Origin of the sequence: Pseudomonas agarici (genome assembly GCF_001543125.1) — a bacterium.
GTDB lineage: Bacteria > Pseudomonadota > Gammaproteobacteria > Pseudomonadales > Pseudomonadaceae > Aquipseudomonas > Aquipseudomonas agarici.
The window spans coordinates 3,623,818-3,673,236 of the sequence record NZ_CP014135.1 but is presented as its reverse complement, the minus strand read 5'-3'; the positions used below and the strand labels follow the sequence as shown (position 1 = coordinate 3,673,236).

Annotated in this window: 38 protein-coding genes, 2 rRNA genes and 1 pseudogene (1 of these 41 only partly in view); 26 read left to right on the top strand and 15 right to left on the bottom strand. The window is 61.2% G+C overall.

The annotated features are described in order from the left end of the window. Positions 1 to 156: 156 nt before the first annotated feature. Both rrf (AWM79_RS16115) and rrf (AWM79_RS16110) read left to right on the top strand, forming a co-directional pair. Positions 157 to 272: ribosomal RNA gene (gene rrf / locus AWM79_RS16115) — 5S ribosomal RNA — on the top strand. A gap of 112 nt (positions 273 to 384) precedes the next feature. Then, positions 385 to 500, top strand: a 5S ribosomal RNA gene (gene rrf / locus AWM79_RS16110). Between the two features lie 122 nt (positions 501 to 622). Here rrf (AWM79_RS16110) and AWM79_RS16105 read toward each other — a convergent pair. The 5 genes from AWM79_RS16105 to AWM79_RS16085 form a co-directional block, all read right to left on the bottom strand. Beyond that, entirely contained in the window at positions 623 to 1,090 is a 468-nt protein-coding gene (locus AWM79_RS16105) for an SRPBCC family protein (protein ID WP_017130440.1), read from the bottom strand. A 23-nt stretch (positions 1,091 to 1,113) separates the two neighbouring features. Further along, complete coding sequence (locus AWM79_RS16100; RefSeq protein ID WP_060783261.1) at positions 1,114 to 4,548, bottom strand: amino acid adenylation domain-containing protein; 3,435 nt, start codon at positions 4,546 to 4,548, stop codon at positions 1,114 to 1,116. A 14-nt stretch (positions 4,549 to 4,562) separates the two neighbouring features. Then, positions 4,563 to 5,492, bottom strand: coding sequence for a diiron oxygenase (locus tag AWM79_RS16095; protein ID WP_017130438.1), 930 nt, complete (start codon positions 5,490 to 5,492; stop codon positions 4,563 to 4,565). Beyond that, a complete protein-coding gene (locus AWM79_RS16090) occupies positions 5,489 to 6,265 on the bottom strand; it encodes a DUF3050 domain-containing protein (protein ID WP_060783260.1) in 777 nt (258 codons plus the stop codon). Before AWM79_RS16090 ends, AWM79_RS16095 begins: the two co-directional genes overlap by 4 nt. Positions 6,266 to 7,034: 769 nt before the next feature. Further along, positions 7,035 to 7,718, bottom strand: coding sequence for a GntR family transcriptional regulator (locus AWM79_RS16085; RefSeq protein ID WP_017130436.1), 684 nt, complete (start codon positions 7,716 to 7,718; stop codon positions 7,035 to 7,037). 411 nt (positions 7,719 to 8,129) lie between these two features. Between AWM79_RS16085 and AWM79_RS16080 the strand changes: the two genes are divergently transcribed. Genes AWM79_RS16080 through AWM79_RS16065 form a run of 4 tightly spaced genes read left to right on the top strand, consistent with a single transcriptional unit; the run spans position 8,130 to position 12,851 of the window. Beyond that, positions 8,130 to 8,912 (top strand): efflux RND transporter periplasmic adaptor subunit, encoded by a 783-nt coding sequence (locus AWM79_RS16080; RefSeq protein WP_017130435.1) that lies wholly within the window; start codon positions 8,130 to 8,132, stop codon positions 8,910 to 8,912. Continuing rightward, a complete protein-coding gene (locus AWM79_RS16075; RefSeq protein WP_017130434.1) occupies positions 8,909 to 10,231 on the top strand; it encodes an efflux RND transporter periplasmic adaptor subunit in 1,323 nt (440 codons plus the stop codon). The genes AWM79_RS16080 and AWM79_RS16075 overlap by 4 nt, the downstream gene beginning before the upstream one ends. After that, positions 10,231 to 12,327 (top strand): site-2 protease family protein, encoded by a 2,097-nt coding sequence (locus AWM79_RS16070; protein WP_017130433.1) that lies wholly within the window; start codon positions 10,231 to 10,233, stop codon positions 12,325 to 12,327. The genes AWM79_RS16075 and AWM79_RS16070 overlap by 1 nt, the downstream gene beginning before the upstream one ends. A gap of 29 nt (positions 12,328 to 12,356) precedes the next feature. Continuing rightward, positions 12,357 to 12,851, top strand: a complete 495-nt coding sequence (locus tag AWM79_RS16065) for a GNAT family N-acetyltransferase (protein WP_017130432.1) — start codon at positions 12,357 to 12,359, stop codon at positions 12,849 to 12,851. On the opposite strand, the gene AWM79_RS16060 is transcribed toward AWM79_RS16065, so the two are convergent. Together AWM79_RS16060 and AWM79_RS16055 are read right to left on the bottom strand one after the other, a co-directional pair. Beyond that, positions 12,844 to 13,155, bottom strand: a complete 312-nt coding sequence (locus AWM79_RS16060; RefSeq protein WP_017130431.1) for a DUF6916 family protein — start codon at positions 13,153 to 13,155, stop codon at positions 12,844 to 12,846. The two genes, AWM79_RS16065 and AWM79_RS16060, sit on opposite strands and share 8 nt — an antisense overlap. A gap of 77 nt (positions 13,156 to 13,232) precedes the next feature. Beyond that, complete coding sequence (locus AWM79_RS16055; RefSeq protein ID WP_017130430.1) at positions 13,233 to 13,823, bottom strand: phage tail protein; 591 nt, start codon at positions 13,821 to 13,823, stop codon at positions 13,233 to 13,235. Between the two features lie 184 nt (positions 13,824 to 14,007). Between AWM79_RS16055 and AWM79_RS16050 the strand changes: the two genes are divergently transcribed. From AWM79_RS16050 to AWM79_RS15980, 15 genes are all read left to right on the top strand, one after another. Next, the gene (locus AWM79_RS16050) at positions 14,008 to 14,187 is read left to right on the top strand and encodes a hypothetical protein (RefSeq protein WP_017130429.1); all 180 of its coding nucleotides are present in this window, start codon (positions 14,008 to 14,010) and stop codon (positions 14,185 to 14,187) included. Beyond that, the gene (locus AWM79_RS16045; protein ID WP_026013017.1) at positions 14,184 to 14,429 is read left to right on the top strand and encodes a hypothetical protein; all 246 of its coding nucleotides are present in this window, start codon (positions 14,184 to 14,186) and stop codon (positions 14,427 to 14,429) included. Before AWM79_RS16050 ends, AWM79_RS16045 begins: the two co-directional genes overlap by 4 nt. Positions 14,430 to 14,554: 125 nt before the next feature. Then, on the top strand, positions 14,555 to 15,400 hold the full coding sequence (locus AWM79_RS16040) for a sulfotransferase family protein (protein WP_026013016.1): 846 nt from the start codon (positions 14,555 to 14,557) through the stop codon (positions 15,398 to 15,400). Positions 15,401 to 15,521: 121 nt separating this feature from the next. Beyond that, entirely contained in the window at positions 15,522 to 21,512 is a 5,991-nt protein-coding gene (locus AWM79_RS16035) for an Ig-like domain-containing protein (RefSeq protein ID WP_060783259.1), read from the top strand. Between the two features lie 78 nt (positions 21,513 to 21,590). After that, the gene (locus AWM79_RS16030; protein ID WP_039792160.1) at positions 21,591 to 23,105 is read left to right on the top strand and encodes a TolC family protein; all 1,515 of its coding nucleotides are present in this window, start codon (positions 21,591 to 21,593) and stop codon (positions 23,103 to 23,105) included. Then, complete coding sequence (gene cysC, locus AWM79_RS16025) at positions 23,089 to 23,688, top strand: adenylyl-sulfate kinase (protein WP_017130425.1); 600 nt, start codon at positions 23,089 to 23,091, stop codon at positions 23,686 to 23,688. The genes AWM79_RS16030 and cysC overlap by 17 nt, the downstream gene beginning before the upstream one ends. Next, complete coding sequence (locus AWM79_RS16020; RefSeq protein ID WP_060784000.1) at positions 23,685 to 24,473, top strand: aspartyl/asparaginyl beta-hydroxylase domain-containing protein; 789 nt, start codon at positions 23,685 to 23,687, stop codon at positions 24,471 to 24,473. The genes cysC and AWM79_RS16020 overlap by 4 nt, the downstream gene beginning before the upstream one ends. Beyond that, positions 24,461 to 25,435 carry an aspartyl beta-hydroxylase gene (locus AWM79_RS16015; RefSeq protein WP_060783258.1) on the top strand — a complete coding sequence of 325 codons (975 nt, stop codon included), beginning with the start codon at positions 24,461 to 24,463 and terminating at the stop codon, positions 25,433 to 25,435. The genes AWM79_RS16020 and AWM79_RS16015 overlap by 13 nt, the downstream gene beginning before the upstream one ends. A 189-nt stretch (positions 25,436 to 25,624) precedes the next feature. Then, positions 25,625 to 25,870 (top strand): DUF2789 domain-containing protein, encoded by a 246-nt coding sequence (locus AWM79_RS16010; RefSeq protein WP_017130423.1) that lies wholly within the window; start codon positions 25,625 to 25,627, stop codon positions 25,868 to 25,870. Positions 25,871 to 26,289: 419 nt separating this feature from the next. After that, on the top strand, positions 26,290 to 26,703 hold the full coding sequence (locus tag AWM79_RS16005; RefSeq protein ID WP_039792164.1) for a MarR family winged helix-turn-helix transcriptional regulator: 414 nt from the start codon (positions 26,290 to 26,292) through the stop codon (positions 26,701 to 26,703). Further along, positions 26,700 to 28,784 carry an FUSC family protein gene (locus AWM79_RS16000; protein ID WP_026013014.1) on the top strand — a complete coding sequence of 695 codons (2,085 nt, stop codon included), beginning with the start codon at positions 26,700 to 26,702 and terminating at the stop codon, positions 28,782 to 28,784. Before AWM79_RS16005 ends, AWM79_RS16000 begins: the two co-directional genes overlap by 4 nt. Then, complete coding sequence (locus tag AWM79_RS15995) at positions 28,781 to 28,990, top strand: DUF1656 domain-containing protein (RefSeq protein WP_017130420.1); 210 nt, start codon at positions 28,781 to 28,783, stop codon at positions 28,988 to 28,990. Before AWM79_RS16000 ends, AWM79_RS15995 begins: the two co-directional genes overlap by 4 nt. After that, a complete protein-coding gene (locus tag AWM79_RS15990) occupies positions 28,987 to 29,886 on the top strand; it encodes an efflux RND transporter periplasmic adaptor subunit (protein WP_060783257.1) in 900 nt (299 codons plus the stop codon). Before AWM79_RS15995 ends, AWM79_RS15990 begins: the two co-directional genes overlap by 4 nt. Further along, positions 29,883 to 31,331: an efflux transporter outer membrane subunit gene (locus tag AWM79_RS15985; RefSeq protein ID WP_017130418.1), complete on the top strand. Its 1,449-nt coding sequence runs from the start codon at positions 29,883 to 29,885 to the stop codon at positions 31,329 to 31,331. Before AWM79_RS15990 ends, AWM79_RS15985 begins: the two co-directional genes overlap by 4 nt. 102 nt (positions 31,332 to 31,433) lie before the next feature. Continuing rightward, complete coding sequence (locus AWM79_RS15980) at positions 31,434 to 32,069, top strand: hypothetical protein (RefSeq protein WP_060783256.1); 636 nt, start codon at positions 31,434 to 31,436, stop codon at positions 32,067 to 32,069. A gap of 44 nt (positions 32,070 to 32,113) precedes the next feature. On the opposite strand, the gene AWM79_RS15975 is transcribed toward AWM79_RS15980, so the two are convergent. The 4 genes and pseudogenes from AWM79_RS15975 to AWM79_RS15960 all read right to left on the bottom strand — a co-directional run bounded on the left by AWM79_RS15975 (position 32,114) and on the right by AWM79_RS15960 (position 38,739). Then, a complete protein-coding gene (locus AWM79_RS15975; protein WP_017130416.1) occupies positions 32,114 to 32,383 on the bottom strand; it encodes a PAAR domain-containing protein in 270 nt (89 codons plus the stop codon). Positions 32,384 to 32,391: 8 nt separating this feature from the next. Continuing rightward, positions 32,392 to 34,068, bottom strand: a complete 1,677-nt coding sequence (locus AWM79_RS15970) for a type VI lipase adapter Tla3 domain-containing protein (RefSeq protein WP_060783255.1) — start codon at positions 34,066 to 34,068, stop codon at positions 32,392 to 32,394. Continuing rightward, the gene (locus AWM79_RS15965; RefSeq protein WP_060783254.1) at positions 34,065 to 36,095 is read right to left on the bottom strand and encodes a T6SS effector phospholipase Tle3 domain-containing protein; all 2,031 of its coding nucleotides are present in this window, start codon (positions 36,093 to 36,095) and stop codon (positions 34,065 to 34,067) included. The genes AWM79_RS15970 and AWM79_RS15965 overlap by 4 nt, the downstream gene beginning before the upstream one ends. Further along, positions 36,092 to 38,739 (bottom strand): annotated as a pseudogene (locus tag AWM79_RS15960) (type VI secretion system Vgr family protein). Before AWM79_RS15960 ends, AWM79_RS15965 begins: the two are co-directional and overlap by 4 nt. Positions 38,740 to 39,105: 366 nt before the next feature. Between AWM79_RS15960 and AWM79_RS15955 the strand changes: the two are divergent. Further along, entirely contained in the window at positions 39,106 to 40,617 is a 1,512-nt protein-coding gene (locus tag AWM79_RS15955) for a YdgA family protein (protein WP_026013012.1), read from the top strand. Between the two features lie 85 nt (positions 40,618 to 40,702). On the opposite strand, the gene AWM79_RS15950 is transcribed toward AWM79_RS15955, so the two are convergent. Then, positions 40,703 to 41,422: a response regulator transcription factor gene (locus AWM79_RS15950; RefSeq protein ID WP_017130410.1), complete on the bottom strand. Its 720-nt coding sequence runs from the start codon at positions 41,420 to 41,422 to the stop codon at positions 40,703 to 40,705. A gap of 195 nt (positions 41,423 to 41,617) precedes the next feature. Between AWM79_RS15950 and AWM79_RS15945 the strand changes: the two genes are divergently transcribed. The 4 genes from AWM79_RS15945 (at position 41,618) to AWM79_RS15930 (ending at position 47,469) form a co-directional block, all read left to right on the top strand. Beyond that, entirely contained in the window at positions 41,618 to 41,887 is a 270-nt protein-coding gene (locus tag AWM79_RS15945) for a hypothetical protein (protein WP_017130409.1), read from the top strand. 302 nt (positions 41,888 to 42,189) lie between these two features. After that, complete coding sequence (locus AWM79_RS15940) at positions 42,190 to 43,167, top strand: FecR family protein (protein WP_017130408.1); 978 nt, start codon at positions 42,190 to 42,192, stop codon at positions 43,165 to 43,167. A 35-nt stretch (positions 43,168 to 43,202) separates the two neighbouring features. Next, positions 43,203 to 45,611 (top strand): CHASE2 domain-containing protein, encoded by a 2,409-nt coding sequence (locus AWM79_RS15935; protein ID WP_060783253.1) that lies wholly within the window; start codon positions 43,203 to 43,205, stop codon positions 45,609 to 45,611. Positions 45,612 to 46,923: 1,312 nt separating this feature from the next. Then, positions 46,924 to 47,469 carry a hypothetical protein gene (locus AWM79_RS15930; protein WP_060783252.1) on the top strand — a complete coding sequence of 182 codons (546 nt, stop codon included), beginning with the start codon at positions 46,924 to 46,926 and terminating at the stop codon, positions 47,467 to 47,469. Positions 47,470 to 47,564: 95 nt separating this feature from the next. Here AWM79_RS15930 and AWM79_RS15925 read toward each other — a convergent pair whose 3' ends face one another. The 3 genes in view from AWM79_RS15925 to gltK are tightly spaced (at most 31 nt apart) and all read right to left on the bottom strand, a layout consistent with a single transcriptional unit that may run on beyond the window. Further along, positions 47,565 to 48,272, bottom strand: coding sequence for an RraA family protein (locus tag AWM79_RS15925; protein ID WP_017130405.1), 708 nt, complete (start codon positions 48,270 to 48,272; stop codon positions 47,565 to 47,567). Positions 48,273 to 48,303: 31 nt separating this feature from the next. Then, positions 48,304 to 49,038, bottom strand: a complete 735-nt coding sequence (locus tag AWM79_RS15920) for an amino acid ABC transporter ATP-binding protein (protein WP_017130404.1) — start codon at positions 49,036 to 49,038, stop codon at positions 48,304 to 48,306. Then, positions 49,035 to 49,419: the 3' portion of a glutamate/aspartate ABC transporter permease GltK gene (gene gltK, locus AWM79_RS15915; RefSeq protein ID WP_060783251.1), read on the bottom strand. 299 nt of this gene lie beyond the right edge of the window; 385 of the gene's 684 nt are visible here — the last part of the coding sequence; the start codon falls outside the window, past its right edge; its stop codon occupies positions 49,035 to 49,037. Before gltK ends, AWM79_RS15920 begins: the two co-directional genes overlap by 4 nt.

Sequence of the window (49,419 nt, the reverse complement as noted above, 5' to 3'; positions counted from 1 at the left end):
CAATTTGTGAACTTGAGCCTGAAGGCCAGAGAGCAGATTGCGGGGTGTGAAGACGAAACGAACCGAAAGTTTGTGCTGACTCGCATCGAAAATACCTGATCACATACCCGATTTGCTGAAGCGTAGCCCCAAGGCCACGACTCGGTACCCGAATTTCTTGACGACCATAGAGCATTGGAACCACCTGATCCCATCCCGAACTCAGCAGTGAAACGATGCATCGCCGATGGTAGTGTGGGGCTTCCCCATGTGAGAGTAGGTCATCGTCAAGATTGAATTCCGAAACCCCTATCTGCTCAGCAGGTAGGGGTTTTGTTTTTCTATAGGTAGAAGTTCCTCATTTTGCTGGCACGTCGCACTGGCGACGAACCGGCCACAGAATTTCTTGACGACCATAGAGCATTGGAACCACCTGATCCCATCCCGAACTCAGCAGTGAAACGATGCATCGCCGATGGTAGTGTGGGGTTTCCCCATGTGAGAGTAGGTCATCGTCAAGATTGAATTCCGAGACCCCTATCTGCTTAGCAGGTAGGGGTTTTGTTTTTGTGCGTGAAACCTTGAGCTGAAGCCTGGCTACAACCGGTCGCAATAGAGCATGGGAACGATCAGCCTCTGTCATTCAGGCCAATAGGTTGCGCACATTGCCCATGGCCTCATCGGTGAAGCCCTGGATGAAATGGCGAAAGCCCGGCAAGTCCTCGGGATCGTCATTCGCCGGTTCGGCAATGATGGTCCAGGTCGCTCGGCAGCGATCCGCCGCCAGGGCTTCGACGCGCATCGCCGCCCAGAGCTTGCCGACCCCAAGGGTGTTGTAGAGGGTGGTCCAGGTCATGCACATCGTCAGGTTGTCGTGGCTGTTGAGTTGCTCGACTACCACATTGCCATCCTTGAACAATTTTTTGCGCAGTGCGCCTGGACCACTGCCGATCATCTCGATCTGCGAGAGCGCCGGGATGAAGGCAGCATAACCAGCAAAGTCGCCGACTACGGCCCAGACGCTGGCGGCGTCTCGGGAAATCTCAATCGAGGAAACCATGGGTTGGCCCTGAGGGTTGCTGATCAGGGTATCGGGTTGCAAGGTATGCATGGAGTGCTCCTGGTGATGATGGGTCAGATGAATTGAATCTGTCTGAGGTAGTTGCAGCCTTTTCGCAGCAACGCCGGGGTCTTGCGTGGGTAGGCTTCGGCCATGCGCCGGATACCGGCTGCGGCCTGGTCATGCTCGATGGCCGAGATATCGCCGATGTCCTCTTCGAAACCGTTGAGGTAGAAACCCAGCACTTCGAACAGCGCGTTATGGCGATCGACTCGTTGCAGTCGTTTTTGCCAATCGGCGACGCTGACCAGTTGGAAGTCATGGCCGATTTCGCGAAACGCCGCGACGTAATCGTTCCAGCTCAACGGTTGCGGGTTATGCAGGTTGAACACGCCGAGACTTTTGGGCACGCAGCGGCTTTCAGAGGCGATGAAGCGGGCGAGGAAATCCACGGGCATCAGGTCGAAGTTCATCGCCAAGGCGGGTACATGGCCCAATTGCAGCGAGCCCTTGAGCATCAGCAGCAGGCGGTTGCGATGTGGTTGGCAGACGCCGTTGCGGCTGTTGAAGCTGATGTTTCCGGGGCGGTAGAGATTGACCCAGGCACCTTGTTCGCGTGCCCGTTGCAGAATTCGTTCACCGACCCACTTGGACAAGTTGTAGCCATTGCGGATGTAGATCGGCGGCGTGTCCGCTGGCGGCTGTTCCAGCACTCGCCCGTCGTCGGCGATACGGCTGCAGGCCGACAGGCTGGAGATGAAATTGAAGACCTTCTTACTGCGGCCCTCGCACAACCGCAGGCATTCTAATAGCGGGTCGACGTTGTCGGCGGCCAGGGCCTCATAGTCGAGCACATGATTGACGTGAGCAGCGTTGTGGATCAGCACGCCGAACTCGCGGTCGATCCGTTCGTGCACCTGTATCGTCAGCCCCAAGCGTGGCTGGCGGATATCTGCCGAATAGACCCGGACGCGAGTCAGGTCCAGATGCTCCAGACGGTTGTCGCGTAACGCCTGAGAGAAACGCTCAGCTGCCGAGGTCGCCGTGCTGTCGCGTACCAGGCAGGCGATCTCGCTCACACCAGCGGCCAGCAGGGCCTCGACGATATGCACGCCGACAAAGCTGTTGGCGCCGGTCAGCACCACCTTGCCCAGGTCGCCCGCGCGCGTCGGCGGGAGTGGCCAAAAATCCAGTTCGCGCACGGCGTCGATGAATGCCCGTGGGCTCACGGTCTCCCGAATCGATTCCCCCCTGACCAATACCGCCAGTCGGCACAGGGTCGGCTCTTCGATAAAGCGGTTGATGGAGATGCCGTGTCCGTAGTGTTCGCGAATCCCCAGCAGCAGCTTGGACAGCAGGATCGAATGGCCGCCGAGGTTGAAAAAGCTCTCGTCGGTGGAAATCTCTTCATCCGGCAGTTCCAATAGCTCGGCCCAGAGTCCGAGCAACCAGGCCTCATCGGTATTTTCAGGCAGACGTAGGCGAGGCGCGCCGGGCAAGTGGACGGGCATCTCCAGCAGCGCCCGACGGTCGACCTTGCCGCTGCTGGCAGACGGCAGCCCGGCCAGTTCGACATAAGCGGCGGGGTGCATGTAGTCCGGCAAGCAGCGCTCGACGTGTTGGCGCAAGGCGTCGCGGTCGCTACTGGCGGTGGCTGGTTGCGCCATATAGGCCAATATCCGACGGCGGCTGTCGATGACCACGGCCACCTGGCGATACAAGCGGCTGTTGCGCAGGCAGTGCTCGATTTCTTCGGGTTCGACCCGAAAGCCGCGAATCTTCACCTGATGGTCGCGACGGCCGCAGAGCTCTATGCCTTCCTCGGTCCATTTCGCCAAGTCGCCGGTGCGGTAGACTCGCCGTGCCGATCCGTTGCCCGTATCCAGGGAGAGGTAGCATTCGCCGGTTTTCTCGGGATTGTTCAGGTACCCCAGGCCCACGCCCGGTCCGGCGATATACAGCTCGCCGACCGTCTGCTCGACAACCGGCTGGCCGTGCTCGTCAAGAATGAACACTTGGCTGTTGGCGATAGGCCGTCCCAGGTTGCGGTTGCCGGTTCCCCTGCGGAACCGTTGCGCGGTGACCAGCACCGTGGCCTCGGTGGGCCCATAGAGGTTATAGAAACGCGCCTGTTGCGAGAGTTGTTCGATGACCCAGGGCTCGCAGACATCGCCGCCGGTGGTCACGTGGCTCAGCCCCAATGGCGGCTCCAGGGGCAAGATGCCGAGCAACATAGGTGGGAGGAAGGCGTGGCTGATGCGCTGTTGACGGATCAGCGCTACCAACTGCAAGGGATCGCGTCGCTGGTCTTCATCAGGGATCACCAGCTCGGCACCCTGGACCAGGCTGGGGAGTATATCGATCAGCGAGGCGTCGAAGCTCAAGCTCGAGAACTGCAGGACCCGGCTGTGTTCGGTGAGCTGCACATGCTCGGCGTACCAAGCGGTGAAATGCGCAAGATTGGCGTGGCTGAGCAGCACCCCCTTGGGCTTACCGCCGGTGCCCGAAGTGTAGAGCGCCAGGCAGGGCGCTTCGGGAGCTGATACCTGGTGCTGCAGGGAGGAGGAGGCCAGGGTTGCGTGGTCGATTGCCACGGTGCCGATATCCAGGGAGGGCAGGTGGTCGCCGAGAGGATGATGACCCTCGTGCAGTAACAGGACCGCCCCGGCGTCCTCCAGGATTGATCGCTGGCGCTGGAGTGGATGAGCCGGGTCCAGCGGCAGATAGATCGCACCGCAACCGAGTATGGCCAGGAGTGCTGCGTACAGGGCCGGTGTCTTGTCCAGGCAGACCCCGACTACCGATGCGCCCGGGAGAGTCTCTAGCCCGGCGAATGCCGCCAGCAGGCTCTCCTGAATCGCCAGACCGTGGGCGTGCAACTGGCGATAGCTCGACGAGTGGCCGTTGAAGGTCAAGGCCGGGCGCTCGGCGAAGCGGCGCAGGCGGTCTTCGATGCGCAGGAGCAGCGGTACCGCCGCCAAGGTCAGTAGATCAGCGCGGGCCGTGTGGTTGAAGCGATGTTCGAAGGCCAGCGACTCCAGCGCCGGTAGCGGATGTTGTGCGGCGCAAGGCGACACCGCCACCGATGGAATATCGAGAAAGTAGTCGGCGTCACGAGCAAAGCGACTGATCAGCAGCGTGCACCGCTCCAGCAATGCCTCGGTTGCCGCCTGTCGCAGGACCTGGCCATTACCGGAGCCGCCCGGGTCGACAGGCCGGCGCTCGATCAGGCGGCTGTCCAGACAGAAGTGCAGCGCCAATGCGGGCAGGCCGGCGACCGTCAACGGTCCGTACTCCAGGCGTAGGCCCAGTTGGGCCGCACCCTCGATGTGGGGCGGCGGCGCCAGGCTGCCATCCTCGATCACCAGGTCCGGCGCGGACGGTAGGCTCGCGTCGATGGCTTGGGGGGTATTTAGGCGTCGAACAAGATGGCCCTGCTGCTCCAGCTCCTGCATCAACTCATCGAGTACCTGGCTGTGTCCGACGAGCAGAATCTCGAGACGTCTCATGATGTTCTCCTTGGCTAGAGCAGGTAGTCGCTCAGGGTGTCCCGGACGTCGGGCGAATCCAGTAGTGAGCTGTTGCGCAGGAACCGCACGATATTGATAACCAGCGGATGGTGACGGTTGATCGGATAGGCCAGACCCAAGGTTTCGCACCTGAGCGCCTGTCGGACCTGTTCGTTGACCGAAAGGTGTTCGATCACGGCGAAATCGAAGGCCTTCTGGATGTCGTTGGTCAGGTAATGGACCATGAATACCGGCAGGATTCCGGCGATCAGTTCCCGATCGGCCTCGCTTGCGCTCTGCCAGTAGAGACGCACCAGGTGGGTCCAGAACACAGCGTGTCGTCCTTCGTCGAGCAGGTGGTCGGCCATCAGTCCCTTGACCGAAGCCTTGATCGTGTTGTCCTTGGCAAAGGCCGCGACATCGTTGGTCACGGTGTTTTCCGCGATCGCCACACAGATCAGCTCGACAGCACCTAGCAGATGCTCTGGCGCCATGCTCAGGGCTGTCGGTATGGCGCGGCTGAGCTCTATCTCATCGGGCAAGGTAATCGGCTGGACGCCGGTCAGAACAATGGTTTGCTGCATAAAGTCCATGGCCGCCAGGGCGTGATAGTCCTCGTCCACGACCACCGTCATGGCGTCATGGCGACAAGCGAACGGAAAGCGGATCGGGAAGCGGTCCTTGGCAATGCGGCGGGCGGTGTGGTCGACGATTTCGGTCTCGAAAATCACCACATCGTTGATGAACTTGTACAAGCTCTGGATCAACACGAAATCGCGTTGCTCAGGGCAATGGGTGAGAAAGGCCGCACTGTTGACCAGCGGTTGGCGGCTGAGGGGGTAGATCAGTTGGTCATCGTCTTCCAACTGGCGCCGCGGACGGGTACGGATGCTGGAGCGGCTTTCCCAGGTATTAGCGAGCGAACGGTAGTCCTCGGTGTTCATACGGCGGCCTCATGAGTCTTGGCGAGCAGTTTCTGTTGGATGGCGTCCCAGAGCGCGAGACGGCTTTCCACGGCCAGCAGGGCGGCGGCATAAGCTTCGCTTTGCCGTTGCGGGTCGGCGTCGATCAGGCGTTCGAGCAGTTGCCCGGCGGCCGGGCCATGATCGCCGGCGTCCACCTCGATATGCCGGTGCAGGTAGTGGTGCAGGGTCGGAGCCTGGGTCTGGTCGATACCCCACTGTTCGAGCAGCCGCTGAAACATCTGCGGGATCAGGCTTTCCCGGCCATGCAGGAAGGCCGCGGCGACGCAATGCGGAGCCGCGTTCAGGGCGATATCCAGGGTCTGGTGGACAAAGCGGCTGGCGCCTGGGTCGGCGCCAGACTGTTGCAGGGCACTGTCGACGGTGACACCTTCGCGCAACCGCTCGATAAAGCCCTCGATGACCTGCGTGTCGGCACCGATTTCGCGCATGGCCTCCAGATACAGCTCGAAATGGCTGCAATGGCCTTCTCCATGGCGTGCGTCCGATTCCTCGTCCAGCACGATCTCGTTGATCATTCGTGCCGCCCTTGGATCCTTGGGCGGCAGCCAGGGGAGATCGAGGCTGGTCAATTCCTGCTGCAATCGCTTGGCCAGTGACATGAAGTCCCATACCGCGAAGATATGTACTTCCATAAAGCATCTGAGTAATGGCAGTGAATGTATTTCACTGAAAACAGAATGTTCGCTCAGTTGGGTTTTTTTATGTTCCAGATGTTCTTTACAAGTATTCATTAGCCACCTTTTCGGTTGGTAAATGGAGTAACGGCAAACACCTCTGCGCGGTTGCTTGTCATGCTGTGCCATGGCCGCCGAAAAATGACGGACGAGCAAAGCCCTTGCCCAAGAGTTTGAAAACTCAGGAGCTTGAACCAACAGCGTGCATGCCGCTGTCATCGTGTCTGTTGGTTGTGTGAGCGTATTTTGTCTGGCTTTGCCGGGGAAGTGTCCCCACACTGTGGGCTGTCACAGCGGAGCGCATCCTGGCGGTTATTCAAACCTAGTACAGAAAATAAGTAGTGATCAAGTTGTTTTTAAAATATTGAAAATTTCCTATTTATAAGGGTTGAGCAGCGCCGATAAAACAATTTTAAGTTGTTTTATTTGGATGAGAGCGGCTCTTCCGCTCGATAACAAGCAGAATAAAAAATATTGAGTGAATGCCTCACTCGAGCACTCTTGAACAGGGTGGCCGGTTGTTTGATAGGCGAGGCCGAGGCACGGTTCATCCGTGCCCCTGGTCTGTGGCAAAGCTCTCCTTTTGATCTGTCTCTTGTCCGTGCGTTGTGTGCGAGTTCGTCCACGATCCGCTCGTGCTGCCTGGATTGACCAGAGTGTGCCTAAATGCACGGCTCGACTATCACCAAGGGATGTGAAGTGCGTCCGACGCTTCGAACAGACTCGGTTATCCCGCCGTGGCAGAGGCGGCATGGCTGCGTTTCACCTGTGAGGTTACGGAGCCGTTGTGCTCAAGACACGGGTATGGCGTGTGTCGGTGGATTGTTCAAGTCTTATCCAAGTAGCGTCGGATGACCTCGATACCGCGTTGCAAGTGGTGACGCAAATGCTCCACGCACAGCTCGACCTGGCCGTCACGGGCGGCTTGGAGCAGTTCCCGGTGATCGTCCTGGGACAGTTTTCCCAAACCCATGGCCGAGAGGTTGAAACGCAAAAAGCGTTCTTCCTCCACCAGGCTCTGTTCGATCAGGCTCAGCAGTTTGTGGTTGGGTGCCTTGCTGTATAGGCTCATATGAAACAGCCGGTTGAGCCGGCCAACCTGGGCGTAGTCGGTCTTCGTTTCAAGCTGGTCGATATAGGTGGCGCTTTGGGCGAGGTCTTCTTCGGTGAGCAGGGGGACCGACAGGCGCAAGGCTTCGGACTCCAGTAGGATGCGCAGGTTGTAATTTTCGGTCGAGGTATCGTCGATCAACGGAGCAACCACGGCGCCCTTGTGCTGGACGACGTGCAGCAGTTCCTGTGCCTCGAGTTGGCGCAACGCCTCACGGACCGGCATGCGACTGACGCCGAATAACGTTGCCAACTCTTGCTGGCGAAGAGCCATGCCGCAGGGCAGTCGTCCATCCAGAATGGCGCCGCGCAAGGTTTCCTCGATCACCGCCCGCGCGAAGTGAGCGGGGATGGGAGCGTTGACGAGAATGCTGCTCAAAGGGTTCGGTTTTTCTGCCACGCTAAAACTACCTGCTGCTCGAGAACAGAATTCAAATTGGCCGCGGCTCATGATCGAGACTTTTCAACGGCGATGATTGCAAGGTGCCATTTTCTTCCCATGCACGCCGCTTAACCATCAATCGTTTCTTAAATGAGTGTAGGGACCAGTCATTTTGTCAGTACGTTTTACTTGTCAGCGATAGGTCGGTTTTGCGGGCGGATCTGAAACGACGGTGGTGGGCGGCGCTGTGGCCCTATGTTTACTCATAAATGATATTTAAATTGTTTCTCCTATGACGATATGGTCATCCTCCTGCGTACCCACCGACCCATCGGCGGTCACTCGGTTTTCGATCAGCATGCTGGCAATTTGCTTGACGCTCGATACGGCTGTCGTAGACTCGCGATTGTCCGACAAGGAGTCACTGTTATGCAGCGTTTGTACGGTTGGGTTTTCGGATTGTCCTGTGTTGCGTGCCTGGTCCAGGCGCAAGCGGCCGCCGAGGGTGACCCGTTGTTGGACAGTGCCACGTCGAGCGCCCGGGTGACCTCGGCCAGCGAGGCCCGTGGCGTGTTGCGCGCGCGCAACCAGGCGATGCTCGCCAGTGAATTGTCAGGGCGGATCATCGAGCTGCCCTTCAGCGAAGGCGAAGCCTTCAACAAGGGCGATACCCTGGCGCGTTTCGACTGTTCGGCGTTCCAGGCCCAGCTCAATGCGGCCCTGGCCGCCGGGCGTGGCGCCAATGAGGAACTGGCCCATAACCGCCAGCTCGCGTCGCTCAACTCGGTAGGCCGCTTCGAGGTGGCTCGCGCCGAGGCCAAGGTTGCCGAAGCCCAGGCCCAGGCCCAGGTCTATCAGGTACAGGTCAAGCGTTGCAGCGTGATTGCTCCTTATGACGGTCAGGTCGTGCAGCGCAAAGTGCAGCGCTACGAAAGCGTCTCGATCGGTTCGCCGCTGCTGGAAATTGTCGACAACCGCACCCTGGAAATTCATTTGCTAGTGCCCTCGCACTGGATGAGCAAACTCAAGCCGGGGCAGACCTTCAGTTTCGTCCCGGACGAAACCGGCCAGCCGCTGACCGCCACTATCAAGCGGCTGGGGGCGCAGATCGATGAGGGCAGCCAGACTCTGTTGCTGGTGGCCAGTCTGCCCAAGGCCGATGGCCTGTTGGCAGGCATGAGCGGCACCGCGCGCTTCGAGGCACTGAAGTGAACGCCCCGGTGGCGGGCGCAACCGAGCGGGTGTTTGCCCAGTTCCTCGACCTCGAACGCTTGACCCGTGCCGCCCGCACCACCGAACAGCTTGCTTATAGTTTGGTCAATGATGGCCAGGCGCTGTTCGGCTTTCGCCATGCTGCCCTGCTGATCGCTGGTAAGGTGCGGGCCGTGACCGGGGTCAGCGCGGTGGAGCCGAATGCGCCGTTTGTCGCCTTTGTCGAACACGCCGTGGCGCAGCTCGTCAAGCTGAAGCGGGCGACGCCTGCGAGCGTGGTGCCGATGGCGGCGTTCAGCGCCTCGGTGCGCGAGGACTGGCAGAGCCTGTCGGCGCTCCAGGTGTTCTGGTTGCCGCTGCTCGATCACAAGGGCGAAGTCTTTGGCGGCATCTGGCTGGCTCGCGACAACCCCTGGAGCCCTTCCGAACAGGTGTTGCTGGCGCAGTTGGGCGACACCTATAGCCATGCCTGGCTGGCCTTGCAGCCGCGCCGGCCGTGGCGTTTACGCCTGACGCGTAAGCGCCAGGCATTGCTCGGCGCGCTGGCGTTGCTGAGCCTGTTGATTCCAGTCCGCCAGTCGGTGCTGGCCCCTGCGGAGGTCGTGCCGCTGGCTGGCCGGGTGGTGGCGGCGCCGCTGGATGGGGTGATTGCCGAGTTTCTGGTTAAGCCCAACCAAGTGGTGCGCAGCGGCGACCTGCTGGTACGTTTCGAAAGCACCACCCTCAAGGCCCAGGCCGATGTGGCCCAGCGCACTCTCGGAGTGGCCGAGGCTGAATTGAAGGCCAATGCCCAGCGTGCGTTTGCCGATGCCGAGTCGAGTTCGAAGATCGACTTGCTGGCGGCGCGAGTCGAGCAGAAGCGCGCCGAACGCGATTACGCCAGTGAATTGCTCAAGCGCAGCGAAGTGCGTGCCGAGCGCGACGGTATTGCGGTGTTCGCCGACGCTGAACGCTGGACCGGTAAACCGATCCAGACCGGTGAGCGGCTGATGGAAATCGCCGACCCGACCCAGGCCGAACTACGTATCGAACTGGCGGTCGGCGATGCCATCGTCCTGGCCCCCGATGCCGAGGTTGCCCTGTTCCTCGACAGCGACCCATTGCAGCGTTACCCGGCGAAACTGGAGCGAGTGGCCTACGAGGCGCAATCCACTGCGGCCGGGCAGTTGGCGTATCGGCTGGATGCCAGCTTCATCGACACCCCGGTGCCGCGCATCGGCTTGCGCGGCACCGCGAAAATCTTCGGCCAGCGCGCACCGCTGGCCTTGTACCTGCTGCGCCGACCACTGGCCGGGTTGCGCCAGAGCGTAGGCCTGTAATGAACCTGCCGAGCCTGCGAGCGGATCTGCAGCTCACGCCGGCCTCGGCGGCGTTGGACGGCTCACCGCGTTGGACGTTGGCCGACCCGGTTCGTGGGCGTTATTTCAAGCTGGGCGTCCAGGCCATCCGCTTGCTGCGGCATTGGTCGCTGGGTGATCCCGAGCAGGTGCTGCAGGCGGCGAACCGTGAGCCGGGCCTGCCGTTGGGCGATCCGGAACTGGAGCAGTTGCTGGGTTTTTTGCGCGCCCATGACCTGATCGCCGCGCTGGACCCGCAACAGCGCGCCAGCTATGCGTGGAAAGCCGCCGCGTCGCGCCAGAGCCTGTGGCAGATGGCACTGCACCAATACCTGTTTTTCCGCATCCCGCTGTGGCGCCCGGATGCCTTCCTCAATCGCGCCTGGCCATGGCTGCGACGTTTCGGCCCGCGCCTGTTGCGCTACGGCTTGCCGATCACCCTGGGGCTGGGAGTGTTCCTGGTCTCGCGGGACTGGGAGCGCTTTCTCTCAACCTTTCCCCACCTGTTCAGCCTCGGTGGGGCCATGGCCTTTGGCATCGCGCTATTCTTCGCCAAGCTCTGTCATGAGTTCGGCCATGCCTTCATGGCCAAGCGCGCCGGCTGTCGGGTGCAGAGCATGGGGGTGGCGTTCATGGTCCTGCTGCCGTTGTTCTATACCGATGTCAGCGATGCCTGGCGGATTAACGACCGCAAGGCGCGGTTGCTGATCGGTGCCGGCGGGGTCCTGGCGGAGCTGGTGTTGGCCTGTATCGCCCTGTTGGCCTGGTCGCTGCTGCCAGACGGGCCGGCGCGCACGGCGGCGTTCATGCTCGCCAGTGCCACCTGGCTGACCACTCTGGCGGTGAACCTCAACCCGTTCATGCGCTTCGACGGTTACTTTCTGCTCAGCGACTTCTGGGAAATCGACAACCTCCAGGGCCGTGCCTTTGCCCTGTGCCGCTGGCGTTTGCGCGAGGCCCTGTTCGGCTACGACACGCCGGCACCGGAGCCCTGGCCACCGGCCATGCGCCGCCGACTGCTGTGGTGGGGATTCCTTTCCTGGTTGTGGCGGGCGGTATTGTTTTTCGGGATCGCCCTGGCGGTCTATCACCTGTTCTTCAAGTTGCTGGGCATCTGCCTGATGCTGGTGGAACTGGGTTGGTTCATCTTCCTGCCGATTTTCAAGGAAGCCCGCGAATGGTGGTCGCGGCGCGAGCAGGCGCATACTCCGCGTGTGCTGCTCAGTGGCCTGGGCCTGCTGGCGCTGCTGTTGCTGGTGGTGCTGCCCTGGCGTAGCAGCGTGGAAATACCGGTGATGCTCGAGGCCGGGCGGGTCACGGCGCTGCATGCGCCGGTGGCCGCACGGGTCAAACAAGTTAATGTGCGCGATGGCCAGCGGGTGGAGCAAGGCACGGTGTTGGTGGAGTTGGAGTCACCGGATGTCGACTCGCGACTGTTCATCGTGCGCCGTGAAATCGATATTTTGCAGTTGCAGATGCGTCGCCAGGCCGGGCGCAGCGAGACGGCGGCGGATGTCGGTGTCCTCGAACAGCGGCTGGCGGAGGCGGTGGCCGAATACCGGGGATTGCAGGCCCGTCGTGAGCGCTTATTGCTACGGGCACCCCAGGCCGGCCAGGTCCGCGATCTGCTGCCGCAACTGGTCGCCGGACGCTGGGTTTCGACTCAGGAACCGCTGGCGCGAGTTGTCGAGGATGGTACCCGTGTGCGCGGTTATCTGGCCGAAGAGGATTTGTGGCGCGTCGCGCCGGGGTCGAACGGGCGCTTTGTCGCCGACGACCCGATGCGCCCGGCTTGGCCGGTGCAGTTGTTGGATATCGACGCCAACGGTGTTGCGGCCATCGACCAGGAAGCCTTGACCTCCGACCACCACGGGCCGATTGCCGTGCGGCGCGACGAAAACCGCCGTCCGGAGCCAGTGCAAGCCCAATACGGCGTGCGGCTCAAGCTGCTGGAAGAAGTGCCGACACCGAGCCATCCGCTGCGCGGCGTGGCGGTGTTGCAAGGGCGCCACGAATCATTGCTGGGTACCGCCTGGCGGCGCCTGATAGCGCTGGGCGTGCGCGAGAGTGGTTTCTAGTCATTACAACGGTTCAGGGAGTACCACCCATGTTGAACAGCTCGTCCGCCGCAGGGTTGTCCATGCGCCCATCGCGGGCCACCGATGGGCCTTTTCTGCGCAGCCTTTATCAGTCGGCCCGCCCGGAGTTGCAATGGATCGATGCCGAGCCCGAACTGATCGAACAGGTGATTGCCCAGCAGTTCCAGGTGCAGGAACAGGGGGTTGGCGATCATTACCCGGATGCGATGCACTATGTGGTGGAGAAGCTCGATACGCCCATTGGCGTGCTGAGTGCCGACTTCGGTCCCAATGAAATCCGCGTGCTGTACCTGGCGTTCATTCCGGCGGCCCGTGGCAAGGGGTTCGGACGTATTGTGCTGCAAGGCGTGCAGAAGGCCGCCGAACAGGTGCGCTGCCCAGTGGCGACGGTGGTCTGGGCCAGCAATCCGCAGGCGCGCCAGCATTACCTGGCGCTGGGGTTTCGGGTCGAGGAAAGCTCGCCGGCGGCCGAGCGACTGGTGTGGTACCCAGGCCTCAATTGAAGACGATATTGAAGTAGCCCAGGGTCGGGTCGCGTCCCAGCGGCGGCTCGCGAGAGACGAACACTGCATCGAGGCGTCCCAGTTGCGGCAGCTCCAGGGCGCACAGGCCGTCGACGAAATCCGTCGGCTCGAGGCTGCGCAGCATCACGTTGAAGGGTAGGCGAGAGCTCTCCGACAGTTGCGCTCGCGGGTGCAACTGGATCGATTCGACCTGGACCGCCAGCAGGCTGCCGTCGGGCAGGTGCAGCGGGCAGCGCTGGTTGACCAGCGGCTGGAAATGTTCGTTGGAAACCTGTTGCAGCATCGATGTTCTCCGTATGCAGAGTGGGCTCAGGCCCCGGTAGGAGCCGGCAAGCCGGCTGCTACAGGCGTTGCGGTGTGTCAGTTACGCGACGGGAAGATCCCTTCCAGTGCGATGCTGAAGTTCACCACCAGGAACGGGTTCATCGTCCCCAGCGGTAGGTTGCCACCTGGTAGGGTCAGGTTGCCGGCGATGGTGCTGGCGGCACCTTTGAGGGCTACCGGCGAGGCGCCCTGTGCATCGGAATAGATCGCCGCCGAGGGCGGCCCGGCAGGGTTGGACGCGCCGATATAGGCGTTGGTGCTGGTCGGTGCCGTGACCGGATTGCTGGGGGTGCTCGCCAGGTTGATGGTGGTGTCGACGGTCAAGCCAGAGGTCGGAATCACCTGGGTGGGCAGGTTACTGGTCAGGATCGATACGTTTTCAGTACCGCTGGCTTCGCCCATGACCCGCGACGTCAAGCCCGGCCCATTGCCCTGGCAAACCGGCAGCCGGCCTTGGAGGTTGGGCAGGCCGAAGGTCTGTTGGCCGTTACCGCCATAGGTCGTACCCATCAACGCGAACAGTGCCTGGTATTGCGAGAGAGGCAGCAGTTGCCCGCCGCAGAGCGCCCAGCCCGAGGGTGCGAAGTTGAAGCCAAACATCTGGATGGTGCCGAGAAATACTTCCATGGATCGTTATCCTTCAGCCGTGTTGGGAGAGGTGCCGTGCCCGTGGTGTCCGGGCTTTTTTGTGCACCGTCCCGAAGCGTAGACGCTGGCTTGGCTTGCGCCGGTTCTTTGCGGGATAGAGGTCGCGATTGGAACAGTCAGGCAAGCCGATGTCGTTCTAGCCTATAAACGGACGGCGGCGGCGATGTGGGGCGACGAATTGCGTGGTTGGATCGGTCTGTTTGGCGATGCCAACCTGTCGATCCAGACGATGAGCGCGCAGCCTGGGGTGATCACGCTCTCCTCGGTATTGGCTAACCCACTTGATCGTCGGTCGTCGAGCGACGGTCCTGGCCTGCTACCGGCTACGGTTTCGGCACCTTGATCGATGAAAATGCCGGGGTCTACTTCGATCATCTGAAAGATCTGCCATCGGCTAACGGCAGGGTCTGGCTGCTGATGAGTCGGGTGGCACCGGACGAGTTTCCGTCAATTCCGACCGGCTGGCGGAAAATCGACCAGCATGCGGGGGAGATACCCAAGCGGTTTTATATGAAACCTGCCACCCTTCGGGTAGCCGGCACTCACTACCGGACACTTGATATAGAGCTTCCCGGTCGTATTTGAGGGCCATAACTCCCGTGTTTATGGGCCTTTTGCGGCGTAAAGTCGCTGCGATTGATGTCAAAATACTACTAGTGCGCAACAATTCCTTACGCTACGCTTTGTCCTACAAAGGACTTAACGTCACGGTGAATGGATTGCGCAGTTTTCACTTTATCTCCGGATTGCCGCGCTCAGGGTCCACTCTGCTGTCCGCTATTCTCCTGCAGAACCCACGTTTTCATGCTGGCATGAGCAGCCCGGTTGGCGGCCTGTTTAACAGCGTGTTGGAACAGTGTAGCGCTGGCAGCGAGTTCGGCGCGGTGATTGGTACCGATAGGCGTCGCCGCCTGCTGCGTGGGCTGTTCGAGTCCTATTACGCCGACAAGGGCGAACAGTCGGTTATCTTCGATACCAATCGCCAGTGGTCCGCGCGCTTGCCGGCGTTGATGGATATGTTTGCGCAATCCAAGGTTATCGCCTGCGTGCGTAACGTCGCCTGGGTGATGGACAGCCTGGAGCGGCTGTACCGCGCCAATCCCTTCGAGAACACCAAGTTGTTCAACGACGAGGTGGAGCGCAACACGGTCTACAGCCGCTGTGAAACCCTTGCCCAGCGCAATCGCCTGGTGGGTTTTGCTTGGACCGCGCTCAAGGAAGCCTACTACAGCGAACACGCCGGTTCCGTGCTGCTGGTGGATTACGATCTCCTGGCCCAGGCCCCGGAGCGGGTGTTGCGGCTGGTCTACGATTTTATCGGCGAACCCTGGTTCGAGCATGATTTCGACCATCTGGCCTATGACGCCCCGGAATTCGACCAGGCCCTCGGGGTCGCCGGTCTGCACAAGGTCAAGCCCAAGGTGGCGCTGACGTCGCGGCGCACCATCCTGCCGCCGGATTTGTTCGAAAAGTATGCCGAGCTATCGTTCTGGAACGATGGCTCGGCCAGTGCCGCGAATGTCATTCGTTTGAAAACCAACGCCGCGGTCAGCTGATCGCGGTTTTTTATGCCGACAAAAAAAACCATTGAGCGCATGAGCGTTCGAGTGCAGGTGAAGCATGTGGTGGAGCAAACCGAAAGCGCGGGCCGAAGGCGTGAGAAGCCTGGTTTCACCCATGATCATTGCGCTGGAACCACGCATGCTGTTCGACGGTGCCGTGGCGGCCACCGTGGCCGAGGCCGCGCAGCCGGCCAGTCACCCCGCCGCTGATGCAGCGCAGGCGCCGACTAGCGATCACGCGCTCGCCCCCGCCGAAGCGCACCCGCTATCCGATGCCCCTTCGACTCCGGCACCGGTTGCCGTACCGGGCGAGTCGGTGGTGTTCATCGACTCGCGGGTGAAAGATTTCGACAGTCTGCTCAAGGGCGCCGCACCCGGCACTCAGGTGGTGGTACTCGAGGCCGGCAAAGACGGCCTGCAGCAGATCGCCGATTACCTGGGCTCCCACTCGGGCGTGAGTAGCGTGGAAATCATCGCCCACGGCAATTCGGGCGACTTGTGGCTGGGCAACACCTATCTCTCTTCCGATAACGTCGCGGCGCGGGCCGATGTGCTGGCACGGATCGGCAATGACATGAATGTCGGCGGCGATATCCTGATTTATGCCTGCAATACCGCCTCGGGCGACAAGGGCAGCGGATTTGTCGATGCCCTGGCGCAATACACCGGGCGCGATATCGCGGCCTCGACCAACCGCACGGGCCTGGGCGGCGACTGGAGCCTGGAAATCGCCTCCGGCAGCATCGAAAGCCACAACGTGCTGTCGGCCGACGCCATGGCCGCGTACCAGTACGGCTTGGCCACCATTACCGTAAGCAGTGGCGCCGACACTGGCGCCGGCAGCCTGCGCCAGGCCCTGAGCGATGCGGTGGCGGGCGACATCGTTACTTTCACCACCCCAGGTATGACGGTCAACCTGAACTCGCAACTGGTGATCGCCAAGAACCTGACCGTCGACGGCGACCTGGACAACAACGGTAGCGCTGATGTGACCATCAGCGGGCAGTACAAGACCCAGGTGCTCAAGGTCAATGCGGGAGTCACCGCGACACTCGACGGCCTGATCATCACCCAGGGCCTGGCAGCGGGCGACGGCGCGGCGGCGGGTACCGACGGCCTGGCGGCAATGGGCGGCGGCATTGTCAACGCCGGCAACCTGACCCTGAACAATGTCACCGTGACCGGCAACGCGGCCTCGGGTGGCGGTGGCGGTGGCGGGGTGATTGCACCCTACCTCGGCGGCGCGGTGGGCGGTGGCGGTGGCGGTGGCGGTGGTATTGGTGGGCAAAACGGTGGAAGCGGCGGTGATTCGGGCTTCGGCACAGGGGTTTATGCGGGCCTCGCCGGTAGCGCCAACCAAGGCGGTACCGGTGGCGGCTACGCTTCCATGGGGGGGCTTGGCGGCAGTAGCAGCGGCGGCGCGGGCGGCCAGGGGTCTTTCGGCTACAGTAGCGGCGGCGCGGGCGCCACGTCTAACAACGGCACTCTGTCCATTGGCGGTGGTGGTGGCGGCTCGGGTTGGGATCAGCCCGGTAGGGCCGGTGCCGCGGCAAGCGGCGGTATCTACAATGCCAGCACCGGTACCCTGACCGTTGTCGGCACCTCGGTGATCTCCAATAACATCGCTGCCGGCGGCGGTGGTGGTGGTGGTGGCGGCGGCAGTGGTGGTTCCGGCGATTCGGGTGGTGCGGGGGGCAAAGGCGTCGGTGCGATCTGGAACAAGGGTACGTTGTTGATTACCGCCGCCAACTTCGCGGCCTTGAGTAGCGGTAATAACATTGGCGTCAGTGGCTCCGGTGGCCTGTCGTCGGGCGGCGGCTCAACGGGGACTCAGCCGGCGGCCCTGAACACCATCTTCAACGACGGCGGAACGCTGAACACTGCTTACAACCCGGCACCGACCGCGACCATCGTGGTCACCACTCCTGCCCAACACATCGGCAGCACGTCAACGGTGACCATTACCTTCAACCAGGCGGTGAACAACTTTGCCCTGGCCGACCTGACGGCCTCCAACGGTGTGCTGAGCAACTTGAGCACCAGCGACGGTGGCACCACCTGGACCGCGACCCTTACCCCGAACTCAAGTGTCAGCAGTGCCACCAACCTGATCATCCTGGACAACACCGGGGTCAACAGCCTGTCGACCGACACGGCAGGGATCGGCACCACCTCGTCCAACAACTACAGCGTCGATACTGTACGGCCGACCGCGACCGTTGCGGTTGTCGGCTCCACGCTGAGTACCACGACCAACGCGACGGTGAACATTACGTTCAGCGAAGCAGTGAGCAACTTCAGCCTCGCGGACCTGTCGGCCTCCAATGGCACCCTGAGCAACCTGGTCCAGGTCGACGCCACCCATTGGACCGCGACCCTGACGCCCAACGCCGGCAATAACAGCAGCGGCAACGTCATTACCCTGGATAACACCCTTTATACCGATACCGCGACCAACGCCGGCAGTGGTACGAGCACATCCAACAGCTATGCGGTGGACACCGTGCGCCCGACGGCGAGTATCGTGGTCGACAATACGGCACTGAACATCGGCGGCACGGCGACGGTGAGCATCACCTTCAGCGAAGCGGTGAACGATTTCACCCTGGCCGACCTGTCGGCCTCCAACGGTAGCTTGAGCAACCTCGTTCAAGTCGATGGCACGCACTGGACCGCGACCCTGACGCCGAACGCCGGGGTCAGCCATAGCGGCGATGTCATCACCCTGAGCAATACCGGCGTCACCGACGCCGCGAGCAACGCCGGCAGCGGCACGACCACGTCCAATGCCTATGCCATCGACACCCAGCGGCCCACCGCGAGCGTCGTGTTCGGCAACACCAACTTGGGGATCGGTCAGACTTCGCCGGTGACCATCACCTTCAGCGAAGCCGTGAGCGGTTTGACCCTGGCCGACCTGACCGTGAGCAACGGTACCCTCAGCGGACTGAGCAGCGGCGACGGTGGCATCACCTGGACCGCAACCTTTACCCCGACGGCGAGTATCGTCAGCCCAAGCAACCACATCACTCTGAACAATACGGGCGTACAGGACGCGGCGGGCAACGTGGGCAGCGGCACCACCGATTCCAACAACGTATCCATCGACGGCGTGCGTCCGACCGCGACCGTGGTGGTGGCCAACAGCACCCTTGCTATTGGCCAGACCTCACTGGTGACGGTGACCTTCTCGGAAGCCGTGGTGGGTTTCAGCAACACCGACCTGACCATCGCCAACGGGACATTGACGGCAATAACCAGCAGTGATGGCGGCATCACCTGGACCGCGACCTTCACCCCGACGACGAACATCACCGACACCAGCAACCTGATCACCCTGGACAATACCGCCTATACCGACACCAGCGGTAACAGCGGCAGCGGCACCAGTGACTCCAACAACTATGCAATCGACACCCAACGGCCGACGGCAACCGTCGTCGTTGCCGATCCGACGCTCACGGCGGGAGAAACTTCGCTGATCACCGTCACCTTCAGCGAAGCGGTGACGGCGTTCACCCTGGCCGATCTGAGCACCAGTCACGGCACTCTGAGCGGGTTGAGCAGCAGCGACGGCGGTATCACCTGGACCGCGACGCTCACCCCGGACACGAACATCAGCGACACCACCAACCTCATCACTCTGGACAACACCGGCGTGCAGGATGCGGCGGGCAACGTTGGCGCCGGCACCACCAACTCGGCGAACTTCACCATCGACACGGTGCTGCCCACGGCGAGCATCGTGGTGGCGAATCCGGCGTTGAATATCGGTGGCACGTCCCTGGTGACCATTACCTTCAACGAGGCCGTCAGCGGTTTCAGCAATGCCGACCTGACCGTTGCCAACGGCAGCCTGGGTGTGGTGACCAGCAGCGACGGTGGCATCACCTGGACCGCCTCCTTCACCCCAAGCTCCGATCTCACCGACGCCAGTAACCAGATCACCCTGGATAACAGCGGCGTCCAGGCGCTGGCTTCCGGCAATGTCGGTACCGGCAACAGCGTTTCCAACAACTACGCCATCGATACCCAACGGCCGACCGCCACCGTAGTGGTCGAGACCGATCATTTGGGTGTAGGTGGCACGTCCGTGGTGACCATCACCTTCAATGAAGCCGTGACCGGTTTCAGCCTGGCCGACCTGACCGTTGACAACGGCACCCTGAGCAACCTGAGCACCAGCGATAACATCACCTACACCGCCACCCTGACTCCGGTGGCCGGTATCGACCAGGGCAACAATCACATAACCCTGGCTAACAGTGGCGTGATCGACGGCGCCGGTAACATGGGGACCGGCACCACCGACTCCAACACCTACGCCATCGACAGCCAACGCCCGAGCGCCACTATCGTTGTCAGTGATTCGGCACTCGTTATCGGTGAAACCTCGACGGTGACCATTACCTTCAGCGAGGCGGTAACTGGTTTCGACAACAGCGACTTGAGCGTACCCAACGGCACCCTGAGCACCTTGACCAGCAGCGACGGTGGTTTGACCTGGACCGCGACCTTCACCCCGACCGTCAATGTCAACGACACCAGCAACCTGATCAGTCTGAACAATAGCGGTTATACCGACCTGGCCGGCAACACCGGCAGCGGAGTGACCAACTCAGGCAACTTCACCATCGACACGGTAGTGCCGACCGCGACTATCGTGGTGGCGGACACGGCCCTCAAGGCCGGCGAAACCTCGACGGTGACCATTACCTTCAGTGAGGCGGTCAGCGGCTTTGACCTGGCGGACCTGACCCCGGCCAACGGTGTCCTGACCAACCTGGCTTCCAGCGACGGCGGTATCACCTGGACCGCGACCCTCACCCCGACCAACAACATCACCGATACCAGTAACGTCATCACCTTGAATAACAGCGGTGTCGCCAATGCCTCGGGCAACGCTGGCAGCGGCACCACCGACTCCAACAACTACAGCATTGATACCCAGCGGCCAGGCGCGACCATCGCGGTGGCCAATGAGCATGTCGGGATCGGCCAGACCACCACGGTGACCATCACCTTCAACGAGGCGGTCAGCGGTTTCGACCTGTCGGACCTGAGCGTGGCCAATGGCGTGCTGTCCAACCTGACCACCAGCGACAATATCCACTGGACCGCCACCCTGACACCGACGGTCGGTGTCACCGACGCCACCAACCTGGTGGTGCTCGATACCAGCTTGGTCAGCGATGGGGCCGGCAACAGCGGATCGGCTATCGCCATCTCCAACAACTACGGAGTTGACGCCGATCTGCCGACAGCGACCATCGTGGTTGCCAACCCGAACCTGACTGCCGGCCAGACCACCACGGTGACGTTCACCTTCAGCGAAGCGGTCAGCGGTTTTGACCTGTCGGACCTCAGCGTGGCCAACGGCATCCTATCCAACTTGCACAGCAGCGACAGCGGCAAGACCTGGACCGCGACCCTGACGCCGACAGCGAACATCACCGACCCGAGCAACTTCATCACCCTCGACACCCGCCTGGTCACTGACCTGGCGGGCAACGCCGGTAGTGGCTTTGCCAACTCCAATAACTATGCAATCACCACCGTGGCGCTGGACGGTGACCCGCAATTTCGGATCGGCGAGCCGCCACCGGCGCCGGACCTGCCGAACGTGCCGTTGCAGCCGGTTGTCTTTGGTCCACCGAATGGCAACCTCGGTTCGCCTATTGGCTTCCCACCGTTGTTCGAACCGCGTGATGTGGGCGGTGGCCTGCCGCCGATTGGCAATATCTTCATCAGGAACGGTGCCCTGGCCCCGAGCTTTCTTGCCCAGGTGTTCAGCACCGACAGCGGTGGCGACGGCAATGGCAGCGGCTTCCTCGGCTTTGGTGGCGGCGATGGTGGGGTGTTCGGTAGCAGCACCTTGTCCGGCCTGTTCAATCGCGACTCGTCGACCGGCGATGGCGCTGGATTCAATGCGTTCGACCACAAGGACAGTAAGAGCCTGGGCGATCCGTCCCAGGGCCTTCGCGGGATTTTTGGCGCGCCGACCCTCGGCCAGCAATTGCAGCAGCTCAAAGATTCCGAGCAGAAACAGCTGCATGAACTAGCCTGGGCGCTGGAGCAGGTCAGTGTCAGCGAAATGCCGGCCTGAACGATGATCTGAGATCTGCGCCGACGGTTGTCGGCACCTATAAAAATAAAGAGCAGTAGTCAGGGGCGGTGCCAGGGAATGAGAAGAAATCAGAAGTTGTTCAGCGTCAGCTTGCTGGCGCTGGTGGTCAGCGGTTGTGCCGTGACCAGCCAGCCGATCGATCGTAGCGTCAGTGAGCAACGCGCCAAAAGCGATCTACAGACCATGTACCAGGGTCAGGAAGCTCTCAGCGGCCCGCTCACCTTGCACGAAGCCATGGCCCGTGCGGTGAAATACAACCTCGAAGGGCGCCTGAAGATCATGGAAGAGGCCCTGGCCAAACGCCAACTGGACCTTGCCAGTTTCGATATGCTGCCACGCATGGCGCTTTCGGCGGGCTATGCGGGGCGTAGCAATGTCAGCGCCTCCAGTAGCCAGAGTGTGCAGACCGGCACTCAGTCGCTGGAACCTTCGACCTCCCAGGACCGCGACCGGCGCGTCGCTGATCTGACCATGGTTTGGAACGTGCTCGACTTCGGCGTCAGTTATATCAGCGCCAAGCAACAGGGCGACCAGCGCCTGATCGTCCAGGAGCGTCGGCGTAAGGTGATCAACACCATCGTCCAGGACGTGCGCTCTGCCTATTGGCGGGCCGTGGCGGCCGAACGCCTGCTCAAGCAGATCGACAGCCTGATGGCGCGGGTCGAGGCGGCGCAGGGCAACAGCGAGAAGATGAGTGAACAGCGTATCGGCGACCCGATCCAGGCCTTGGGTTATCAGCGCTCGCTGATCGAGGCCACTCGTCAACTGGAAGAACAGCGCAAGGCGCTGTCCCTGGCCAAGACCGAACTGGCGACCCTGATCAACCTGCCCATGGGCACCGAGCTGACCCTGGCGACTCCGGATGATTATGCGATTCCGCAGCTCAAGGTCGATATGGCCCAGTTGGAGCACGAAGCGCTGGCCAGTCGTCCGGAATTGCGCGAACAGGATTACCAGAGCCGTATCAGTGCCGCCGAAACCCGTAAGGCCATGTTGCGTCTGCTGCCGGGGCTGGAGTTCTCGGCGGGCGGCCATTACGACAGCAACTCGTTCCTGGTCAATGACAAGTGGGCCGATTATGGCGTCAAGGTCACCTGGAACCTGTTCAACGTGATCTCCGCCCCGGCGGCCATCGACGTGGCCAAAGCCGGTGAAGAAGTGGCGACCGCGCGGCGCCAGGCGATGTCGATCGCCGTGCTGGCGCAACTCTACGTGGCCAATGCCAACTACCGCGAGGCGCTGCGCCAGTTCAAGACCAGCCAGCAACTGTCGAATATCGACGGACAGATTCTCGGCCAACTGCGTAACCGCTACCAGGCTGCCGGGCTGGGCGAGTTGGACCTGATTCAAGGCGAACTCAACACCCTGCAAGCCGACCTGCGCCGCGACCTGGCTTATGCCGACCTACGCAACGCCTACGGCCAGATCTTCGCCAGCGCCGGTTTGGACCCGTTGCCGTCGGAGGTCCCCTCGACCAAGGTCGCGGCGATTGCCGATGCCATGGCGACACGCGAGTTGCAGTGGGCGTCCGGCAATATCGGCGTAGCCGTCAGCCATGCCCAAGGGCAGTAACCTGTTGGCGCCGCGGGCGAGCGTCAGCCGCGGCCAGCGCGAGGCCCGCAACGGTCATCGCGGCGGCGCGATCTTATTGACCGGCTTGCCGGCGGCGGGCAAGTCGACCGTGGCCCAGGCGCTGCAGGCGGCGTTGTTCGAACGTGGATTGCAATGTCTGGTACTGGACGGCGATGCCCTGCGCGGTGGATTGAACCGTGATCTTGGATTTGCCGAGAGCGATCGCCGGGAAAATATCCGGCGCGCCAGCGAGCTGGCCCGGTTGCTGGTGGAAAACGGCCAGATCGTCATCCTCGCCATGATTGCGCCGCAAGCCGAACAGCGCGAACTGTTCGCCCGACGCCTGGGTGAAGATTATCGTGAGGTCTGGTGTAGCGCGTCGTTGCCGATCTGTGAAGAGCGCGATCCGAAAGGGCATTATGCGCAGGCCCGGCGTGGCGAGTTGGCGAGTTTCACCGGGATCTCGGCGCCTTATGACGTGCCGCGAGCCGCCGATTTGATCCTCGATACTGGGCGCCTCTCTGTCGGCGCTTGTGTCGAACAACTGCTGGGCCATCTGCAATCAGCCGGGGTGATTCCCTGAGCCTGCCGGCCTTTTCCCGTTTGCCTGTCGCACTGGCGTTGCCGCTGTTGCTGCAGGCCCTTTCGCGCATTGCCGAACCTGCCTGGAAGGCCCACTTCAATGTCGATTACTACGACGGTGACTGGAGTGGCGTCGCGCTGATTTCGGCGGCGGATGCCTTGAGCGAACTGGCGCCGGGGACTGCCCCGGCGACCGAGCGCGCACCCTGGCTGTTGGATACGGCGTGGGCGACGGCCTTGGACCTGCCCCTGGAGATTCGTTCGGCGCGCCTGCTGCGCCTGGGGCCGGGCGGGCGGATTCATGAACATCGCGATTACGACCTCGGCGCGCCGGACGCAGACCGTCGCCTGCACCTACCCTTGCTCAGTTCGCCGGATGTGGATTTCATGGTCGATGGACAACGTATCCCGATGCAGGCCGGCGAATGCTGGTTTCTCGATCTGTCGCGGCCCCACAGCGTCGATAACTGGGGCGAGGGCGAGCGGATTCACCTGGTGCTCGATTGCCGTCCGAACCGCTGGCTGGAACAGCAGATCGCCGGTGGTCTGGCGACTACGCCAGCGCCTGGCATTGGGCGGGCCGCCGAGGATCTGGCGCGGTTTCGGGCCTTGTTGGCGAGCGATCCATGGTTATGCGCATCCTTGCAGGCCCTGGAGGACAGCGACGCCTTTATCGCCCGCACGCTGCAACTGGCCACCGAGCGCGGCTTGCGCTTTGGCCGCGAAGATATCCGCTCGGCGATGCGCCAGGGCCGTAGCCGCTGGAACCAGCAATGGACGGCTTGAAGGACTGGTTGCCGATCCGTCTCTGGCAGCAGGCCGGGGAGTGGCGAGTGGACTGGTGCTGGTTCGGCGGGCGCAAGCTCGACCAACCGTTCTTTCGCGAGGCGGTGGAGGATGCCTTGCGATTGCCTTTCAACCAGGCCTTTCGCCGTGAAACCGCCTTGGCGAGTCTCCGTGAATGGCGCGCTCCGGCGCTCGCCCCGACGGCCTTTATCTACCACGCTTCGCGCTGTGGCTCGACCTTGATCTGCCAGATGTTGGCACAGCTCGACGAGGCGATTGTCATTTGCGAACCGCCACCGCTGGATAGCTTGCTGCGCGGCGCATTCGAGCCGCAAGAGCGGCAGGCGGCGTTGCGCGGCCTGCTGGCGGCATACGGCCAAATCCGGCGCGGTAGTGAACAGAAGTTGGTGATCAAGCTCGATGCCTGGAATATCGGTGAGCTGGCGGTGTTGCGCGAGTGTTTTCCCGCTACACCGTGGTTGTTCGTGTACCGCGATCCGTTGGAAATCGCCGTGTCCCATTGGCGGCGGGCGGGCATGCACATGGTGCCTGGAATGATCGGTGCCAGCTCGCTGGACGCGCCGGGGCAGGACAATTCGCGGGAGGACTATATCGCCCGGCGGCTGGGACGGATCCTCCGGCAGGGACTGGAGCATTGCCAGGCATTCGCTGGCGTGCCGGTGAACTACAGTGAATTACCGGTGGCCATGGACGGGCATCTGGCGGACTTTTTCGGTCTGGATGCCGGACAGCGCAACCGCGTTTTCGCGACAGTCGGACAACACGCCAAACAGCCTGCCCAGGTGTTTGTGCCTGATAGCCAGGACAAGCGCCGCGAAGCCTGCGAATGGCTCAGGGTGCAGGTGTCAGCCTGGGCCCAGGGGCCTTACGAAGCGTTGGAGCGCCTGCGTTTAGCACCCAGTCGACTACCCAGATCCGGCAATAGCGATAACGGTGATTGAGCCGGACCGACGCCCCGGCGCCGACATTGACTAACAGGTCTAACCACACAGGCCACTAGACGCATACCGGAGAATGATGCCCCATGCCCAAGTGTGCGAAGCCTGTCATTGAACCTTTGGCCTGCCCGCGCCCTCCACTGTGGAGGAGCGATCGGATCCCGTCTGTCCATAAGATCACTGGAGCAGCCAATGCAATCACCTACCCATAACCTCCCGTCGTTGTTCAAGCAACTGGGCTTGCCCGATGACTCCGAGAGCATTGAAAAATTTGTCGCCATCCACTCGCCGCTCAAACCGGCATTGCACCTGGCGGATGCGTTTTTCTGGAGCAGGAGCCAGGCGGATTTCCTGCGCAACGAAGTGCTTAAAGATGCGGACTGGGCCGAGGTAGTGGATCAGTTGAATGTGTTGTTGAGGAAGGGGCGCCTGGGCTGAAACAGACTTGCGTATGGGCGGCATGTAAAAAGATGCCGAAAAACCCTGAAATGTAAAAAACGGTGGAAGGACAAAAAAAATCTAGGCTTTAATCGCCCAAGTGAGCTTTTTCTGTGGATATCAAACAGGCACGTTGTCGGTTACGCCTATTTTCGCCAAGCGTTGAGCCTGAAAGCTTTGGCCTTGAAACGCTCGGCAATGATCAAGCCCGTGACGCCAATCCCCCTATCCCCCAAGAGCTAGGCTCAAGCTGACGGCCAGGGCCCCTCTGCGCTTGAGCGAATGGACAGTAGCAGATTGTTTCAAAACTTGACGAAATCTCTATCGATACGCAATATTAATAGTTAGCAAACTAACATTATGTGAATTCTCTCGTGTCCAAGCCTCTCGAACAGCTCCAGCAGAACATCAGCACGGGCATGGTGCTGGCCTCGCGTCATTGGCGGCGGGCTTGCCAGGCCACGCTGGCCAACTATGGCATCTCCGAAGCCTGCGCCATGCCGTTGTTGATCATCGGGCGCATGGGACCGGGGGTACGGCAGGTCACGGTGGCCCAGGTGGCCGGGATGGAAAGCCCGTCGCTGGTACGCCTGCTCGATCAGTTGTGCAATGCCGGCTATGTGCAGCGCACCGAAGACGCCAGTGATCGCCGGGCCAAGACCCTGAGTCTGACTGAGACCGGCCATGGCCTGTTCCATGCCATCGAAAGCCAATTGGTGCGCTTGCGTCGCCAGGTACTGGACGGCATCGCGCCCGCCGACCTGGAAGCGGCACTGCGGGTGATCCGGGCCTTTGAGGCCGCCGGGCGAGTATCGGGAGCGGTCGGCTCTTGAACGGTTTCTGGACAGGCATGCCGCCCGCCCGCGACTGGTTTTACGGTGTGCGTACCTTCGCAGCTTCGATGATCGCGCTGTATATCGCCCTGTTGATGGAGCTGCCGCGCCCCTATTGGGCGATGGCGACCGTGTACATCGTTTCCAGCCCCTTTGTCGGCCCCACCAGCTCCAAGGCGCTGTACCGGGCGGTCGGCACATTCCTCGGTGCCTCGGCAGCAGTGCTGTTGGTGCCGTTGTTGGTGCAGACGCCGTTTTTGCTGGTGGTGGCGGTCGCGCTGTGGACTGGCATCCTGCTGTTTCTCTCGCTGCACCTGCGCACCGCCAATAGCTATGCGTTGATGCTGGCCGGCTACACCATGCCGATGATTGCCCTGCCAGTGGTGGACAATCCGCTGAACGTGTTCGATATCGCTGTGTCGCGGACCGAGGAAATTTTTCTCGGCATCGTCGTCGCCGCGGTGGTCGGCAGCATGTTCTGGCCCCGGCGCCTGGCCCCGGTGTTTATCGAAGCGGTGGCCAATTGGTTCGGCGATGCTTCGACCTACAGTCTGCGATTCCTCGCACGCGATGTGCGGGCCGATGAAATCAGCGGCCTGCGTTCGGCCATGGTGGCGACCTTCAATAGCTTCGAACTGATGATCGGCCAGTTACCTCACGAGGGTGCCCGGCCCCAGACCGTGCGCAACACCCAGGAGTTGCGTGGGCGGATGATTCACCTGCTGCCGGTGGTCGACGCCCTGGACGACGCCCTGTATGCCATGGCGCGGCGCACACCGGAACTGGTGACGCGCTTCGAGCCGTTACTCGTTGCCACCCGCCAATGGCTGGAAAACACCGCACGGGAAGCGTCGGTCGAGCGCTGGCAGGCCCTGCGGGCACAGGTCGAAAGCCTGCAACCGAGTCCGGTCGAGCTGGATGAGCGACGCCAGTTGTTGTTCTCCAACGCCCTCTATCGCCTTGGGGAGTGGATCGATCTGTGGCAGGACCTGCGCAGCCTGCAATATGCCATCCAGTGCGAAAGCCAGGATAACTGGCGCGCGGTCTACCGTCACTGGCGCCTGAGTCGCCTGACACCGTTTCTGGATCGTGGTCTGATGCTGTATTCGGTCGGCTCCACGGTCCTGGCAATCATTGTCGCCTCGGCGCTGTGGATCCTGCTCGGCTGGACCGACGGCGCCAGCGGGGTAATCCTCGCGGCGGTCGCCTGCAGCTTTTTCGCGGCGATGGACGACCCGGCGCCGCAGATCTATCGGTTCTTTTTCTGGACCGCGATGGCGGTGCTCCTGGCCAGCCTTTACCTTTTCGTCGTGCTGCCCAACCTGCACGATTTCCCGATGCTGGTGCTGGCGTTTGCCGTGCCGTTTATCTGCATCGGCACCCTCACCGTGCAGCCGCGTTTCTACCTTGGCACCTTGCTGACCATCGTCAACACCTCATCCTTTATCAGCATCTCGGGAGCCTATGACGCGGACTTCCTGAATTTCACCAACGCCAATCTGGCCGGGCCGTTGGGGCTACTGTTCGCCTTTATCTGGACGCTGGTGGCGCGGCCCTTCGGTGCCGAGCTGGCGGCCAAGCGCCTGACCCGTTTCAGTTGGCGCGATATCGTCCGGCTGACTGAGCCTGCGACCCTGGCCGAGCACCGACACATGGGCGCGCAGATGCTCGATCGGCTGATGCAGCACTTGCCGCGCCTGGCCATGACCGGCCAGGACACCGGTTCGGCACTGCGCGAATTGCGGGTGGCGCTGAATCTGCTCGACCTGTTGGCCTATACCCCGCGTGTACTGGGCGTGGCCAATGGGCTGCTCAGGCAAGTGGTGGAAGAGGTCGGCGCGTACTTTCGTGCCTGCCTCACGGCCCGCGAACGGCTGCCGGCCCCGGCTCCCTTGCTGATGACCCTGGACCGCACGCGCCGAGCCCTTAGTTCCCAAGGCCTGGACGATGGCGAGACTCGCCTGCACCTGCTGCACGCCTTGAGTGGCCTGCGCCTGGCGCTGTTGCCGGGAGTCGAGTTCGTCGACAACGGCGAGCCGCCCGAAAGCGTGCCGTATGGCATCAATGGAGTGCCTCTATGATCGGTGACGTGGATATCAGCGGGGTGTTCCTGCCCACGTTGCTGGTGCTGATGGCGATTACCTACGCGTTGTACCTGGTGGTGCACGGGGTGTTGACGCATTTACATTTCTATCGCCTGGTCTGGCACCGGGCATTGTTCAACGTCGGTCTCTACGCTTTGCTACTGGGCGTTGTGGATTCGCTCAGTCGATACCTGATGATATGAAAAAACCTATCTTGACCATTGGCCGTGTGGTCCTGACCTTGTTGGTGGTGATCTTCGCCTGCCTCGTGGTCTGGCGCATGGTGATGTACTACATGTTTGCGCCCTGGACCCGGGACGGCCATATCCGTGCCGATATCGTGCAAATCGCCCCGGACGTGTCCGGACTGATCCAACAGGTGCAGGTGCGCGACAACCAGCCGGTGGTGCGTGGGCAGGTGCTGTTCAGCATTGACCAGGATCGCTTCAAGCTGGCGCTGCGCCAGGCCCAGGCCGCTGTCGCCGATCGCCGGGAAACCCTGGCCCAGGCCCAGCGCGAAAACAAGCGCAACCGTGGCCTGGGCAATCTGGTGGCGGGTGAGCAACTGGAGGAAAGCCAGTCGAAGGTCGCCCGTGCTGAGTCAGCCCTGGCCGAAGCCCAGGTGGCGGTGGATGCCGCGCAACTGAACCTCGAACGTTCGGTGATCCGCAGCCCGGTGGACGGCTATGTCAACGACCGCGCACCGCGTGAGCAGGAGTTCGTCACGGCGGGCCGCCCGGTGCTGTCGGTGGTGGACAGCGGGTCGTTCCATATCGACGGTTATTTCGAGGAAACCAAGCTGGAGGGTATCCATGTCGGCCAGAGCGTGGATATCCGGGTGATCGGCGACAACGCCCGCCTGCGCGGTCGTGTCGAAAGCATTGTCGCCGGGATCGAGGACCGTGACCGCAGCAGCGGCTCGAATCTGTTGCCCAACGTCAATCCGGCTTTCAGTTGGGTGAGCCTGGCCCAGCGGATTCCCGTGCGGATCGCCTTTGTGGATGTGCCGGAGGACTTCCGTATGATCGCCGGGCGCACGGCGACCGTTTCAATCATTGATGACGCCAAGGACGCAGCGAAAAAAGAGGCCGTGAAATGACCGCGCCGGTGAAAGTCACCGCGCTCGGCCTGGGCCTGCTCCTGTCGGCCTGTTCCATGGTCGGTCCGGATTATCATCTGCCGGGCGATTCGGCTCTGCTGCGTAAGGACCTGCAAGGCGAGATTGCCGGCAGTGGCGACAATGTCGTTTCGGCGCCCGTACCGATGGACTGGTGGCGGCTGTACCAGGACCCGCGCCTGGATGAGTTGGTGCGCCAGGCACTGGCATCCAACACCGACCTGCGTGTAGCGGCGGCGAGCCTGTCGCGCGCCCGTGCCCAGGTCGAAGAGGCCGAAGCCGCTGGCGGTTTCAGTGCCGGGGCGAAGGCGGGGGCGCAGCGTTTGCAGGAGTCCGGCCAAGCCTTCCTGCTGACGGAAAAGGTGCCCGTGGCGAACATCGCCGATATCGCGTTTTCCGCGTCCTATCAGTTCGATCTGTGGGGTACCTTGCAACGCGGTATCGAGGCGGCCAAGGCCAATGCCGATGCGACCCAGGCGGCGGCCGATGTCGCCCGGATCACTCTGGTGGCGGATGTGGTGCGCTCCTACACGCAGATCTGCGCGGCCAACGAGGAGCGCGAGATTGCCCAGCGATCCCTCGACCTGCAAGCCCAGAGCACCGAGTTAACCAAGCGCCTGCGCGACGCCGGACGTGGCGACGAAACCCAAGTCACGCGCTCCCAGACCCAATTCAAATCCTTGCGCGCCGAGTTGCCGCGCTATACGGCGTTGCGCCAGAGTGGGTTGTACCGGTTGTCGATGTTGCTGGGCCAGCCGTTGGATCAACTGCCCGCTGGGGTGGCCGATTGCGCTGCGCTGCCGCATATCGCCCAGTTGCTACCGGTGGGCGATGGCGCCGAGCTGCTCAAGCGCCGTCCGGATATCCGCCAGGCCGAACGTCGGCTGGCGGCGGCCACCGCGAGCATCGGCGTCGCCACCGGCGAGCTGTACCCGAATGTCAGCATCGGTGCGACCATCGGCACCGTGGGGCTGCTAGAGGATCTGGGCGACCCGTCGACCAATCGCTGGGGCTTTGGCCCGGCGATCAGTTGGACCGTGCCGACCAACGGTGCGCGGGCGCGAATCCGTGAGGCCGAGGCCACCACCCAGGGTGTTCTGGCGCATTTCGACGGCGTGGTGCTCAATGCCATCCGCGAGACCCAGACCAGCCTTGCCCAGTACACCGCGCAGCTCGCTCGCCGCGACGCCCTGGCCGATGCCGAGCAGTCGGCCGCGCTCGCGGCGGACCAGACGCATCGCTTCTTCAAGGCCGGTCGCGCCTCGTTCCTCGCCGACCTGCAAGCCACCCGTACCTACACCGATGTGCGTGCTCAACTGGCGTCGGCCAACACCCAGGTGGCGATGGGTCAGATCGATCTGTTCCTGGCGCTGGGCGGTGGTTGGGAAAGCGGACGAACGCCACCTGCGCAGCACGCAAAACCCTGAGTCCGTTGCTATGCTCTGAACTATCGGCTGGCCGTCGTTGGTTCGGGGTTTCGGGTGAATCCTCGCAGGGTCGGTCGGCGTGGCTTGATGGGGATTCTAATAATGAAAAACCCTTATGCTCCCGGTTTTTGGTGTGCGGTGGTGGCCCTGGTGTTGCTTTCGGCCACGTATTTCTACGGCGTGATGCTTGCTCACCAGATCGACAAGGCACTGATCTTCCTCGACAGCGCCAGCGCCCTGATTGCCGTGATGTCCATTGTGGTGGTGGCCTGGGCCAGCTATCAGAGCCAGCAGGTAAAAAAGCGTCAGTTGGTCCAGAGCAAGACCCTGGTCCTGGTCTGGGACACCAAGGTTGCCCTGCGCCGAGTCGAAACCGTGTTCGACCGCTATTTCTGGGGCAGTTACTGGCAACCGGGCCGGACCTTCCAGGAGGTCATGGGCGAGCTGACCGGCACGCGCCTGGAAAAAAGTCTCGAAACCCTCAAGAGCCAATGCCTGAAACTTGATCACGAGGTGGCCCACGAGGAGCGCCATTGGCTGAGCAATGCCCGTGAGCTGGCGGACGTGGCCATTGCCATGGCCCGCGAGCGTTATCAACTGGACGTGTGCGACCCGCGCAACGACTCACCGGACGGCGTGGTGATCAACCGTGATTTCGAGGTGCTGGTCTACACCTGGACGGCGCGGTTGAAGACCTTCGACCATCAACTGGACGAGATGGAGTCGCAGTATTCGTGAGTCGCTGGGTTGTGCTCATAAGTGCTGGCCGTTCGCCGGGGGGATCACTCGACCCTTATCTGTTTGCCGCTACCGGCCAGGGCATGGCAACCGCAGGCCAGGCGATGGCCCTCCATGACCACCTTCTTATTGTTCATGCGCCGTTTGGGGTGGCCTTCGACAAAGGCAAAGGTGCCCTGGTGCAACTCGCAACAGGCTTGATCACCAACGACCGCGATTGGCCTGCCATTGATCCGGTGAGTAGCAGCCAATTGGCATTGGATGACGTTGCCGCCGTTGTTGAGGCTATCGCCCAGGCAGACAGGATGGGTCATTTATCACCTCATGGAGCACCATATTTGAAGGGATCCTTACCGCGCCATTGCGTATTGCGGGCTTTGCTGGTTTCGTCGGGAGGACGCACCATCTGGATGGTCGCGCTGGCGTCGCTACCGGAATAGACCACTGCGCTGATGCCGCCGCTGTGGTAGCTGGCGATGGTGGCGAGGTTGATCTGTACCAGTGCGCTGCTGACGCCGGTATTGCCCAGACGCCGACCGATGTCGTAGCCCTCGTTGACATTGCTCGGGGCCAGGCCCGTGCCGTCGAGGTTCAAGTGGCTCAGCGCCACATGCAGGGCGATGACGCCATCAATATTGTCGGTACTGTCATAGAACACCCGAACCGGTTTTTCACCTTCGGGCAGGGTGGCCAAGGCGCGCTCCCAGCCGGCTTGCAACGCCAGGGCCTGAAGGGCGGGCTTGAGCAATTGGCCGTTTGTATCGGTCATCGGGACCTTGATCGGGCGGTGCAGATAACCGAGCATCGGCGCAGTGTCGAATTCTTTCAATTGGCCCTTGGTCCAGCGGATCGGCAGCCAGGACGAAGCCTGGAAGTGGCCACCCGGACCGTATTGATTGCCGAGTTTGTACTGCAGGGCCGGCAGTTGCGCCTGCCAGTAGGCGGTGGACATGGTGCCAGGGGAATAGTGATCTTCCCTACCTTGTGCCCGCTGGGCCGCTTCGTACCAGTCGTCGAACTGTCTATCACTCGCCCAATAGAAGGCCCACAGCATGCCAAGGCTGCTGGATTTGTCTTGGTTATTGGCTTTTTCATCGAGCGCATAAGGGCGGATATAGCGGTCGACTCGATCCGTGCGACTGACCAGTAAGCCGGTCATGCTTTCGAAGAGTGTGGGGACGTAGTGACCATCGGGCAGGCCGGGCGTACCCCTGGCACGATACAGAGTACGAATATCGTCACCGTCCCGGCTGATGAGTAGTGCCTGTGGTACTGAGGGATTCTCGTCAAAAAAGCTGAACAACCGCTCAATCGTTGCCTGTGCATGCGTGGTGTTGTCTGCCTCTTGCCAGAGGAAAAGCGTCACACCAAGCGTTGCAGCATTCCTGGCCGCTAAAATATTGCCGGCTGCTCCGGTATGTCGTGGTTGTTTGGGTGGACCTAATGCAAATGTCGGTATCGGCCAATAGGCTACCGCCTCTCTAGCAGAATGTCTGGCAGCCGCACGGATATTGATATCGGCGGTGATGCTTCGACTGTGTGCGTTGTCCGGATAGTCCTTGGGGTCTTGCGAGTAGATCGAGACAAAATTGTCGTTCTTTTCCTGAATCAGCCGCCAGATATTCGACTGCTGCCAACCATCCACCGCCAACCCTGCTCCGCGAATCTCCAGGGCGAAGGTCTGTGGATCCTCGACTTTCTCCTGAATTTGTCGGGCCGCATCGAGCAGCGCGTGCCGCTCGTCGTGTTCGGCAACGGTGGTCTTGCCTACCCAAACCACGGCATAGACCAGCGTCATCCCAACGAAAATTACCCCAAGCCCTGCCAGAGAACTTTTCAAAAAAAGGACAGCCTTGACGCTCATGTCGACCACTCCGCTTTGCAGTTCCAAATACCCGCCGGTTGAAAGGAGCCAGATCAACAGCAGGAAATAACCCACCTGGAAATACGGTTTGAGCTGGGGGCGTCTGCCGGGTTTGATTTGCACGGGATCGGTCATGGCCCCGTTCCTTTGTTGTACGGATTCCTGACCAGGGGGGGTGGAGTCAATGGCACCAACTCGACGGGAGGGAACTTACCTTTGTCGTAATACAGGTAATTGGCACGTACCAAATCCCTTGAACTGGTGCTTAGTCGCTGCCAGCCAGGCAATTCGTTGAGTTTGTCCCAGCGTTTTTCATCCATTCTCCAATCCGCAATCGCCACCAACACCTCCCGCATCACCGGATCGTCCAGGCAATGCGCCTGTCCCAATGCCACGTCCATGGCCGTGACCCAGCGGTGGTTTTCCGGGCTGCGCAACACTGCCGAGTGGTAGCTGTTGTCATCCCACTCCGATTCATCGACGTGCATCCGTGCGCGCACTTCATTGGCGGTTTCCTCGCGCTCGATACGGTAGTGATCCTCGCGATTGAGCATGGGGTTGCCCGAGACTGGCGTCTGGCGCACGGCCTGGGTCTGGTTATCCGGTTCGCGGCCCTGGTTCCACTGGGCGCGCACGACGTCGAGATTGACGCGTTGAGGGCTGGTGCCGATTTCGACCCATTTGAATCGCGCTTCGATATTGCCCAGCCCATTGTGCTGTGAAACGGCATCCGGGCGGTCCTTGCCGGGAACGTCCGGCGTGCCCACCCGCGCCTCTGCGCCGAACATCTGTGGCGCATAAGGCGGAAACAACGCCTCGCCATTGATCAGGCGCTTTTCGCCTTCATCCATGCCGGCTTGAGTGAGGACCGACACCCCCCAATTGTGCCCTGCGCTACGGCGCTCATCCTGGCCTCGCAAAGCCAGTGGCCCCGGCGCGGTCCCCAGCAGAATCGGTTGTCCATCGCGCCGGCGTTTGCTCCACAAACGCTGGAAGAAGCGCCGCTCTTTCAGGTGGTTCATCGCCGGGGTGCCATCCGGCAAGGTATCCGGCACGCCAAAGGTGCCCATGCCATTGACGTCCCGTAGCGCCACCGTGGTGTCGTCGTGGCTGAAATACAGATAGACCTTGCCGCGATTGTCCCGCTCGGGGAACACCTGTGTCTGTTGGTCGGTCCCCAGCCGTTGACCTTGTTCGGCTGACCACTTCGGGCCGGTTCGGCCGCCATAGCCCGGTCGCCCACACACGAGCGCGTCGAGCGGCGGTTGTGGGTGGGGGCTTTGCGTAACCTTCTGAACGATGTCGAGCAGGGTCTGCAGGGTCTGGGAATCCTTGGGTGTGCTTGCCGGCAACACCGAGTAGGGCGAGGCGACCATGATCGCGCAGTCGGCACAGCGCTCACCGCGATCGACCAACAGCGCCTGGGCCAGCAGGGTAATCAGCGTGCCCTGGCTATGGCCCATGATGGTGATGGTGTCGTCGGGCGAGACCCTGCGGATTTCCCGGACCAGCATGGCCAGCCGATGCGCGGCCAGCACGAAATAGCGGCGATGGGGCGCCTGGCCCATATAGAGCGTGTTGGGCAGGAACGCCTGGGGCACTGCCCGATACCAATCGGCGAACCCTTGCACATACATATCGGCCAGATTATTGGTGGCATTGGCAAAGAAACCGCCGCCCTTGGCGAAATGCCGGTCGAGCCGATTACCGAAGATGTCTTGGAACTGGGTGCGATAAGTGGCCGGATCGCCGTTTTCATCACGTTTGATTTCATCCGGCGCGGCGCGATAACCCCAATAGAACGGAATGAAAAAGCTACGGGTCCGGGCTTGATCGACGCTACGTTGGTAAAGGTAGGTGTCAGGGTCGTCCAGCACATCCCGTTCTCGATTCAACCATTTTTCCGGCGGCGTGGACTTTGCCCTTGTATAGTCGGCGCCATACACTCCCGGCCATAAATCCGGCCGATCCAGCCGCTCGTTCAATCCCTGGCACAAGCCGCTTTCCACGGCCTGGTAGGCAGCACCGGGATCGTTGACCCCGTGCAGGAAAATCACCACGCCGGGCATGTCGCCGGGAATCTCCAGTTTGCCGTCGGCGGCGCGATTGGGCCTCAGGCGGGTGTTTTTTTGCGCAATGACATAAGGGTCGGAAGCCGTCATGAGTCGTCTCCTTTCGACTGTCCTGCGCTTTGGGGCGGAACCTCGCGACGTGCGCTGAAGGCGGCTTTGCGCATGGCCTCGCGCTCGACGACCGGGGTGCGTCCGGCGGCATCGGTCAGGCCTTTCAATGAGCTGCCGTCGTCCAGTTCGATCGCGTAGGGCTGCTCAGCCGCCGGTCGCGGGCACAAGTCTTGATGGCCGGGGTAGTGAAACACCAGGCGCTGGTCCGCCGAGCTGCCGGCAAAGGTCATTTTTTCGGTGCTTTGGGTTTTCGGCTCCAGCCAGTCGTGGTCACTGGCATGGACGATGGCCTTGCCCGAGGTACCGATCTCCACGCCGCCGCCGATCCTGATGTAGCTACCATCGTCGGCCACCAGGCGGATCGTCGGTGCGCTGATCAGCACCTCGCCTTCGCCAGCGGACACGTGGAAGCTCTTTTGGGCATTGAAAAGAATGTCGTCGTCCTGCGCTTGCACACGCACTTTGCCGCGCTGGGCGATGGCGCTGATGCCGTCGTCCTGGGCGAAGACCGAAATCCCCCGCCCAGCCTGCATCCGCGTGGCACCGCCGCTGCTCAGGTGCAGATGATCCTGGGCGGTGGTGTCGTGGTTCTTCCCGGCGTAATGCACCTGTGACGCAGGCGTGGCGCTGACGATGCCTGCCTCCCCGGTCATGGCCAGCAACGGTTCACCCTGGGCCTGGCTATCGGCTGCCGGCCAGCGATCCAGGGCATTGCGCAAACCTTCCAGTTCGGCGTAGTCGATGGCCGGGGCGCCGCGCTCGCTGGCACTGCGGCCCAGGGACCGGAACAGCTCGGCGCATTGGCTCAACAGGTCGAGCAAGGCTTCGCGTTCCAGTTGATCGTTTTGCGCCCGATGCCCCGCCTGGGTGGTCAGAGCAAGCCTTGGGCTGCGCGCAGGGCAATGGCTGCGTCGGTACGCAACTCGGCGCCCTGGCCCTTGGGTGGGCTGCAGCTCCCCTGCGCCGGGTGAACCAGGCGTCCCAGGTTCAGGGCAGAAGCCTGGTGCGTGCTGACAAGATGTGCCCGCAGTGAGCCGCTGGTATCGTCGAACAGCAATTCGTTATAGCCGCGCCCGGCCTGTTCACGGCTCTTGATCCCCGACAGCAGGCGGCTGCCCGGAAGGCGTTGGACATTGCTGAAGTGGGGCGGCGTCTGCCGGGCGTTGTACAACACCCCTGTGATCACCGGACGGCAAATGTCCCCACCGAGGAAACTCACCAGCACTTCCTGGCCGATGCGCGGCAGGAACTGATGACCGAAACCGGCCCCCGCACTGGGCTGGGCCACTCGCACCCAGGTAGTGTCCCGGGCGTGGCGTTCGTAGTCTGGAACCTGCGCGTCCTGCTCCCGTTGCCAGTGAAAACGGACCTTGACCCGTGCCAACTCGTCGGTGTGAACCTCCTCCACGCCTTCAGGGCCGACGACAATCGCGATCAATGGGCCGCCAATGCGCGGGCGCGGTATCTTGCATTCGGGGCGATAGGCGATCTTCCGGCGAATACAGGTGAAGGTGTTGCTGTAGTTCGCTTGCTGCCCTGGAAGGTAGTCGTTGTGGGCCACATGTTGCACGCTCAACAGCAGGAAGTCGCGACGGTCGAAGGGGTAGTCTTCGGGTGAGTACTCCTGTTGCCGTCCCGGCGGCTCGTAATCATGTCGGCGGTGGCCGGTGAGCCGGAAGCTGTACCCCGGCACCAGCGCCCGGCAATTGCTGGCACCCCGAAAGGTCTTGCCCTGGGCTTTCAAGGCCTGCGCGTGTCTTCGCGCCAGCGGCCTGACGCTGTCATAGCCCTTGTGGCTGTAGTAGCCGGTGAACTCGTAGCGTTCGTAGACGGGCACCTGGCCTTGGCGGATTCCGGTAGGCACAGTCATGACGCAATCACCGTACCCAGGTCGCTTGTAATCGAAGCTGCAAAGCGTGACCGCCGCCGCTTGCAACTGTCGTTCGGCACACCAGTGCGTCACATGATCGCGGGTGTTTGGCCCCGACGGCGGCTGAAAGCCAATGCTCGGTTGCTGCGCCAATGGCTTGAAGTAACTGCTGTCATCGGTGATCACCAGGGTGTGACCTTCGGCACTGTGCTCGAAAAAGAACAGCCAACCTTCCTCCTCGAACAACCGGCGAATGAATTGCTCGTCGGTTTCGTTGAACTGGGTCAGGTAACTATGGGATTGCGGCGGGTTGCCAACGTCGATTCGATAACGGGCCATCCAGGTGTAATGATCGAAGACCAGGCGAGCGACATCGATAACTGTCTGTTCCTGGAAGATCCGCGAGTCTTTGCGCTGGCCAAGCATCCATAGCCAAGAGCTCAGCGTCGCCGAGTAGCGGGCGGCGCCCGCGTCGTGGTCCACGTGGGCGAAGCGGCTGATATGTCCGTGAATCAAGCGCCGATCACCGTCGAACAACTCGATTTCCAGCAGCGCGGGCCGACCGATCAAAGTCTTGAGTTCCAGGTGGTTATCCTGGCTCAGCAGCGACAGCTCGAAACTGAAAGGCTCGCAAATGGCTTCAGTGCCGGTGAAACTCTCGACGAGCAGTTCGCTGCGGAGTTCGACGTCAACCGTGAGCTTGATCAGGCGTTTGTGCTGGGCAGAACACTGACGCGCAAAATCCTTTTGCATGGAAGCCTCCCGACAGGTAATGAGATAAGAAAGCCGAGCGTTTTTTGTAAACGAAGAGCGCAGATCAGAGCATGACCTGATGCGTCGAGCGTATCGGACAAGGACTCAAGGCTCGTGGGATATGTCCTTGTTGCTTGCGGGCTTAAGGGCGGCAGGCGAGTGGCGAATTCGCGGGTGGCCCGGATGTGCCGTAGACGCTGCTCTGTGGGTTTGCGCCTTGCAGCACCACGCAAAAGCCTGAACAGGTGCGTCCGTCTTCGCGCAAATGCTACTCTTCGCCCCTTCGGGCGCCGTCGAGCCGAATCCGACCAAGGGTTCAGGGAAGACCCGCATTTTCAACACAACGGACATTGATCGGGTCAACTCATGAATAAATCAGCAGGTGTACTGTTAGGGCTTGTCGTGGTGGTGGGTGCCTTGAGCACCACTGGCGCTTGGTACACCGGTAATCAGTTGGAAGGGGTGTTGAAGACCTCGATCGAGGAGGCTAACGCTCAATTGAAGACCGCCCTGAGCAGTGGCGGCGGCAATGCCAGCATTGAGCTGGTTTCGTTGGATCGCAACCTGTTCACCAGCACCGCGCATTACCGGGTCAAGCTGCAGAACTTGCAGCTCAGTGAAGAAAACCGCGATGTCGAACTGCTGTTCGTCGACCATATCGAGCACGGGCCATTGCCGTGGTCGCGCCTTAAGGCATTGAAGCTGGCACCGGTCCTGGTCAACAGCAACTACGCGCTGGAGAAGAACGACGTCACCGCCAGGTGGTTCGACGCCGCCAACGGCGCCGCGCCGCTCAAGGGCGTGGTCGCGCTGGGCTACAACCACTCGATCGACGGCAACGTTGAACTGATCCCATTGGACTTCGCGCCGGATGCCGGGAGCTCGGTGAAGTTTTCCGGGCTGAACCTGAACCTGAGCGGCAGCGACCGTGGGGCGAAACTCAAGCTCAACGGCTACATGGACAGCCTGAAGATTGCCGGCCAATCCGCGGAGGATGGTCCGGTATCGGTCGAGTTGGGCGGTCTGACCCTGGTCAGCGACCTGGCCAGGAGCGATTTCGGTTTCTACCTGGGGGGCAACACCCTGGAACTGAGCAACGCCAAGGTGACCTACGGGGTGAAACCGGCGGTGGTGACGATCAAGGACTTCGAGCAGAAGGACGCCCTGGACGCCACCGGCAACATTCTCGCCGGACACCTGGCCTACACCATCGGCGATATCGGTTACAACGGCAAATCGGTGGGCAGCGCGCAAATGAGCCTGGCCGCGAAGAACCTTGATATTCCCGCGGTAAGGTCTCTGACCCAGACCTACCAGGCCCAATTGCAGGCCATGCAGCAGGCTGCGGCGCAGGGCCGAGAAACACCGGCGATGCCGGAACTGACCGCTGAACAGCAACTCAAGGCCCAGGCCGACATCAAGCAACTTCTGGCTGGCAAGCCGCAGATCGCCGTGGAAAACCTGTCGTTCAAGACCGCCAATGGCGAAAGCCGTTTCAACCTGCTGTTGGACCTGACCAATCCGTCGTCCACTCGCTTGCCGCCGCTGGAGTTGGGCAAGCAACTGATCGCGCAACTGGAGGCCAAGTTGTCGCTGTCCAAACCAATGATCGCCGATCTTGCCAGCGTGCAGGCGCAGGTCGATGGCCAGACCGATCCGAAGGTTATCGCCCAGCAAGCCTCGATCACCAGCGAGATGGCCGGCACCCTGGCGGTGTCCACTGAGATGGCGACCCTCGAAGGCACGGATATCGTCTCCAAGCTGCACTACGCCGCGGGCCAGGTGGATTTCAACGGGCAGAAGATGCCGGTGGAAAATTTTATCGTGCTGATGATGTCTAAAATTGGTGGTCTGAGCGGTGCCGAAGCCGCCGAGTAAGACCGTTCTTCGTCGACGCCCGAGCGATTCGCCACAGCGAGCCGCTCGGGCGTTTTGCTGTCTGCTCCCTGGAAGCGACGCGGCCTTACTTGGTCTCTGACAGGACACTTTCCAGGCGATAGCCATAACCGTAGACGGTCTGCAATTGCCAGCCGCGCTCGGCGGTCAGCCCGAGCTTATTGCGCAGGCGATAGATATGGGTATCGAGGGGGCGCGAGGAAAGCACTTCCTCGTGGGGCCAGAAGCGCTCGTAGAGGTACTCGCGCGATAGTGGCCGGCCCAGGTTGGCGAACAGGCAGCGGGCCAGGCGGTATTCGCGTTCTGTCAGGTTGATCGGCTGGCCGCCGCGGCTAACGAGCAGTTCGCCATCGTCGAAGCTCAGGTCATTGAAGGTCACGGTTTGGTCGGCGGCATGACGCTGCACGCCGTGGCGCCGCAGCACCGCGTTGATCCGCGCCTTGAGCTCATTGGCGCGAAACGGCTTGCTGACGTAGTCGTCGGCACCGCTGCTCAGGGCCAGGACAATATCGTTCTCGGCGTCGCGACTGGTGAGCATGATGGCCGGCGGCGGCACCTGCATATGCTCGCGGGTCCAGCGCAGGAGCGCCAGGCCGCTGAGGTCCGGTAACTGCCAGTCGAGGATCAGCAGGTCGAAGGTTTCGCGGCGTAACTGTCGCAACAGGTCTTCGCCGCGCTCGAAGCTGTGCACGGCCCAAGGCGGCTCGCCTGCCTGGGACATTTGCCTCAGGGTCTGTTCGAGCCGGCGCAATTCGGCGGGTTCGTCATCGAGTATGGCGACACGCATGACCTAGTCCTTTCCCCTTGTCTGATGAGCTCGATTCTGCAGGATCGCCGCCAGCGAAATCTGAACAATTCTGGCGAATCCCGCAAGCTTCGGTACTGGCCGGTTAGGCTGATGTCAAATTGCCGGTTCCTGTTGTCCGAGGCTCAAGTTGCCTGGTTGCAGGGTACCGGTTCGCTGGTACAAGGAGAAGGAACAATGAGTATTCCCCTTCACGTCACTCGCTTGCAACCCTGGGCTATCTTGGCAGTGATCGCCGGGCTGACGGTATGCCTGGGACTCGGCTTTGCCATCGGAATGTTCTATTCGACCCCACGTGAGGTGACGATTGTCTCCGTGCGCTTGTCCATGCTCGCGGCCAGCGAGCTGTCCACACCCTCTGAATGGCCAGGTTCCTGCCGCCCCGAGCTGTCGCGGTGGATCAAGGAGCAGGCGACGGAGCACAAGCAGCAACGCTGGATTTTCTGAATCGGGCAATTCTGAACAATTCTGACAGATTGTCCGCCATTGATGGATTTGCCTCTACAGTAAGCTCCGTAGCACAGGGGCAATTGGAGCAAGTCCGACCCATGGATGGGTAGCGATTCGGATCCACACGAATCGTTGTCAAGGGAAGGTTGGGATGCCTTTCCTTGACCATTTTTTTTGCACTCCTTTCATATCAAGACATACAGTGCGAGCCGTTGGTTGCGCAGCGCTGTGGCATGATTGAGAAAGCTGGCTCTGTGCCGTAGTCCTTATCCTTGCTCTTTGTCCGAGCGACCGAGCCCATGACCGAGCTTCCCTCCTTCTCCCTGCTTCGAACCACGGCGCCGTGGCTGATCAGCACCGTTATCGGCCTGCTCTGTTCGGGCATGTCGACGGCGGCCCCCGTGTCCCGCGCGCCCTATCTCGATCGTGAACAACAATGCCGTCCGCAGCCGTTTCCGGCTGTCGTCCTGCATCTGGCCGGCGAGGCCTGGAAGCTCGACGCCAAAGGGCAGGAGAGTCGCCTGGAAGAGGGCATGGGCGTGGATGAGCAGGAGGCGGTGCGAACGGCACCCGATGCCTTTGTCAGCCTTGGGCTGGGGGACGGCTCGCGGATTGTCCTGCCGTCCAGCTCCCAGGTGCGCTTGCAGCTGGATGAAGTGCTGGCGGTGCCGCAGGTGATTCTTGAGCAGGGCCAGGTCGAGTCCTATGTGATCAAACGGGCCAGTGATCACGACCGCTTTCGGATCCAAACCCCGGTGGGTGTCCTCGGTGTGCGTGGCACCCATTTCCGCACCCGTAACCAAGACGGCGAGGTGCTGGTCGAAGTGCTGGACGGGCGGGTGGCGGTTAATCGTATCTCCGCGTCGAAGTTGCCGGGCAAGGCCGGCTCGAAGAGGCTGCCGGTTGCTGAGGCGACGGTATCGGTGAATGCCCGGCAGGGCCTGAAGATCCGCAACAGCGGCGAGCTGAAACCCAGCGATCTGCTACCGGCGCCGCGCTTGGTCGGGCAGGACGGCCAGCGTGGCGACACACCGGTCTGGCAACTGTTTCTCCAGCCGCTGGAGGGCGCCCGTCGCTACCGGGCCCAGGTCGCGACTGATGTCGGCTTCCTCAATATCAAGCAGGAACGCTTCTCCAGCACGCCGCAGATCCGCTTCAGCGGCTTGCGGGCGGCGTTCTACCATGTACGATTATCAGCATTCGACGAACAGGGACTTGAGGGCCAGACTGGGGTCTACGATATCTACTACTGGCCCAGGACGTTTGATGCGCAATAGTCGCGGTGTTGCACCTTCATGAGCGTCTCGTATCCATGAGATTCTGGCGAATCGAGGGACGCGACCCGACGCAGGCACAGCGGCTGTTTCGCGGTCTGCTGCGCGAATGGCTGGTGGTGGGATTGCTGTTGCTGTCGCTGACTGCTGTGCTTTCCCTGAGTCGGAACCTGGCGTTCAGCCATTTTCTCTATGATCGTCTGAGCCGGTTGAATGTACTTGCGGTCGATCCACGGATCCTGCTGGTCACCATCGATGACCGCAGTCTGGAGGCGCTGGGCCGCTGGCCTTGGCCTCGCGAGGTGCATGCAAAATTGCTGGATCGCCTGGCCGAGGCGCCTCCCCTGGGTGTGCTGTTCGATGTCATCTTCGATGAGCCGGAGCGTTCCGGCGAGGGCGACGAACGCCTGGCAAAGGCGTTGTGTGGCGCCGGTAACGTGGTCTTGCCGCTGTTGCGCGAAGGCGTGCCGCGATTTGCCACGCAGTTGCGGGAAATCGGGCCGATCGAACCGTTACGGCGCTGTGCTCGGGCCGTTGGTCATATCAACGTCGAGGCGGATAGCGATGGTGTAGTGCGTGGGGTTTTCCTGCGCGAAGGGCCGGTCGGGCAACCTCGTGGGCAGTTGGCCTGGCTGGCTTATCAGATGGCGCTGCCGGTGGGCGAGCGGCAATCGATGCCGGGTGTCGCGGGGCCCGTCGAAGCCCACGGCTGGCAGCGCCAGAATGAAATCCTGCTGCCCTTTGTCGGCGCTGCCGGCAGCTTCCCCAGCGTGCCCTATATCAGTGTGTTGCGCGGTGAGGTACCACCGCAGTTGTTGCGTGACCGGCTGATCCTGGTGGGCGCCACCGCGCCGGGCCTGGGGGATCGTTATGTCACACCGGTCTCCGAGCAGGCCGGAACCACCGCTGGGGTGGAGATTCAGGCCAACCTGCTCAATGGCCTGTTGCAGCAGCGCAGCATTGTCGAACTGACACCGCTGTCGAGCCTGCTGTTGTCCGTGTCGGCGGTGGCGCTGCTGTTGGGCGGTCTATTGTTATGTGCGCGTCATGCGTTGTGGCTGACGCTGGCCTGCATGGTCACGGTGCTGGCAGGTGCCTGGGGCCTGTTGCGCCTTGGCTTGTGGTGGTCGCCGGCAGCGAGTTTGAGCGGTTTTCTGCTGGCGTATCTGATCTGGAACTGGCGGCGCCTGAGTGCGGTGCTGGCCTACTTCGGCTGGGAGCTGGCCCGCCTGAATGAGGAGCCGGTGATCTTGCCTGAACGCCACCGGTCGAGCATGCCCAAGGGCGATGTCTTGCAAGGCCGCATCGCTGCGCTGGAGCAGGCCCTCGGGCGCACCCGCGATACCCGCCGATTCATCGCCGATGGCCTGGAATGCCTACCTGTCGCAACACTGATCAGCGACATCCGCGGCCAGGTGCTCCTGGCCAACCGCAGCGCCCGCAAGCTGCTGGGGTCGGCGTTGGTCGGCGAGGATTGGATCGATGTGCTGGCGCGTCTCGGCTTCCCCGGCATGAACGGGCCAGAGAGCCCGGTATTGTCCGCGCTGGTCAGCCAGGAGTTTCGTGACAGCCGCCAACGTACCCTGCACCTGGACCTTGCGCCGCTGCGGTCGGCGCAAGATGAAGTCGCTATCGGCTGGCTGTTCAGTCTGGCGGACCTGACCTTGGAGCGCGAGGCCGAGCAGCAGCGGGCGGCGCTGCTGCGCTTTCTGTCCCATGACCTTCGTGCGCCGCATTCGGCGATCCTGGCGCTGTTGGATGTGCAGCGCGAGCAGCACTGCGATACGCCGCTGCATCGACAGATTGAACAACAGGTCCGCCGGGCCCTGGGCCTGACCGAGGCCTTCGTGCACCTGGCCAAAGCCGAGTCGGAAGCCTATCGGTTCCAGCCGGTGCTGTTCGCCATGTTGGTCCTGGATGCCTTCGACCAGGTGGCGCCGTTGGCGCAGCTCAAGGGTATCGAACTGCGTCATCAGCTCGGCGAGGCCGATGAAAGTCTGGTGTGCGCCGATGCCGCGCTGCTCACCAGAGCGCTGTTCAACCTGCTTGAAAACGCCATCAAGTACAGCCCTTCCGGCACGTTCGTCAGCCTCGACCTGAAGGTGACGGACAATCAGTTGGCCTGCAGTATCAGCGATCAGGGCTCAGGTATCAGCGCCGTCGAGTTGCCGTGCATCTTCGACCCCTACAGACGCTTTACCTCGGCTCACGACACCGAAGGGTTGGGCCTGGGAATGGCGATGGTCAAGGCGGTGATCGACCGACATGACGGTTGCATTCGTTGTGACAGCCTCGAAGGCCGGGGGACAACCTTCACGCTTTGCCTGCCGCTTTGGGTTGATGCTGCCGATCAAAATCCTGGAGAGGTTGCTGAGACGAAAGGCGAAACTCGACAGGATCACGCGGTCACTGGAAGATATAACAATGACGTGCGCAAACATCGATGACTTATCGCGACATATCGAGTATCCGTCCGAATACGCCGATCCAGGAAAGTACGATGCGGTTTCTCAAATGATATTACAACGATTATGTTTGATCAGCCATTTGACAAGCCATTTGTCTGTGCAAGTGCGACTGATTACCGTGGCTCGATGGTGAGGTAATCACTGGCTTTGTTTGTCCTGGAGAACAATGCTTATTGCTTTATTGGAAGTCTGATTTACCTGGAAAAAAGATAAATCAGACTTCTGGTGCATGATGAGAAGTACAACCAGTTAATAAAGCCGCTCTGTTTTAGACGTACAGGGTCAAATCAGTGGCCCAACCGGATGTCTCACCTTGAAAGGTCGCCTGGGCACCGAACGCATTGAATGCTCCAGGGTTTTGTTTTGGAACAGTAACTCCGATGGCCCATGCTCCATCAGCCCCTACTATGGTAGAGCCCAGCGCATTCCATGTATTGGTTTCATAGATAGTGACCGTACTATTCGGGGTCCCAGTTCCAAAAATCGTCGGAGTAGGGCCCATGCCTGGTGAGCGGTCTGGGGGATAGGTAAATACAGGTGCCGAGACAGTCATGATGTTTCTCCATTGGGTGTTTTTAAATAGCTGATCAATGAAAAAGCAGAAGTGACTCATGGAATTCATCAGCTAGATAATATTTTAAAAGACAAGTGGGTGTTGTCTACTGTCAATGTTGACAGTGGGTTATACGGTTTTGCTATACGGTTGTGAGTTTTGGCGGTTGTTTTGATAGGTGATGATTTCCAGTGGTCGGATCTTTAGACTGTTTTGCTAATTATGTTATTTGCTTTTCTTACATTCGCTTAAAGCTTATTCGGACAATTTGTACGCCGGCACATAATTTCGTTGCTTCGTAGAGACTGTTGGAAGTATTTGCAAGCGAAGGCCGGCCAGGCGAAAGCAGGCGAGCAAGCGCGGTTGAGGACTGGTCATTGAGCATGACGAGCCAGCTTTCAACGCCGCATGAGTGAGCGCAGATACATTTCGCGCACAACCACCAACCCTGCCCGCCAGCAGGCGGCCTTCCCGGAGCAGCTAGCCGCCTTTTCCCATCGTCGGCACGCAGATGCCGGTCGATCCAGACCCAATCCCCTGAAAGAGTAAGCCATATCAGAAGAAGGAATCAGCAGCCAAAAACGTGCGGTTATGCCAAAATGCTGGCGCTCTATAAATAATGATTATTGTTACCATAAATTAAAAATGTGCTTTGCTGGCGAGGTTTGATGCAGCGCAATCGCTGTCGGTCAGGAGCTATGCGGGTGATTGACAATCACAACACAAGGGATTCGGAAAATGGCGGTGAAAGCGCTTGTGTACGGGTGGGGTACCTATTTGGTTGTGTCGTGGTTGAGCAGCCTTGGCATTTTCTACAGTGATATCATCCTTGGCAGCGACCTGCATCGCTGGCTGCCAGTCATCGCACGGGCAGAAGGCTACTTCATTGCCCAGGGACAACTGGACTACCTGAAGAAAACCGCCTGGATTTACGAAAAGGATCTGCTGCTGCTGGCGCTCATGCTTGCCTGGGGCGCGCTGTTCTGTCGGTTTTCGCTACGCGTGAGCTTTCTCGGCTTTTTCAGGATAGCCAACTACAAGGAAAGCTACCTTGAGTTGATCATGTTGTTGGGCGTCGTCTATGTCATCGCTGCCGCTATCCTGGGGCCGGATCTGGAGCAACCCACCCGGGGTATTTTCAGCAACAAGCTATACCGCTCAAGTATTCTCTTTGGTGCCTTCCACCACACATTGCTGCTGCCCACGCTGTTGCCATTGCTGGCGGTGAGCATCCCTGGCTTTCTTGACCCTATCGACGAGCGTACAGCCGTTTTGCGGCACTGACTGGTTCCACTTGGGGCGGTCCGGCGGCTATGCTCATTGGGTGCGGCGAGATCTGAGCAGCAACGCCCCGCAATCGTGGGGCGTTGCTGCTGACGTCACGGAATGGGCAGGCCTTTACCGCGCAGAATAGAGTCAAACCGCTCGGTGTCGGGGTTGTCCGACTGATTGACCACGCGGATCGCCTCTTCCTTGGCCAAGTGCGCACGGGTGCGCTGCAACACTGACTCGGCTTCGGCGGCCGGTACGGCGATCACGCCGTCGGCATCGCCAATAATCAGGTCGCCGGGATTGACCACCAAGCCGGCGCAGGAAATCACCACATTGACCTCCCCCGGACCGTCCTTGCTCGGGCCACGATGGGTGTGGCCCTTGGCGAAGATCGGCATGCCTGGCTCGGCCCACTCCGCGAGGTCGCGGATTGCCCCGTTAATCACCAAACCGGCCAGACGGCGGGTCACGCAGGTGGTGCGAATCAAGCCGCCGACCAGCGCCTGGCTCAGATCGCCGCCGCCATCGACTACCAGTACGTCGCCGGGCTTGGCCATCATCAGGGCCTTGTGGATCATCAGGTTGTCACCTGGGCGCACGCGCACGGTCAGCGCTGGGCCGCACATCAGGGTATCGATCTGCCCGTGATAGCGGTTCAGGCCCATGGCGCCGACATTGCGGCTCATGGCATCGCCCACTGCCGCAACGGGCATCTCGCCAAAAGCGGCCACCAGCTCAGGGCTCAACGACTCGGGCCGTGGGTTGATTCGCCAGCCGGCGGGCCAGTCATTGCTGGTTACGTTGTTATCGTTCATGAGATCTCCGGCTACTTATTCAAATAAGCCACTAGTGGGGCAGAATGCGGGAAAGAAAATGCCGGGCGCGTTCACAGCGCGTATCGATATCGCCGAAGAAAGTTTCGGTCTCGCAGTCCTCGATGATGCTGCCGGCGTCCATAAACACCACACGGTCGGCGACCTGGCGGGCGAACCCCATTTCGTGGGTGACGCACATCATGGTCATGCCTTCCTTGGCGAGACCGACCATTACATCCAGCACCTCGTTGACCATTTCCGGGTCCAGGGCCGAGGTGGGCTCATCGAACAGCATGCAGATCGGGTCCATGGATAGCGCCCTGGCAATGGCCACGCGCTGCTGCTGGCCACCGGACAGTTGCCCAGGGAATTTTTCGGCGTGGGCGCGCAGCCCAACACGGTCGAGATAGGCCAGGCCATGTTCCATGGCCTCGTCGCGAGAACGGCCGAGCACCTTGATTTGCGCCAGAGACAGGTTGTCACGCACGCTCAGATGAGGGAACAACTCGAAGTTCTGAAACACCATGCCCACGCGTGCCCGTAGTTTGGGCAGGTCCGAGCCGGTTTTCGCCACCGAGGTGCCGTCGACCAGGATATCGCCCTGCTGGAACGCCTCCAGGCCGTTGACGCACTTGATCAGGGTTGACTTGCCGGAACCTGAAGGCCCGCAGACGACCACCACCTCGCCCTTATTGACGCGAGTGGAACAATCCTTGAGCACCTGAAAGGGGCCGTACCATTTGCTGATATTTGTTAATTCGATCATAGCGCGGTTCTCTTGCGGCAAAATTTAACCAATAGCGAGGCGCAGAAGCACAAGACGAAATACACCGCGCCGGCCAATAGCAGCGCTTCGACGATGCGTCCACCACGCTCGCCAATGCTGTAAGCGGTACCGAAGAAGTCCGACAGGGCGCTGACATACACCAGGGCCGTGTCTTGAAACAGCACAATGGCCTGGGTCAGCAGCATCGGCACCATATTGCGAAACGCCTGGGGCAGTATCACCAGCTGCATCGTTTGGCGATGGGTCATGCCCAACGCGTAGGCCGCAGCCAATTGGCCCTTGGAGACGCTTTGGATGCCCGAACGAATGATTTCCGCGTAGTAAGCCGCCTCGAACAGCGAGAAGGCCACGAGCGCCGAG

Bases quoted from the DNA above. Each gene is read 5' to 3' on its own strand.
- AWM79_RS16105 (WP_017130440.1), bottom strand. From the start codon at position 1,090: ATGCATACCTTGCAACCCGATACCCTGATCAGCAACCCTCAGGGCCAA.
- AWM79_RS16100 (WP_060783261.1), bottom strand. From the start codon at position 4,548: ATGAGACGTCTCGAGATTCTGCTCGTCGGACACAGCCAGGTACTCGAT.
- AWM79_RS16095 (WP_017130438.1), bottom strand. From the start codon at position 5,492: ATGAACACCGAGGACTACCGTTCGCTCGCTAATACCTGGGAAAGCCGC.
- AWM79_RS16090 (WP_060783260.1), bottom strand. From the start codon at position 6,265: ATGAATACTTGTAAAGAACATCTGGAACATAAAAAAACCCAACTGAGC.
- AWM79_RS16080 (WP_017130435.1), top strand. From the start codon at position 8,130: ATGCAGCGTTTGTACGGTTGGGTTTTCGGATTGTCCTGTGTTGCGTGC.
- AWM79_RS16070 (WP_017130433.1), top strand. From the start codon at position 10,231: ATGAACCTGCCGAGCCTGCGAGCGGATCTGCAGCTCACGCCGGCCTCG.
- AWM79_RS16065 (WP_017130432.1), top strand. From the start codon at position 12,357: ATGTTGAACAGCTCGTCCGCCGCAGGGTTGTCCATGCGCCCATCGCGG.
- AWM79_RS16060 (WP_017130431.1), bottom strand. From the start codon at position 13,155: ATGCTGCAACAGGTTTCCAACGAACATTTCCAGCCGCTGGTCAACCAG.
- AWM79_RS16055 (WP_017130430.1), bottom strand. From the start codon at position 13,823: ATGGAAGTATTTCTCGGCACCATCCAGATGTTTGGCTTCAACTTCGCA.
- AWM79_RS16050 (WP_017130429.1), top strand. From the start codon at position 14,008: ATGTGGGGCGACGAATTGCGTGGTTGGATCGGTCTGTTTGGCGATGCC.
- AWM79_RS16035 (WP_060783259.1), top strand. From the start codon at position 15,522: ATGATCATTGCGCTGGAACCACGCATGCTGTTCGACGGTGCCGTGGCG.
- AWM79_RS16030 (WP_039792160.1), top strand. From the start codon at position 21,591: ATGAGAAGAAATCAGAAGTTGTTCAGCGTCAGCTTGCTGGCGCTGGTG.
- cysC (WP_017130425.1), top strand. From the start codon at position 23,089: ATGCCCAAGGGCAGTAACCTGTTGGCGCCGCGGGCGAGCGTCAGCCGC.
- AWM79_RS16015 (WP_060783258.1), top strand. From the start codon at position 24,461: ATGGACGGCTTGAAGGACTGGTTGCCGATCCGTCTCTGGCAGCAGGCC.
- AWM79_RS16010 (WP_017130423.1), top strand. From the start codon at position 25,625: ATGCAATCACCTACCCATAACCTCCCGTCGTTGTTCAAGCAACTGGGC.
- AWM79_RS16005 (WP_039792164.1), top strand. From the start codon at position 26,290: ATGGTGCTGGCCTCGCGTCATTGGCGGCGGGCTTGCCAGGCCACGCTG.
- AWM79_RS15995 (WP_017130420.1), top strand. From the start codon at position 28,781: ATGATCGGTGACGTGGATATCAGCGGGGTGTTCCTGCCCACGTTGCTG.
- AWM79_RS15990 (WP_060783257.1), top strand. From the start codon at position 28,987: ATGAAAAAACCTATCTTGACCATTGGCCGTGTGGTCCTGACCTTGTTG.
- AWM79_RS15985 (WP_017130418.1), top strand. From the start codon at position 29,883: ATGACCGCGCCGGTGAAAGTCACCGCGCTCGGCCTGGGCCTGCTCCTG.
- AWM79_RS15980 (WP_060783256.1), top strand. From the start codon at position 31,434: ATGAAAAACCCTTATGCTCCCGGTTTTTGGTGTGCGGTGGTGGCCCTG.
- AWM79_RS15975 (WP_017130416.1), bottom strand. From the start codon at position 32,383: ATGACCCATCCTGTCTGCCTGGGCGATAGCCTCAACAACGGCGGCAAC.
- AWM79_RS15970 (WP_060783255.1), bottom strand. From the start codon at position 34,068: ATGACCGATCCCGTGCAAATCAAACCCGGCAGACGCCCCCAGCTCAAA.
- AWM79_RS15965 (WP_060783254.1), bottom strand. From the start codon at position 36,095: ATGACGGCTTCCGACCCTTATGTCATTGCGCAAAAAAACACCCGCCTG.
- AWM79_RS15955 (WP_026013012.1), top strand. From the start codon at position 39,106: ATGAATAAATCAGCAGGTGTACTGTTAGGGCTTGTCGTGGTGGTGGGT.
- AWM79_RS15950 (WP_017130410.1), bottom strand. From the start codon at position 41,422: ATGCGTGTCGCCATACTCGATGACGAACCCGCCGAATTGCGCCGGCTC.
- AWM79_RS15945 (WP_017130409.1), top strand. From the start codon at position 41,618: ATGAGTATTCCCCTTCACGTCACTCGCTTGCAACCCTGGGCTATCTTG.
- AWM79_RS15940 (WP_017130408.1), top strand. From the start codon at position 42,190: ATGACCGAGCTTCCCTCCTTCTCCCTGCTTCGAACCACGGCGCCGTGG.
- AWM79_RS15935 (WP_060783253.1), top strand. From the start codon at position 43,203: ATGAGATTCTGGCGAATCGAGGGACGCGACCCGACGCAGGCACAGCGG.
- AWM79_RS15930 (WP_060783252.1), top strand. From the start codon at position 46,924: ATGGCGGTGAAAGCGCTTGTGTACGGGTGGGGTACCTATTTGGTTGTG.
- AWM79_RS15925 (WP_017130405.1), bottom strand. From the start codon at position 48,272: ATGAACGATAACAACGTAACCAGCAATGACTGGCCCGCCGGCTGGCGA.
- AWM79_RS15920 (WP_017130404.1), bottom strand. From the start codon at position 49,038: ATGATCGAATTAACAAATATCAGCAAATGGTACGGCCCCTTTCAGGTG.